The organism is Globicatella sp. PHS-GS-PNBC-21-1553 (assembly GCF_033564055.1).
In the GTDB taxonomy this organism is placed as follows: domain Bacteria; phylum Bacillota; class Bacilli; order Lactobacillales; family Aerococcaceae; genus Globicatella; species Globicatella sulfidifaciens.
This window is the reverse complement of sequence record NZ_CP085470.1, coordinates 2479870-2537540: the sequence shown is the minus strand read 5'-3', so window position 1 is coordinate 2537540 and position 57671 is coordinate 2479870. Positions and strand designations below refer to the sequence as shown.

The following is a 57671-nucleotide window of genomic DNA, read 5'->3' as shown; positions in this document are numbered from 1 at the left end:
GCGGATTTTTAGGAGCTGCTTTTTATTCAACTTTAGGCTATTTATTTGGTCGTTGGGGTACCTATTTATTTTCTGGTATTCTTTTCATTATTGGCTTTTGTTTAGTTGAAAGTATCAGTTTTGAGATGTTGAAACAATTTTTCTACAATACATTTGTGGGTATCCGCAATATACTTAAAAAATTATTTCCTAATTTTGAGGAGATTAAAGATGTATTCAATGATCAAGCAATGGATGTCGCTATTTTACAAGAAGATGATCCGGAATCGATTGAACCGTTTAATTCAGATGTAGGAATGTCCGAAACAACAGTTACGGAAAAGAAACCTTCTTTATTCAATCGACTGTTCAAAGACAAACAAGTAGTTAATCAATCGGATGATTTGTATCAGACAGCTTATAAACCAACTTATCAAGATGCTGGAACTAGAGAATTTAAGCCCTATGATTTAGGAAAGGAAACAGTTGTCAACCGCATTGTGCGTGAAGAAAAGGTGTTAGATTTAGATTATTTTGATTATGATCATAACTTAAAAAAACAATCTAAGTCGAATAACCAACCCGCTAAAGCAGAGATTACTAAACCAATTATTATAAGCTCTAATCAAGCAACACAGAATGAAATGGCTGCTGACCAAGTTGCAGTATCCAAAGAAAAATCGTTTGATGAGGGAGAGCTCCCATCTACCAACGCAACAACCGATGACCTACAGACTTTGGAAGTTGAAGAACAACCTAGTCAACGCATGAGTTCAGCTGGACATTGGCAAAATCAAGCGACGAGTACGCAAGACTTAACTACTGATGAGATTGAAAAAGTATTGGATTCGGCTGAAATTGCTGAACCCAAAGTCAATAAGAAACCAGCTCAAGTTAAGAAGGGCAAAAAATTAACCTTACCCGGTAAAAACTTATTGAAAAAAATACCACCGGTAGACCAAAGTGAAGAATACGAACGTATTAATGAAAATATCGAAAAATTAGAACGTACCTTTGAAAGTTTTGGCGTAAAAGCCAAAGTGGTACAAGCTAATTTAGGCCCATCGGTAACGAAGTACGAAATTGAACCGGCAGTCGGGGTAAAGGTTAGTAAAATTGTTTCTTTATCTGATGATATTGCCTTGGCATTAGCCGCACGTGATATTCGGATGGAAGCACCGATTCCGGGCAAATCATTGATTGGGATCGAAGTACCGAATACTCAAGTTAGTCCGGTTTCCTTTTGGGAAATTATTGATGCCGCACTTGAAAGTAAAAACTTATTGGAAGTGCCATTGGGTCGTGATATCTCGGGATCTGTCTGTTTAGCTGATTTAAGCAAGATGCCTCACTTATTAATTGCTGGAGCTACTGGTTCAGGTAAATCGGTGGGGATGAATGTTATTATTGTATCCTTGTTAATGAAAGCTCAACCGGATGAAGTTAAATTTTTAATGATTGATCCGAAAAAAGTTGAATTGACACTCTATGATGATTTACCACATCAATTGACACCTGTTGTCACTAATCCACGAAAAGCAGCTCAAGCTTTAAATAAAGTGGTTCAAGAAATGGAACGACGTTATGAATTATTTGCAGCGTCAAATGTGCGAAATATTGATAGTTATAATGAACAAGTAGATGACTGGAACAAAGAACAGCGAGAGGCCGTTTATGAAAAACTACCTAAAATTATTGTATTTGTTGATGAGTTAGCGGATTTAATGATGGTCGCAAGTAATGAAGTCGAAAACGCCATTATACGCTTGGCGCAAATGGCACGTGCTGCTGGGATTCATATGATTATCGCTACTCAAAGACCATCAGTGGATGTCATTACGGGGATTATTAAAGCCAATGTACCGAGCCGTTTAGCCTTTGCTGTTTCAAGTGGTACTGACTCACGAACTATTTTAGATAGTAATGGGGCAGAAAAATTACTTGGACGTGGGGATATGCTATTTCAACCAATGGGTAAAAATAAACCAGTTCGTGTTCAAGGTGCTTATATTTCCGATACAGAAGTTGAACGGATTACAGATTTTATTAAAGATCAACAAAAAGCTGATTACGAAGATTCACTGATTGATCTCGATGAGGAGAGTGAAAGTTCACTTGGTGTGAGTGAAGATGAGTACTTTGAAGAGGCTGTCGCCATGCTTGAAGGACTTGAAACCATTAGTATTTCTCAATTACAACGTAAATTCAGAATCGGTTATAACCGGGCAGCCCGTTTAGTGGATGATATGGAAGCGGCAGGTTTAGTTGCTCCGCAAGATGGTAGTAAGCCACGTCAAGTATTATAGAATTGACTAGTATCCATTTAGATGATATGACCGAAGATATACCAATCAATTAAATAAAAATAAAACGAGATTTAGCTAGACTCAAATGTCATTTCCTTTAAATCATAAAAGGAACGATAAGGAGCATTACGCATAGAGCGAGCTAATCTCGTTTTTTATTTATAAACTTTGAATCAGTACCATATAAACAATTGTTCCAATACTAATACTTAATAATAAATTACGTTTGAATAAATGAATAATAATGACAACAAGCGTTGCAATGAAACCATACCAGTTTTGTTGAGAAAATGGTATTTGATAATTTTTAAAAGCATAAATAACTAATAAAGCTAGAACAGCACTTGGTAAAACCTCACCCAAATATCGTACAAATTGAGGTGGTTCTTTACTTTCAGGAAAGATAAGAAACGTAATAAAACGAGTGGTCATGGTACCTAAAACTACCACTAGAATTGTCATAATTTGTTGTGTATTTGTCATCTTCATCGCTCCCAACCGCTAGGCTTCGTTATAAAAAATTGAAAAGAAAAAATGAGTATAATTATTACCATCGCAGGAATCATAAAATTTTCTGCCCCAAATACGATAAGACTTAATAGAGAGGCCAACAAACCAATAAATACGGAATGATGTTGTTTTTTCTTAAGCCAGTGATCGAGTAATAACACAATAAAAAGCGCATTTAGGACAAAATCAATCCCTTGAGTATCAAAAGGCAAATGATTACCAAAAATAGCACCTACAGCTGTACCAAACACCCAATACATTTGATTTAACCAAGTAACATGAAAATAGACCCAACTTTTATCTAAGTATTCCGGAATATCAAGTGATACATTAATCGAAAAAGTTTCGTCACACATGCCAAAAATAATAAAAAATTTCTTCCAACCTAAATTTTTAAATTTATCTAGCATCGATAATCCATAAAATATATGACGAGCATTCACCATGAGCGTTAATAAATAGGACATTATCGGATTAAAGGTTCCTAATAACATACTCATGGTGACAAACTCCATTGACCCGGCATAGACGATAGCACTGGTTATAATAGGAAACAGCGGATGAAAACCTAAAGAAGTGGCGAAGATACCATAGGATATGCCTAAAAATAAAAAACCTGTAAAAATTGGGATTGTTTTGGGAAAAGCAAATTTAAAAGCTTCTTTCATTCTCATGCTCCTTTACAAAAAAATAAGGTATCATAGTACCTAGAAGTTTTTTATAAAAAATTAAAAACGTATTAGCATTACTTAATTTTATTTTAACCACCTACTTTAGTCAAGTTTTGTGAGTTGTTTAAATTAAGTTGCTTGACTGATATGAAATTGGTAAAATACTAAAAGTATATGAGGTGATAATAAATGAAAAAAATAACCATTGCTATCGATGGACCGGCTTCTTCGGGTAAAAGTACTATCGCCAAAGAGGTCGCTCAACGATTGGGAATAGCTTATATCGATACGGGTGCGATGTATCGCGGTATTACTTTAGCATTAATAGAGCAAAATATACCTTTCGCTGATGTCGATCAAATCGTGGCATTGATGAATCAAATAAAAATGGAATTTAAAATAATTGAAGGGAGTCAGCATCTTTTCATTGAAGGAGAAGATGTCTCGAAAAAATTCGTTCAGTCGAAGTAACCGAAAATGTTTCAGAAGTCGCTGCAATACCTGAAGTGCGCCAACACTTAGTAAGTCTGCAACAACGAATGGCTGAAGCCAGTTCAGTTGTAATGGATGGCCGTGATATTGGAACAGTGGTGTTACCTAATGCACCATACAAGTTTTTCTTTACGGCCAGACCACAGGTAAGGGCCTTACGACGTTATAAAGAAAATATTGCAAAGGGCTTGACATCACAAAGTTTAGCTGAAATAGAAGCATCTATCATTGAACGGGATCGCTATGACTCGACCAGAGAACATAGTCCCTTAAAAAAAGCGGATGATGCGATTTTAATTGATACGAGTGACTTGACGATTGACGAAATCGTCACAAATATCATTCAAAATGTTGAAAAATAAGTGTTAAATTGATAGTTTTATCGCTTTCTTACTAGACGAAAGCTGATTTATTTGTTAAAATGTTCATTGTAGGCTCTTTATAATTAAAAAGAGCGACAATATTGTAGGTAACTGCTTAGGAGGAACTGGTAGATGTCAGAAGTTGAAAAGACAGAAATTGAAATGACTGAAGTAGAAAATACTGAAGTTGAAAGTACAGAAGTTGAGAATACTGAAGTTGAAGAAACTGAAGTAGCAAAAGTTGAAGATACAAAAGAGGAAGAAGCTCCTGTTGTATTAGAAACAATGGAAGATGCTTTAGATAGCGTCATCGAAATTAAGATTGGTGATACTGTAAAAGGTGATGTATTAGCCTTTGATGATAACCAAGTACGTGTTGCTATTAAAGAATCTGGTGGTTTAGAAGGTGTTATCCCTCGTAATGAATTATCAGAATCTTCATTTGAAGAATTATCAGATATCGTATCAATTGGTGATGAAGTAGAATTAGTTGTTTTAAAACCAATTAAAGATAAAGAAAATGGTAACTACTTATTATCTAAAAAACGCGTTGAAGCTAAAAAAGTTTGGGCTGAATTAAAAGAAAAAGCTGACAAAGGCGAAACAATTGAAGCACCTGTAAAAGATGTTGTCAAAGGTGGTTTAGTAGTTGATGCTGGTGTTCGTGGATTCGTTCCAGCTTCTATGGTTGAAGATCACTTTGTAGAAGACTTCTCACCATACAAAGGTCAAACTTTAGAATTCAAGATCGTTGAAATCGATGATATGGATAATCGTTTAATTTTATCTCATAAAGAAATCGCTAGAGCTGAACGTGAAGCAAAACGTGCAGAAATTTTATCTAATTTAGAAGTGGATTCTATTGTAGAAGGTAAAGTTGCGCGCTTAACAAACTTTGGTGCCTTTATCGATTTAGGTGGGGTTGATGGATTAGTTCATATTAGCCGTATTTCACACCAACACATTAACAAGCCAAGTGATGCGTTAACTATTGGTGATACCGTTCAAGTGAAAGTATTATCAGTTGATGAAGAAAAAGGACGTATTTCATTATCAATTAAAGACACTCTACCTGGACCTTGGGATAATATCGAAGAAAAAGCAAGTGAAGGAACTGTCTTAAAAGGAACTGTAAAACGTTTAACTGATTTCGGTGCATTCGTTGAAGTATTCCCTGGAGTTGAAGGTTTAGTTCACGTTTCACAAATTGCTCATGAGCACGTTGCATCTCCTGCTGATAAATTAGAAGAAGGTCAAGAAATTGATGTTAAAGTTTTAAGTACTGATGCTGAAAATCAAAGATTATCATTATCAATTAAAGCTTTATTAGAAAGACCAGCTCAATCAGCAAGAGAAGAACAAGCTTTTACTGAAGGCGAAGCAGCAAAACCTGCACGTTCTAATAACCAACGTCCAAGAAGAAATAGTGGACAAGCTCGTCGTCAAAATAATTCGAATACAAAAACAACATATTCAGATTCTAATGACACTGGCTTCACAATTGGTGATGTATTTGGAGATTTACTTGATGGTTTCAAACCAGATGGTGAATAATCGATACTTTAAATAAAGTCAATCAGGCTGTGACCTAAGTCGCAGCCTTTTCTTATGAAATTTTTTGGAGGTGAACAGATGAGTATTCCTACAGTTGCTTTAGTTGGAAGACCCAATGTGGGCAAATCAACCGTATTTAATCGTTTAGTAGGGGAACGAATTTCCATTGTTGAAGATTATCCTGGTGTTACCCGTGACCGTATATATGCAAAAGGGGAATGGTTAGGAAAAGAATTTCGTTTAATTGATACGGGTGGGATTGAGATGATTGATGAACCTATCATGAATCAAATCCGTTATCAAGCACAAATTGCGATTGATGAAGCAGATGTCATTCTCTTTTTAACGAGTGCAAGAGAAGGCGTAACAGATGCTGATGAAGAATTATCAATGTTACTGCATCGAACTAATAAACCGGTGATCCTTTTAGTGAATAAAGCCGACAATCCAGAACAACGTCAACAAGTTTGGGAGTTTTACTCACTTGGCCAAGGTGATCCTTTCCCAGTATCTGGAGCACATGGAACAGGATTAGGTGATGTTTTAGATAAGATTTTTACCTATATTCCAGAAGACGCTCAAACAAAGGAAAATGAGGACGTAATCAAGTTTAGTTTTATTGGACGTCCGAATGTGGGGAAATCTAGCTTAGTCAATGCCATCTTAAAAGAACAGCGAGTGATTGTTTCCGATATGGAAGGGACAACTCGAGAAGCAGTTGATACTTATTTTACCACTGACAATGGTCGTGAATTTAATATGATCGATACGGCTGGTATTCGTAAACGGGGTAAAGTTTATGAAAATACCGAAAAATACAGTGTGTTAAGAGCCTTATCTGCGATTGATCGTAGTGATATTGTCTGTTTAGTAATTGATGCTGTAACAGGTATTAGAGAACAAGATAAAAAGGTTGCCGGTTATGCTTATGAAGCAGGCAAAGGAATTGTTATTTTAGTGAATAAATGGGATGCGGTTGATAAAACGGAAAACTTATTCGAAGAATTTACCAAAGATGTTCGTGCACAATTTCAATATTTAGAATTTGCCCCTATATTATTTGTCAGTGCCAAAACAGGTCAACGATTGAATCGATTACCAGAAATATTAGAAATGATTTATGATAATCGTCATCGTCGTATTCAATCTTCTGTTCTCAATGATGTATTAATGGATGCTGTCGCAATGAATCCAACTCCGACTGATAAGGGTCGAAGATTGAAGATTTATTATATGACTCAAGTAGCCGTTAATCCCCCAACTTTTGTTGTCTTTGTCAATGACTTAGAACTGATGCATTTCAGTTATGAACGTTTTTTACAAAATCAACTCCGTGATTCTTTTTATTTTGAAGGAACACCAATAAAATTAATTGTCAGAGAGCGTGAATAGAAGTCTTTTTATTGAATTCATCATGAAGATGTGCTATTCTGATATAGAAATAACTGTTGAAATTTATTTCGATGTAATACTCTTAAAGAGTAAAAATTAAGGAGGAATTTACTAATGGCAAATAAAGCAGAATTAGTAGAAAAAGTAGTAGCTAAAACAAACTTAACTAAGAAAGATGTAACTGCAACTGTAGAAGCATTATTCGAAACAATTCAAGAAGAATTATCTGCAGGTGAAAAAGTTCAATTAATCGGCTTTGGTACATTTGAAGTTCGTGAACGTGCAGCTCGTAAAGGTCGTAACCCTCAAACAGGTGAAGAAATTGAAATCGCTGCTTCTAAAGTTCCAGGATTTAAAGCTGGTAAAGCATTAAAAGACGCAGTTAAATAATTTTAAAATTAACTAAGATAAAATAGACAGAAAATGGAAAGTTTAATTTTTCCTTTCTGTCTTTTTTTATATAGAATGATCGATAATAATGGTGATTTGTCTTTTTTTGTTTGAAGAGATAAATATCATCTTAATGGTTCAATGTTGTGTGAACTCGGTTGACCGCTTCAACTCTGTCCAATGATTCACTGACAGACCATTTAAGATTTATAAGAGTCAAAATTTTATTTTGATTTAAAACATGATATAATACAATAGAGTTTTGAGAATGAAAAAGGAGAATCAATATGTCTCTTGCCCAGGAATTATTTAAAGAATATCAAACAGTTGCGAATGGTTATAGCTTAATTCAAGAATTAGAATATTATTTGCAATTAGCAGTTGAAGAAAATGACACTTACTTAGAATTGACTGAATTAGCTCAGTTATTTGGACGTAGTGGTTATCTTGATTTGAAAATCGCTTTATTAAATGAATTGTGGAATATAAAACCGGATGTTGAAATTGGCTATTTATTAGCACAACAAGCTTATGATTTAGATCAAATTGAGCAAGCGGCTGAGTGGATAGACAAACTATCCCATTTTACGATGACAGAAAAAATGCGCCTTTTACAAGCTCATATTGCGGGTAAACGAGGGGATACACATCAACAAAAAATGTTGCTCGATCAATTATTAAAGGAAAATCCCCAATCTGCGACATTGTATTATTACCAAGCTCAGTTTTACTTAAACGAAAATGATTTTATCAAAGCTAAAGAATTTTTGAATGTTATTTTGAACTACTTTCCGCAAAGTCAATGGGCTAAGTCTGCACGTTCATTGCTAATTAATACGATGATAGACAGTGAATTCATTGATCCTGAGCAATTATCCAATTTGATAGCAAACAAGCAATTACCCGAATTTGAAACTGCTACAGATTGGTTGCAAATTGCCAAAGCGTCCTTTGTTGTTGAGGATTATGAACAAGCACTTGCATTTGCTAAGCAATCATTTGAACTGGATAAGGACAATTTAGATAGTATTTTTCTTCAATTACAAATTGCTGTCATCCAACAAGACGTAACAGCTGCTAAGAAGCTTTTAGAATGGCTAGAACGCAATATTCCTATCGGACATGAATTAATTGGTGAAATGAGCCAATTAGCAGCACAAATGGACTTATTAAGCGATTCATTAATCGAAAAGTTAATTGACTATACTTTATTATTAGAAGATAATAGTGAACAATTCCAATATATTCAACTGATTACCCATTATTATGTTAAAATGAATCAAGCAGCACCACTAGAAGCATTTGCTGATATGATGGCAGAAGAGATTGAAGAACCTGCATCGTTAAGTTATGCTTATGCTAAATATTTTGAATTATCCAATAATTTTGTTGAGGCTGAAGCTTATTATTTAGATGCCATTGAATTAGCTTTAAATATACCGACATTGGTTTATGAATTAGCCCAACTGTATCTTAAGTTCAATGAAAAAGAATTAGCAGCCCCCTTAAAGACACAGTACCAAAACACACTTTATGATATACCGGAATTAAGACAGTTAATAATTGAGTAGGAGGGATAAAATGATGGTTAACCGCAATCAAAGAAAAAGACAATTCTTAGACTGGCTTATTAAACATTTCAAGCACCAAAATCCGGTGGTTAATCAATTTTTATATTTTTTAATGACCGAACCCAATTGTATTCAGTACATTACGTTTACTGAGCAGAGTCATTATACTCCAAGAGGTATTTATATTTCATATCATACTAAAAGCAACCAACCTTTTGTTTATTATAAAGATTTTCGAAAATATACTTTATGTGAACAAGCTTTTCATGATTTTCGCTTAAATTATCAAGTTAATCGTGATCAATTTTATCTTGAAATTGATATCCCGAATGTTTATGCAGTGTTATATGAGTTTGATATTTTTGAAGAAAATCCTTATCTACCAAAAGATGAGCAATTTGAAGAGAATACGGATGTGTTTTTAGAACAATTAACGCTGGATGTTCAAATAAAGATTTGGCGCCAAAAAATTGATGAAGGATTAAGTAAGCATAATTACGAGCAGGTTGAATATTATTTACAATTAATCGAGAAAGCAAAGGGTGAGTAAATGAAAATAGAATTAACAGATCCTTTGTTTCTGGAAGCTCAACCGATATTAAAGCGAATTGAGTCTCATGGTTATGAGGCTTATTTTGTTGGTGGATGTGTCCGTGATACATTATTGGGTAAAACAATCCATGATATTGATATTGCTAGTAGTGCTTTACCAAATGAAATTGAAGAGATTTTTTACAATACAATTGATGTGGGAAAAGAACACGGCACGATTATTGTAGTAGAAAAACATATTCCTTATGAAATTACGACCTTTCGAACTGAAGGAAATTATTCTGATTTTAGACATCCTGATACCGTAAATTTTGTCCGAGATTTAAGAGAAGATACTTTAAGGCGTGATTTTACTATCAATGCTTTAGCTTTTGATGCAGAAGGGCAATTATTTGATTATCATCATGGTGTGGAAGACCTTCAAGCGCAATTGATTCGGGCGGTCGGAGTGCCAGCGGAACGATTTCAAGAAGATGCACTTAGAATTATCCGCGCTATTCGTTTTGCTAGCCAGTTAGGTTTTACCATTGAACCTTTAACTTTTGAAGCCATTCAACAATATGCCCACTTATTACCTAAAATAGCAGTTGAAAGAGTCAGAATTGAATTGAGTAAATATTTTCAAGGAAGTCATTTCAAAGATAACGCACTACTATTATTTGATACCCAGATTAGTCAGCATTTACCATTATTAGATGGTTTAGATTGTCAAAAGGCTTTGCAGTACATGAATGAACAGATACCACCGTCGCTAATGATTGAAGAAAATTTTGCTTGGTTTTTATTCGCCAAAGGCTTAGGGTTAACCGGCATGCAAGCTAATAAGTTTTTAAGAAAATGGACACATAGCAATCATTTAATTCAAGATGTTAAAGATTTTTATGAGCTGGATAAAATAATACAACAAGGTCCATTAACCCTTTGGGAAGTTTATCATTATAAAATGGCATTAATTAATCCCATCGAAGCCAGACAACAGCACTTAAATCCTGATTATCAACCAGTTGCTAAAGGGCTGAAAAGTCAATTAGTAATTCATCAAAAAGCAGATTTAGTAGCTAATGGAAAGACCATCATGGGCTGGTTAGGTTTAGAAAAAGGAAATGCCCAATTAGGAGCTTTATTAAGAGAAATGGAATATCAAGTGGTAATGAGACAATTACCTAATGAAGAAGAAGCACTGAAAGCTTTTGCTTTAAATTATGGAATAGAGTAAGGATGAAGAGCATGGAAACAATCAAAAAAATAGCCTATGTGGATATTGAGACCACTGGTCCTAGTTTTTCTGAAGGGGATCGCATGATTCAAATTGCAGCCATTATTATTGAAAATGGCCAAATTATTGGCGAACATTCCATGCTAATTAATCCCGAACGAGAGATACCAACTCATATACAAAACTTAACGGGTATTAAACAAGAAGAAGTAGATAAAGCACCTACATTTGCCAAGGTGGCCAATTTATGGCTAAATCGATTACAAGATTGTCTTTTTGTGGCACATAATTTAGCCTTTGATTTGCCTTTTATTGAAAAAACTTTTGAAGCGAGTCATTTAACCTTTGATTGTAAATACGCATTAGATAGTGAATGGATTGCGCGTATTATGTTACCTAGTGCGACTGGTTTTAATTTGACAGAATTGGCCCAGAATTTAGGGATTGAATTTCATAATGCTCATGATGCGAAAATGGACGCATTGGTTACAGCTAGAATATTAAGTGATTTAGCTCAAGCTTTCTATCAACTACCGGGTGATGCTAGTGCAAAATTAGTGGATTTAAGTCGTTTTTTAAAACATAATGAACAGTACTTTTTTGAAAATCCAGGTGAGTTTATTTTAATAGATAACACCCTACGCGTTTCACAAGCGAGTCAAATCGAGACGAAGCAGGAAGACCCATTAGCCAAATGGATTTTAAATCAATTTCAACTTAATGAACGTGTCATTGTAAAAGCCAATCGGGCACCATTACCACTCGATACTAAACGAAACTTAGTACATCAAATAACGGAACCTACTGTTTTTGTGACCAATGATGTGGAATATTATCAACATCATTTACCTCATTGTTTATCGTTGAAAAATAAAAATGAATTTTTAAGTCGAGCAGCTTTAAATTGGTTAATTGATCATTTACATCATTTGAACCTTAACCAGAATGAATTATTGCAGTTATTGGGAGTTTATCAATGGAGTTTTGTGACACAATCCGGGTTATTAGACGAATTAAATTCGGATATCGCAATTAACCAGATTTTCGAGAAGCATGTGCCATCCCATTTTATGTGGCATGATGATGCCTATTACCAGCGCTATTTAAAGATATTGACCCAGACCCCTTATTTATTAGTGAACCATCAACAAATATACAAATTAAAAGGATTGTTGAATTCAGCAATTTTAAAAACAGGCCATTACCAACTATTTATCGATGATTTGGGAGCATTCGTCTATCAACTTTATGCGTTCAATCGTTTAGAAATACCTCTCAGTCAACATTTTATTGAATTACAAAACTATTATGACTCGATTATGCAAATGGATGAACTACCTGAAACTTTAAAACCGTTAACTGGACCAATGCTATCAGCTTTAAAACAAATCAATGGTTTGTTAATTAGCTTATTAGATGAATTTAAAAAGGAATTTACTAGTTTTTCAAAAGTTCAAGTTCAACGATATCTTGTATGTGAACAGGAATTGAATCAGTATTTAATCAATCAATTAACAGCGATTAAGCAGCAATTAGAGCAATTACGTGCTTTATCAAATGAATTTCATTTAGACTTTCAGCAGTATCTTGAGCTAACCTTGAAAGGCATTAATTCACTATTAAAGGTATCTCTCAATAATGGCGATATTTTAATAAAATCGGTTCAGTTTAATCATAATTTTTTCCATTTAGTGTTAGAATATAATGATCTTCAATCTGATTTAGGTGTTACTACCATATTGGATGCCTTTAATAAAGTCCTAATTTTGGATCAGGATTATTTGGAAACAAAGCAAAATGTATTTGGGAATAACAACTTATTCGAATCATTAAAAAAAATCAATGTACCTGATATTTATTATCAAAAAAAATTGATTAAAATCCCTTTTGGTTATCTGATTGACGCTGAAAATGCAATAGAAATGAATGATTTCGAAGCGATGAGTTATTTTCAAGAAAAAGCTGCCAAAGCTCAAGTGGCTTTTTTAAAAGATAATTTAGAGCAATGTCAACAAAAGATAATGATTATTAGCCCTAATCGAGCAACTGTTGAGTATACTTATAATTTATTAAGTCATGATGGTACCTTCAAGCCTTATCAATTATTAGCTGAAGGCGTCACCGGCAGTGGTCGGAAAGTGATTCGAAATTTTAACGATAATGATCTTTCCATCATGATAATCAGTCGTCATAAAATAGAATTAGAACAATTACCCACTTATGATTTTATATTTGATATTTTTATTCATACGTTACCTTTCACCAGTCAAAATCATCCTTTAAGTAAAAAAATAAAACAGTTCAAAGGGTGGAGTAATAACCAATTATTTGATTATTACTTAATTGCTAGGATGTTAGGTGATTTTAGCCAAACCTTATCATTATTGAATGATTTTTATCCTGATTCGCAAATTTATTTGTTTGATGAACGCATTTATACTAAGTATTACTCCAGTCAAGTTCGGGAATATTTTGAACGTTGGATAAATTTTGAAATTATGGACTGACAGAAACTAAAAAAACTGGTAAAATAGTAATGTTGAAAACCATAAAGGAGGTCGAGGCATGAGTAAGAAGTTTATTCTCATTTTTAACTTTCGTTTTATTAACGATTTTAGTCAGTTTAGTCCTTCTTTTTATGCGTACACAAGATAGTATTTATCGAGCGGAAGATGAAGCAGTCAAATTAATATCATATGATTTTAAAGTCGAGGATGTTAATAAATTTTATTGGAGTACTACTGATAAAACTTATTTTGCAGTCGATTTTAATGACGATAAAGGACAGCAACATTACGCAATCATTACGCAAGAAGGTGGCGAAACCAGCTATTATACTAAAGACGAAATTATAACAGAAGATGAAGCAACTTCTATCGTTTTGTACGATATGCAACCCGATAAAATTGTGCAAATGAGATTAGCACAAATTAATCAAGAGCCAATTTGGGAAGCAACGATTAAAAATAATAATGGTACTATCACTTATTACATTATTAGTGCAAAAGATGGTACTTGGATTCAAACTATCGAAAATATTTAAATTTCAGGAGGCAATATGGAAACAATAACAATGAAACAAGCAGCTCAGTTTGTTGGTCAAGAAGTTCATATTAACGCTTGGGTGACGAACAAAAGAAGTAGTGGTAAAATCGCCTTTTTACAATTGCGTGACGGTACATCTTATTTCCAAGGGATCGTCGTTAAAGCAGACGTGAGCGAAGAAGTATTTGAATTAGCTAAATCATTAGGGCAAGAATCAAGTATTATTTTAACTGGAGTTGTTCAGGAAGATACTCGTTCAGCATTAGGCTATGAATTATTAGTAAAAGATATTCAACTAGTAGGTGAAAGCCACGATTATCCAATCACACCTAAAGAACATGGTACAGATTTCTTAATGGATCATCGTCACTTATGGCTACGTTCATCTAAACAACATGCCATCTTAACGATTAGAAATGAAATTATTCGTGCGACGTATCAATTCATGAGTGAAAATGATTTTGTAAAAATTGACCCACCTATTTTAACAGGTTCAGCACCGGAAGGAACTACAGAATTGTTCCATACTAAATATTTTGATGACGATGCCTTTCTATCTCAAAGTGGACAATTATATATGGAAGCGGCAGCGATGGCTTTTGGTAAAGTCTTCTCATTTGGACCAACCTTCCGCGCCGAAAAATCAAAAACACGCCGTCATTTAATTGAGTTTTGGATGATGGAACCAGAAATGGCTTTCGTAGAACATGAAGAAAGTTTAGAAGTTCAAGAGAAATATGTGGCTTATTTAGTTCAAAGCGTTATTGATAATTGTCAATTAGCATTGAAAACATTGGACCGTGATGTTGAACAATTACGTAAATATACCATTACACCTTATCCGCGTATTTCATATACAGATGCCATTGAATTATTAAATAAAAATGGCTTTGATGATATTACTTGGGGGGATGATTTTGGTTCACCACATGAAACATTTATTGCCAGTCAATATGAGCAACCAATTTTCATTGTTAATTATCCAAAATCAATTAAACCATTTTACATGAAAGTGAATCCTGAGGATCCTCGTACGGTATTATGTGCTGATATGATTGCACCAGAAGGTTATGGAGAAATCATTGGTGGTTCAGAACGTGAGATTGATTACGATGTTTTAGCTGAAAGCATTAAAAACTTTGGTTTAGATTCTGATACATATGCTTGGTATTTAGATTTAAGAAAATATGGTTCGGTTCCACATTCTGGATTCGGTATTGGTTTAGAACGTGCTGTTGCTTGGATTAGCGGCATTGAACATATTAGAGAAACGTCAGCATTCCCACGTTTATTAAACCGTATTTATCCATAATTTCCTTCAATTTTATTTTTACAAGATGAGGGTGCATTTCAGATTAACGAAACACCTGCAATAAAGGATACTCATTAAAGAGCTGATGAAGTAATAAGCAATTGACTATTTACTTCAGACCCAATGTTATATAATGAAATTTTAAACCCAAGTCAAGCTTAGGGGAGTGGGCCAAAGGAAGGAACATGACTTTGTTTTTTCTTTAAGCTCACTCCTCGTAATATATATTTAGAAGGTCATTTCACACCCTTCTGATCGTCTCTGTTTCTCTTGATTTACCGAACATTCTGTCATAAATAAGGGGCTATCCGTTGTTAGACTGGACGATTTCGAAGAAATCGAACAGGATGACAATGGCAAGCAAGCGAAGCGCGCTAGCTCAGCCTCATTTCAATTCATAAAATGTTCAATTGTCCCTTTATATTGCTTGGTTACTGTGAGATATTGTAGGATAATAAGTCTTGGAAAGGGACTTACGGGAATATGCTGTTCACTCCTGTGGCTTTGTCTACTTCTTAAGTCTGTAACCCAGACCATTGATGTCACAACCAACACACTAGCTGTTTCCACCCTGGTTCACACCCGCTAGTAGGCGAGTGGCAGCTTGAATCAGCGTGATAAGTATTCTATTAAGCGAGGCTGTTATAGGCAATGGTATCCTGGGATATCCCACAGTAACCAAGCAATTTCCAAATATTATCGAAAGGAGGTCCCTCACATGAACTTATATGTCGGTTTAGATGTTAGTCTAGCTAAGCTAGATGTCTGTTGTTTAACGGATGATGAACAATTTTCTGTTTTGTTAGAACGTTCTTTTAAAAATGATCACGACGGTGCCACTGAACTGAAAGAATGGATTCTTCAAGCTTATCAGGACTATCACTTTGATCGAATCGTCATCGGCATGGAATCCACATCAGCTTATAGCTTTCATCCCGGTTACTTCTTCAAAGAAGACCCGGAGCTGAGTGAGCTGAATGTGGTAGTCACAATTGAAGAACCAAGCAAAATCAAGAAATATCGTGAAGTTTTCTCCGAAAATAAAAACGATGCTTTAGATGCGTTCTATATTGCTGATTACTTGCGAATCCAAAGGTTTAATCTCTCTTTCTTAAAGGAAGACCAATACATCGCCTTACAGCACCTTACACGGTCTCGCTATCAATTAATCAAGCAACTCACCACAGTCAAGCAACACTTCCTAGAAAATCTTTACTATAAATGTAATACGCTTTCGATGAATCTTAAGGAAGATGGGCATTCCACGACTGCCCTCAGTGCTACCGTCATCTCACTCATGACCGAAGACTATTCACTGGATGACCTGGCTAATATGCCTTTAGAAGAACTTGGGCAATTAATTCAAAAACTAGGACGGGGACGCTTCAAAGCACCCGAAGACTTAGCTAAAACAATCCAAAAAGCCATTCGTTCTAGTTATCGTCTCTCTAAGGTCCATGCCCAATCCATTGATATCGTGCTGGCTGTCTTAGTCCGTGAGATTCGATCACTTGAAAAAGCAATCAAAGAGCTCGACAAAGGGATTGAAGATATTGTTCAAACCCTACCAGAATATCAGTGCTTAACTTCTATTCCTGGTATTGGTCCGGTCTATGCTGCTGGAATCATCGCTGAAATCGGACAGATTGAACGCTTTGATTCTCAAGCAAAAATCGCCAAGTATGCCGGGTTATCCTGGAAGGAAAATCAGTCGGGAAAACGTTCGTCCCAAAACACACCGATGATTCATCGGGGCAATCGGTTCTTGCGTTATTACCTAGTTGAAGCTGCCAACTCTGTTAAACGTTATTTACCTGAATATGCCCAGTTCTATCATAAGAAATTCCAAGAAGTACCTAAACATCAGCACAAACGTGCCCTCGTCTTAACCGCAAGAAAATTAGTGCGTCTGGTGGATGTGCTACTACGCAATCACCAACTCTATACGCCACCGGAGGTGTTGCATAGATAAAAGACGAACAAAATAGAGCTAATTATTAATAAAGTTCGTGAAAAAAACGCGATTTCACGAGTGTTTATTTAGTGCGCCCTTAAACATCTAAATGATCAAAAGCCGAGTCTAAAATAATTTATTTTTCTCTTGACTTATTACCACTAGACTTATTTATCAAAATGGAGTGAAGAAAATGTCGATGTTGCAACAATTTTTTAAAGAAGGTGTGTCACTGATTCCTAAGGGAATTATCACCCATTATAAAGAATTAGATTTAAGTCCTCAGGCTTTTATTTTATTATTATATTTAATCGATCATCAAGTTGAATTGCAAAGCGAAGCATATTTACAGCGGGTATCAGCAAATTTAGGGTGGAGTGAAAATGAATCCTATGAATTTCTATCTGAATTATTAACGAAGGAATATATTCAATTTGAAATGATTAAGGATCATAACGGAAAACAAATGGACATTATTTCATTAGAACCCCTTTACTTGTTTTTAGAAAGTTTTTATAAAAAAGATGAACCTGAATCACAAGATGGTTTAAATGAATCTGAACAAAAATCGTTAATTCAATTATTTGAAGGTGAGTTTGGTCGTAGTTTAACCCAATTGGAATTAATGCAAATAGCCGATTGGAAACAAATGGATCAATTTAATGATGAGGTCATTATATTGGCACTGCAGCAGGCCGTATTAAATCAAGCCATCAGTTTAAAATATATTGATCGTATATTACTAGATTGGAAAAAGAAAAATGTGCGGACTGTGCAAGAAGCAAAAAGAGAAATTGAATCATTTAATCAAGCCAAAACGAAGCGTAGTCGTCAAGCTAATTTGGGCAACCAAGTCCCAGAATTTGAACCCTTTAAAGTCCCAGAATTTGACTGGAATCGATTTAAACCAGAATAAAGGGTAATGAACTTAAAGACTTAACCAAATATAATTTTTAGGGAGTGGGCAAGAAATAGAAAATCGAATGATTTTCGCTTTGTCTGTCCACCCCCGCACAGTTGGGAGTAGGTCTCAAGCAAGTCATTAAGACGCAGATTGAGACCACTCAACCACTGCGTTTTTAACTTAATAACAATAACTTGATTGAATCTTCCAAGCTTGTTCTCAGCTACTTTAAGACGCAGATTGAGACCACTCAACCACTGCGTTTTTAACTTAACAACAATAACTTGATTGAATCTTTCAAGCTTATTCTCAGCTACTTTAAGACGCAGATTGAGACCACTCAACCACTGCGTTTTTAACTTAATAACACAATAACTTGATTGAATCTTCCAAGCTTGTTCTCAGCTACGTTAAGACGCAGATTGAGACCACTCAACCACTGCGTTTTTAACTTAATAACAATAACTTGATTGAATCTTCCAAGCATACTCTCAGCTACTTTAAGACGCAGATTGAGAACACTCAACCACTGCGCTCCTTATTAACGAATCCTAATTTGACTAAATATTTAAAGTTTAGGCATAGCCGGAAAAAATAGAATATAAAAAAAGCTCTACGTTATTGTGAACTGCCCCCTGTCAAGTAGACAGGGAGCATATCATTGAACACGAATAGAGCTTTTTTTTTATTGAGTAGGTTCTTCAGTCACGGTTTCAGTTGCTTCTGGAGTGGTCTCAGGAGCTGTCTGTTCAGGTGCGGTTGTTGTTTCTTCACCTGTAGTTGTTTCTTCAGTTGTTTCAGTTGATTCGGTGGTCGCTTCTGATAAGGTTAGCGTAATCACTAAAGTATCTGACGCACTATTTCCATTAACAATTCTTAATTTAAGAACATATTGTCCAGATGTTGCTGGTGCTGAGATAGTAAAGGAAGTATTCGTTCCAGTATAAATGACGGAATCATTTAAGGATAACTGATAGACCGCATTTTGATCTAAATGACCTTGCCAGTATGCTTCAATTTGCTGAGCTTCTTGATTATAATTAGCATCAAATGCTGTTGGAGCATTGACATATTGTCCATAAGCAATTGATTCAGTGGTTGGAATATTGCTATCAGCTACGAATAATTCTTTTGAACGGGCTTCTTGAGGTGTATAAGGACCAGGCAACATAATAGGATCTGTATATTTTTCGATTTCTACTTCGGTTACTGAACGTGGTTGTTGCCAATCGGTAATTGGGACGTTCTTCATTAAGTAGGTCATCATTTCTTTATAGATGAGTTGAGGAAGTCTCGTTTGCTCTAAGGTTAAATAATTACCAGATTCATATGGATTATCATAACCAACCCAAGTTGCAATGGCATATTGCGGTGTAAAACCGACATACCACGCATCAGGTGCTGCATAGGTAGACTCATCAAGACCTAATTGAGTGAGTTGATCTTTAGTATAGTTAGTGGTACCTGTTTTACCTGCGTGAATAATATTATCGATACCAGAGGCTGTGGCGAAAGTACCTGGGACACCTTTTAAAATATCGGTTAACATATAAGCAGTTGAATCTTTCATCGCTTGTTGAGAAACAGTTTCATAGACTTCTTCTGTACCTGCTGCGGTAATGATTTTATTCACTGTATAAGGTCGATTATATTGACCATAATTGGCAATCGCAGCATAAGCTCCCGATAATTGAATCGGAGTCACTTCACCACCAATCGCATTGGCTTCAACTAATTCTTTTTGATTATTATTTAAAATGTTAATCTCAAGTTTTTGTAAGAAAGCATAGGCATTATCTAATCCAACTTTTTGTAACATTTTTAGAGCGGTAATATTTCGAGAACCAGCTAAGGCTTCACGGATTGTCATTTTTCCTTTATATTCAAAATCAAAGTTATAGATTTCATCTCCATTAGAATAAGTCATGGGTTCATCTACAACTAATTGACCCGTTGAGTAATTTAAGTATTCGATGGCGGGACCATAAGCGGATAGTGGCTTCATCGTTGATCCTATACTTCGATTTAAAGTATTGGCACGATTTAGTCCTAAGACAACATCTTGTTTACGACCTCCGGCAATGGCTTGTAACGCACCGGTACTAACATCGATGACAGATACAGCGGTTTGCATATTATTATCAGGGAAGACGACCGCATCATTATCATTAACGGTTTGATACAATTTTTTCTGTGCGTCCAAGTTTAAATTAGTATACACTTCGACTCCATCAGTAAAAATATTGATATTTGATTTTTCTTGTACTTCTTTAGCCACGACATCTAGATAAGCATCAATGACATAGTCAATATCATCAATGGTATTATTATCCAGTGGTACTAACATTGATTCAATTGAAGTATCTACTGCTGTTTGATAATCACTTTGTGAAGTTAAGCCACGATCATACATAACACTTAATACTAAATCACGACGTTCCTTTGCGGCTTCGGGATAAGAATAAGGATCATAATCAGAGGGTGCTTGTGGCAAACCAGCTAGTAGGGCAGCTTCAGCCAGTGTTAAATCAGCTAGTTCTTTATTAAAAAATCTTTTGGCAGCTGTTTTAGCACCATAGACATTATTAGAATAGAAAAGTTTATTCAAATATAAGGTTAATATTTCTTCTTTTGAATACTTTTGTTCGATCTGTAAAGATAACCATGCTTCTTGTGCTTTTCTTTCAAGTGTCTGATCAGTAAAATCGGTGGAGAACACTGATAATTTAATTAATTGTTGTGTAATAGTACTACCACCTTCACGCAATTGGCCAGCTCTTAAATTAGCCAATAGTGCTCCAACAATACGAATCGGGTCAATACCGTGATGTGAGTAAAAGCGAGAGTCTTCAATCGCTAATACAGCATCCTCTAATACTTTTGGTATTTCACCGTCAGACATTAATTCCCGATTTTGTCCGCCCAAGGTTTTAATCAGTTCACCATTTTGGTCATATATTTTGGAAGAAACTTGACCACGGAGGTCCTCTCCAGAAATCTGAGGTGCATTCATTGCATAATAACCAAAAAGAGAAGCACCACCAATCATAACCAAAAAGAATAAAGCCACTAAAACAATGAAGATGCGTTTTAGCCAATTTTTTCCTTTGGTTTTACGAGGACTCTGTTTTTTTCTATTTTGATATTTTTTTCGTTCTACACGACTACCTGTTGCCATATTACTACTTCCTTTCAACAAACAAATTATTCTCTGGATTCAATATATTGATCTAATGCAGCTAAATAATCAATTATTGGGAATAGACCTTCTTTGCATAAAAATCCTTCTTGTTTTATAAAATCGTAAGTTAAACTTTGTTTTTTACTTTTTTTAATTTCTCTATCTACTTTTTCATAGGGAATGATATAAGTTTCATTATGAGCAGCAAAAGATAAGATTAAAAACGCAATTCCGCCTTGTTCAATACATTGAAGCATATGCGTTCTTTGATGCTCTGGTAAATTTGCAAGGGGGAAACTGGTTTTATTTTTAGTTTCCTTTGCTTCAAAATCAATATAAAAGCCTTGATAAACACCATTATAATCCGTTGTTGAAGCATGACGATAATAAGCTTCTACTATTTTAGCAGCACTTCTGCGCGGATAGTCAACCTTCACTACTTGAACCGGAGTTGGTTTTTTATGAATAACAGCCAGATGATGCGTTAAATAATACTCATTGGATTGATTGATTTTATCTTCGAGTGACATTCCACGACTACCGTATATAGTATTGTGAGTATGCTCGGTCTTTTTTGTATGATGGTGATTCGGTTTGGAACCAGTTGGATAATTAATCATTCTCATACCTCCTAACAGTCATTATACTAAATAATCGTTATTTAGAATAGATTTAGCGAGTTTATTTTTATATTAGCACAAAAATATGTCTTTTTTATGAAAAATATCGTGATAAAGGGGTATTAATATTTACAAGATGCAACTTTTAGAGTAAAATAAGGGAGTATGTTAAATATTAGATAATGTGGAGGTTTATACAAAATGACAACAAATTTTGAAAAAACATCAGTAAATGAAGGAATCTTAACGTTTGAAATTCCTGTAGAAGATATTAAAGAGGGATTAGACAAAGCGTTCAAACGAGTACAAAAAAATATAACTGTACCAGGATTCCGTAAAGGAAAAGTTCCACGTCAAGTATTCAACAATGTTTATGGAGAATCAGCTTTATATGAAGAAGTGTTAAACTCTACATTACCTAAAGCTTATGAATCAGCTGTTAAAGAAGCAGAGTTAGATGTGGTAACTCAACCGGAAATTGATGTTAAATCAATGGAAAAGGGTCAATCATGGGTATTAACTGCAAAAGTTACTTTAAAACCTGAAGTAAAATTAGGTGAATATAAAAACTTAGAAGTTGAAAAACAAGACACAACGGTAACTGACGAAGACGTAAAAAATGAAATCGAATCTAAACGTAAAAATTTAGCTGAATTAGTTGTTAAAGAAGACGCAGCTGAATCAGGTGATACAGTAGTGATTGATTTTGAAGGTTTCGTTGGTGATGAAGCATTTGAAGGTGGAAAAGGTGAAAACCATTCATTAGAGTTAGGCTCTAATTCATTTATCCCTGGTTTTGAAGAACAATTAGTTGGCGTAAAACCTGGCGATGAAAAAGAAGTAGTGGTAACTTTCCCAGAAGAATATCACGCAGAAGATTTAGCAGGTAAAGAAGCAACGTTCAAAGTTAAAGTTCATGAAGTAAAAGCTTTACAATTACCTGAATTAGATGATGAATTTGCAAAAGATGCAGATGACTCAGTTGAAACTTTAGCTGAATTAGAAAATAAAATTCGTGTTGATTTAACTGAATCTAAAGAAGCAGCTGCTAAAGAAATCGTTGAAGATTTAGCTATCCGTAAAGCTGTTGAAAATGCTGAAATCGTTGAATTACCATACGAAATGGTTCACGAAGAAATTCACCGTCAAATGGATCACTTCTTAAATAACTTAAAACGTCAAGGTATTGACAAAGAATTATACTTCCAAATTACAGGTTCTTCAGAAGCAGATTTACATGATCAATTCGGTGAGGAAGCTGAATTAAGAACAAAAACGAACTTAGTTTTAGAAGCAATTGTTGAAAATGAAGATTTAACTGTAACAGATGAAGAAATCGAAAATGAAGTCAATGAATTAGCTACTCAATACCAAATGTCAGCTGATCAAGTTAAACAATTCGTTTCTAACGATATGTTAACTTCAGATATTAAATTGAAAAAAGCAATGGAATTAATTGTTTCAACTGCTGTACAAAAGTAATTAAGACATTTTATTAGCTAATAATAAATTATGTGAGCTACAATAGGAACAGGGATGGCAATGGGTCTTTCTATTAGAATAGGACCAATTTATTGCATCCCTGTTTCGCCAGTATATAAGAAAAAATATTGAGCAAGGAGGAAATCAATTGAGTCGAATTAATACTCGAACAAATGATTATTATTGCTCATTTTGTGGGAAGTCTCAAGATGAGGTAAATAAAATAATAGCAGGTCCTGATGTCTATATCTGTGATGAGTGTGTAGCATTATGTCAGACTATTATTGATGAAGAAAATAATTATAAGAAGCAAAACGATCAAATCAATATTTTAAAACCAAGTGAAATTTTAAATTCATTAAATGAATATGTAATCGGTCAAGATGAAGCAAAAAAATCTTTAGCAGTTGCCGTCTACAATCATTACAAAAGAATTAGTCATAATGATACAGAAGAAGATGGCGTTGAATTACAAAAAAGTAATATTTGTTTAATTGGACCTACTGGTTCTGGTAAGACCTTTTTAGCACAAAGCTTGGCTAGATTATTAAATGTGCCATTTGCGATTGCCGATGCTACCACTTTAACTGAAGCGGGGTACGTTGGTGAGGACGTTGAAAATATTTTATTAAAACTAGTTCAATCGGCAGATTATGACTTAGATAGAGCGAGCAAAGGTATTATCTATGTGGATGAAATTGATAAAATTGCCAGAAAATCAGAAAATGTTTCCATCACACGCGATGTTAGTGGTGAAGGTGTTCAACAAGCACTCTTAAAGATTTTAGAAGGGACAGAAGCGAATATTCCACCAAAAGGTGGTCGTAAACATCCTAACCAAGATTTCTTAAAATTAGATACCAGTCAAATCTTATTTATTGTTGGGGGTGCTTTTGACGGCGTCGAAACCATTGTCAAAGAACGTTTAGGAAGCAAAGTAATTGGTTTTGGTAACAATAGCGGAAAAGTTGACGAAACAAAGAGTTTAATGCAACAAATTACGCCAGAAGACTTATTGAAATTTGGTTTGATTCCTGAATTTATTGGACGATTGCCAATCGTAGCTGCTTTGGAAAAGTTAACTGAAGATGATTTAGTGGCCATTTTAACAGAGCCTAAAAATGCTATTGTAAAACAATACCAAAAATTGCTAGCCATTGATGATGTCAAACTTGAATTTGAAGAAGATGCTTTAAGAGCAATAGCGAAAAAGGCGATTGAAAGAGAAACTGGCGCGCGTGGTTTAAGATCAATCATTGAACATGTGATGTTAGATGTCATGTTTGAAGCGCCAACGCATGAGGAACTCAAAAAAGTGGTTATTACTAAAGAGAGTATTGATGGAATTAAAAAACCGGATTATTATGGCAAACGTAATAAAAAATTAAATTAAGAGGTGAATCAAGTGCATGTAACGAAAGCTGAATTAGTGATCAGTGCTGTTAGTCCTAATCAATATCCTGATGATCATCAACCTGAAATTGCTTTAGCGGGACGTTCTAATGTTGGGAAATCATCCTTTATTAATAAGATGATTAATCGTAAAGGATTAGCGCGCACATCAAGTCAACCAGGGAAAACTCAAACATTGAATTTTTATAATATTGATGACCTATTCAGATTCGTCGATGTACCTGGTTATGGTTATGCGAAAGTCTCTAAAACAGACCGTCAACGATGGGCTAAAATGATAGAAGAGTATTTATTAAATCGAGAAAATATTCGGGTATTATTGTTATTAATGGATTTTCGTCACGAGCCTACACAATTGGATCTTGCGATGAAAGACTTTGCTGAAGAATCCGACATCCCTTATGCGATTGTGTTAACTAAATTAGATAAAGTTAAAAAGAGTCAGTGGAATAAACATCTATCAATGTATAAAAAAGCACTGAATTTACCCACAATTGATGCATTATTTCCTGTTTCATCGGAAACAGGAGAAGGGATGCCAAGACATTTGGGATATTATTGAATCAGTGATAGAATAAAAGAGGTGAAGCGATTGAGCTTTATTCCTGCAGAGACCATTAATGAGATTAGAGAAAAAACAGATATTGTAGATGTAATTGGACAATATGTTCAATTAACAAAGCGAGGCAATAGTTATTCTTGTTCCTGTCCATTTCATGAAGACCGCAATCCTTCTTTTTCGATTCATAGTGATAAACAAATATTTAAATGTTTTAGTTGTGGACGTGGTGGTAATGTTTTTACATTTTTGCAAGAAATAGAAGGCATCAGTTTTCCTGAAGCGGTCCAAAAAGCAGCTGAATTTTCTGGTGTACCATTAGATCCCCGGTATATTAATCAAGGGTCTGTACAAAATGAACGTTTTGCAGATTTATTCGAAATACATGAAAAAGCAGCTACGTTTTATGCTTATTATTTAAATCAAACTAATAATGGACGTGATGGGTTAAAATATTTAACGGATCGTCAGATTGACCAAAAGATGATTGAACGTTATTTAATCGGATTGGCCCCTGAAAACTCAGAAGTGCTGTATCAATATTTACTAAAAGAAGGTTATAGCAATCAACAATTAGTCAATAGCGGTATTTTTTATCAAAAAGATGAACAAGTCCTAGTCGATCGTTTTAGGGGACGGGTAGTTTTTCCTCTACGTAATCAACAAGGAAAGGTAGTAGGTTTTTCTGGTCGTATTTTTGGAGAAACTCAATCAGAGTCTAAATATATCAACTCACCTGAAACGGATATATTTCAAAAAAATCAGTTAATTTTTAATTTAGATTTGGCAAGACCTGAAATTAGACGTTTAAAACAAGCTATTGTTTGTGAAGGATTTATGGACGTTATTCGAATGGATCAAAATGGCATCATGAATAGTGTTGCAACCATGGGAACTAGTTTAACTACACATCATCTCGAACAACTGACTAAAATGGCACAAGAAATTGTTTTTGTATTTGATGGTGATGATGCCGGTCAAAATGCGACCAATCGCGCCTTTGAATTGAGTCTTCCTTTTAAGAATAAACAGTTCAAGAGTGTGCGCATCCCTAACCGAATGGACCCAGATGAATGGCTCCAAGCGAATGGTGGGGAAGCTTTAAAGCAATTAATCCAAAATGCTAACAACCGTTTCAGTTTTCAACGAGAGTTTTTAAAAACACAATTCAATTTACAAGACGAACAAGGATTAGCTCAATATATTGAAAAGGTGATTGGGTTAATTGCCATGATTGAATCACCTATTGAACAACAATTAAGAATTCAAGATATTGTGAAAGAATATGGCATTGATGAAGCCATAGTTAAAGAACAGATTGCTCGTTCCAAACAGCATTCAAATCAAGGTAATTCTTATTATTCATCAACTAATGATAATGAAATAAATTTTGATAGTACAGATCGCGCTTTTAGTCAAATCGTAGAAAGAAAAGAATTAACAATTCAATCAAAAAGGGCTTATGAAGCAGAAAAATTGATTATCCAGAATTTGATTTATCATCAAGATGCTTGGTTTTATTTGGAACAACATTATAAGCAACCTATTTTTTATCATCCTTATTTCCAAGAGTTATTTTTTAAGTTAGAATATTATTACTATGATAAAGGGCTGTCATTTCCGATGACAGGATTGGAACAGGAATTAGAAGATGAGTTACAACAACTTTATAGGGATATTATATGGGACGCTAGACAATTATCTTATGATGATGTGGTCATGAGTGATTGTTTTAAAGTCATTAAACGATCCTTTATAGAGCAAGAAATTCTCGAGTGGAAAGAGCGATTAAAGACTTTCCAAAAGAAGGTAGAAAAACAGAAGTATCTGAAGCAATGTTAGAAATACTTCGTTTAACGAGACAAATAAAAATTTAAGGAGTTGGGCGTATGGCTGAAGAGAAAGACAATCTTAAAGAAACAACTAATGAAGTTAGCGTCTCCTATGAAGAAGCGGTCAAGCGATTAATCGCTGAACGTAAATTAATTGGCCAAATTAAATACGATGATTTATCAGACCAAATCGCAAGTAAGTATGGTTTGGATGCTGATGATATGAATAAATTAATTCAAAAAGTAGAAGATAATGGAATCGCGGTTGTTGGTGAAGATGGTGGACCGACTAAACAACAAATGATCAACGAAGAAGATGTTATAGTTGATGAACCTGAACCAACGGCTGCTGAAAAAGCTGCTGCAACTAAATTAAAAGTAAGTGACCCTGTTCGTATGTACTTAAAAGAAATTGGGCGCGTACCATTATTAAGCGGTGAAGAAGAAGTTGAATTGGCGATTCGTATTAATCAAGGTGATGAACTGGCAAAACAAGAATTAGCAGAAGCGAACTTACGTTTGGTAGTTTCAATTGCCAAACGTTATGTCGGCCGTGGTATGCAATTCTTAGACCTTATTCAAGAAGGTAACATGGGACTGATGAAAGCGGTGGAGAAATTTGACCATACAAAAGGTTTTAAATTCTCAACATACGCTACATGGTGGATTCGTCAAGCAATTACCCGTGCAATTGCTGACCAAGCCAGAACAATCCGTATCCCAGTACATATGGTGGAGACCATTAATAAATTAGTACGTGTTCAACGTCAATTATTACAAGATTTAGGACGCGAACCGACACCAGAAGAAATCGGGGCGGAAATGGACCTTTCGACAGAAAAAGTTCGTGAAATCTTGAAGATTGCTCAAGAACCTGTTTCTTTAGAGACGCCAATTGGTGAAGAAGATGACTCCCATTTAGGAGACTTTATTGAAGACGAAGCAGCAATGAGCCCAGAAACTTTTACTTCTTCTGCCTTATTGCGTGAGCAATTAGAAGATGTTTTAGATACATTAACCGACCGTGAAGAGAATGTATTACGTTTACGTTTTGGTTTAGATGATGGGAATATTCGCACTTTAGAGCAAGTGGGTAAAGTATTCGGCGTCACTCGTGAACGTATTCGTCAAATTGAAGCCAAAGCTTTAAGAAAATTACGTCACCCAAGTCGTTCTAATCAATTGAAAGACTTTTTAGAGTAGACTTATGCTCAAGCACTTAAGATGGCCTATTGCTATCTTAAGTGCTTTATTTCGATAAAAATATTCGCTTGTTTATTTTAAATCATGTTATAATATGAATTATATGATAATAAATAAGATAGTGAGGTGTCCATTGGAACAAACTTTTTATCAATTTATACGAAAATATACTGATTTTGATGCGAATGATCCAATGAGTCGTTTAGCAAATGCGATACATCAGGATATTTCTTTTCCAAAACATGAAACTGATTTTGAAGTTATTTCGAAATATATGGAAGAAAATAGTCATTATTCAAAATTATTGAGCATATTTGATGATGCTTGGAATCAATATCAATATTAAAATTATTAATTAAACTAGGAGTGGAAAAAAATGAGTACACATATTGCTGCAGAAAAAGGGGCTATTGCCAAAACTGTATTATTTCCAGGAGATCCGTTAAGAGCCAAATTTATTGCGGAATCATTTTTAGAAGATGTGGTTCAATATAACACGGTTCGTAATATGTTCGGTTATACCGGAACCTATAAGGGCGTAAAAGTTTCGGTACAAGGTTCAGGCATGGGGATTCCATCAGCCATGATTTATGCTGAAGAATTATATCAAGAATATGGTGTTGAAACCATCATTCGTATCGGAACAGCTGGTGGGATGAAAGAAGAAGTTAAAGTACGTGATATTGTTTTTGGAATGGGGGCAACTACTGATTCTAGTGCTTTAAGCAATATTTTTGAAGGTCAAGTTCATTACTCGGCGATTGCTTCTTTTGAAGTTTTGGACATTGCCTATCATATTGCTGAAAAATCAAATGTGCAAGGCATTCATGTCGGAAATATTTTATCAAGTGATCGTTTTTATAATGAAGAAATGGATAAGAAAAAATTGGCCCGTTATGGTGTGATGGCCGTTGAAATGGAAGCAGCCGGTATTTATGCAGTAGCTGCTAAACACAATAAAAAAGCCTTAACGATGTGTACGATTTCTGATCATATTTTAACTGGTGAAGAAACAACCGCTGAAGAAAGACAAACGACCTTTACTCAAATGATGGAGATAGCTTTAGAAACAGCCGTAAAATTGGAGGCATAAATATGTCATTGTTAAGAAAACTAACGCTACATTCAATGGTTACCTTATTATTAGCTAACATGATCCCAACTACGATGGTAATTGCTGAAACGAAGACAGAAGAGGAAACTAAGGTAGAGGAAACCACTATTGAAGTGGATGAGTCACCATTAGAAGATGAAGATTTTAAGCTTATTGAAGATGTCTACAATAGTATTTTAGATAATTATATTGAAGATGTGAATAAAGAAGCGCTCTTACAAGGGGCTTTGGATGGAATGGTCCGTTCATTAGGAGATCCTTATTCAGAGTACTTGGATAGTGATGAATCAGCACAATTCGATGAAACAATTGAAGGTTCCTTTACAGGAATTGGAGTTCAAATTATGACTCAAAATGGCTTAGTCACCATTATTAGTCCAATTGCAGATACCCCAGCAGATAAAGCTGGATTAAGAGCCAATGATATTATTTTGGAAGCCGATGGTGTATCGTTAACCGATATGAATTCGAATGAAGTCGTTAAGCATATTCGTGGTGAAATTGGGACGAAAGTTAATCTTAAAATTCAAAGAGGCTCTAGTACCTTTGAAGTAGAAGTAGAGCGGGCAGAAATCCCGTTAATTTCAGTAGAAAGTAAACTTGATGAGAATGAACCGACGATTGGTTATGTTCAAATTACTCAATTTGCTAGCACCACTGCTGATGAAATCGAAGAAGCCGTGACTCAATTGCGCAAAGATGGTGCGAAACGCTTTATTTTTGACTTACGTAATAATCCTGGAGGATTATTAGATCAGGCGATTATTATTTCCAATATGTTTCTTAAAGACGGTGATATCATTGTTCAAATGCAAGAACAGGACAAAGAGCCGGTCGCTTATGCTGCTAATGATAAAGCTTATGGCAAATTTCAAATTGACGAACCGTATGTGGTGTTAATTAACGAAGGAAGTGCATCTGCAAGTGAGATTTTATCGGCTGCCATTTCTGAAAATACTGATAATCCTTTAGTGGGTATGACAACCTTCGGTAAAGGAACCGCTCAAAATATAACCAATCAGTCTGATTTTGGTGAATTAAAATTAACGGTTGCTAAATGGTTAACGCCATCTGGTATGTGGATTCACAAGACAGGTATTACCCCTAAAGTTGAAGTGGAAAACGAGCCATTAGCTAATTCTATTTCATTAAATGGTAAAGAAGAACTGAAAGAAGGCGATGCCTCCGATTATACCAAAACAGCTATTTTAATTTTAAAAGCATTAGGCTATGAAATTAATTCCGATTATCTCTTTGATGAATCAGTGACCCAAGCGGTTAAAGCATTCCAAGAGAAAAATAATTTGAAAGCCGACGGCATTATTACTGGTGATACGGCTAATTTACTGAATAATGAAGCAAGAGAATATTTAAATAATCATGATGTTCAATATGATAAAGCATTGGAAACACTATTACAGGTAACGGAATAATGCGAGTAGTGCGTTCACTTTTTAATGAGTTCATTAACCTCTTATTTTCCATTACCATTGCAGTAGTCTTGTTTTTGATTATTAAAAGTTACCTCGTTCAGCCTTTTCAAGTTGAAGGTCATTCAATGGATTTAACCTTAAAAGATGGAAGTCAAATGCTTTTATTAAAGCAAACTAAAATTGATCGTTTTGATATTGTGGTGTTTCCTGATCCAATGGGTTCAGGACAATCGTATGTCAAACGCTTAATCGGCTTACCCGGAGACAGTATTTATGTAAAAGATGATGTTTTGTATATAAATAATCAGCCCATTGCGGAACCATACTTAGAGCCTTTAAAATCGCAAACGGAAGGAATTTTTACGCAAGATTTTAGCTTATGGGATACCATAGGAGAAGAAGTAATACCTGAAGGATATTATTTTGTTTTGGGGGATAATCGACCGGCTTCTGGTGACAGTCGCCAATTTGGTTTAGTCCCGATTGAGTCTATTCAAGGTGAAACTTCGATTGTATATTTTCCTTTTAATCAAATAAAAAAACTCAATCATTATCAATTAGACGCGACGGGGCAAGTCGTGGTTGAGTAATCAATAAAATAAGCTGAATGCTTTATCAAAGTATCTTAGAAGTAAGTGTAAGATACCGTGATAAATAAGCATTCAGCTTTTTATGTAATTTGAGTAGAAAGAATTGTTTGTTTAATAATCGTATTAGTTCTGGCTCTTTGTCAAATGGTATGGATAAATAGAAATGACTCTGTTCACCTACACCAAAAAGTATAGAGCCTTAGTTCTTCAAACTAGTTACATCAGAAGTCTTAATGTGCCGTGCCGGACTTAGATAAAATATCCGTTCGGTTATTTTGATAATTTAATGAAATAAATTTACCATTGTAAATGAAGTAATCAATCCATTATTCGTATCGATTTTTATACTTATTCAAAATATAACCCCATTTGTATAAGCATAAACGATCATTTTGCTAGGATGTTAATGTTTATTTTGATTGAAATTTTCTAGCCAATCAGCAAAGACATCAACATTTAATTTTGATGATATCCGATGGCTAATACCATCGACAGGATTAAGAGGCAATTTAGACGGAAGTTTATCGGTCAAATGTTCCAAATTAGTTAATTTTAAAGATTGCGGTAATTTTTCACTTATTTGATCGCGATTGAAAGTGTCACGCGTTTTATCTGATAGATTTTCGAAAAAATAAGAAACATCAGTACGAATAGAATGAATTTTGTCTTTTTGATATTGATGATAATTTTCCTTCCATATCGCTAATAATTGATTGCCGATGGTCATGAATTGTTCCTTTTTCTCGTTATCGATATCAGCTTTTACAAGGTTAACTTTTTTGATGAAGTCTAAAAGGTCTTTGGAAATATCATTTAATGTTTTTGCACCAGCTAATTCCAGTAATTGAAAACCAAAATCAAAGAATGTCGCTAATTCGGTCGCACTGTACTGATCGCACCACTGCTTTAAGGTCCGGTCAATAATATTACTCGCATCAGTCGTTTGCGTCGTTCTTTCAATTTGAGTATCTTGGATACGCCAATGCATCATATCATGTTGAAAAACACTAATATGATTACTTTTTACAATAATAGGTTTGATGTCATGAAACATCATCTTACCTACAACCGAATCTTCCGGAATATAGCGATAAATATAAGGCTTTAACGCTTGGTATTCGGGAAGATGAATTTGAGTAGCGGTTAGACCTGGACTGTCAAATAAGTATAAATGCAACAATCTTGTTTCGATGACATCTGTAGGTAACGATAGACCCGCTATTAGCGCAAGATTGCCACCCTTAGAGTGACCACTGATCATTAATGGATCCTCGGCTACCTCTTTGATGATAGAAGAGATATATTTTTTCGCTTCTAATTGAGAAGGAATATCTTCTTCATAGGCTAATTTAAAATCTTCTTTCCATCCTACTAAAGTATCATCAGTACCTCGATAGGAAACTAATAATTGATTGCCGGGTAAACGATAAGTTAAAGCACAAAATTGCTTATTATTTTTCTCACTGAAATGATTAACAAAATTAAAAACCGAGATGTCTCGGTAACGCGGTGCCTCGGCAACTTTCTCAAATAATTTATAACGTTTTTCAGTCGCTATAAAGGCATTTTCAATATAATGTAATTTAGAATTTAATTGATATTCTTTAAATAAATCATTGAGCATTTTAGGGTTTTGATAATTATTTTGCGGTGATAAATACAAATCAAAAGGTAGATAAGTTAACTCATTAATAATTAAAATATCCACTTCATTTAAATTGTCAGGTGTGAGTGCGATTTCTTTCACTTGATCGATATAATGAAATAAAGTTGCCATAAGGGACCTCCTTTGAATCAGCTAGCATAATTTTATCGTAATTATCGATAAAACGCAATTTTGTTAGGATATCATACATATGTGACAAAAGAATAAACAAAAAAGAGAGCTTCTGATACAATAAAGTTAGGACACAGCATTGTAAAGGGAGCTCTCTATGAAATCAATTATAACAGAAGAAATGCGATATAGAAAGAACGCCTTGAAATATGCGGTAAAATGCGGAAACTATGCCCAAGCAGCCCGTCGTTATCATACCTCTCGCCAACAAATCTCAAGATGGGTTCAGCGTTATGATGGGAGTTGGGAGAGTCTTCGAGCGAAAAGTAGACGCCCTCTAACTCATCCTAATCAACATACAGCTGAGGAACTACAGTTAGTCCGAACAAAGTATCAACGATACGGTCACGAAGGCTTGGCTCAAGTGTATGTCGAATGCCTGAAGCAAGGTTATCATCGATATTATACAACGATGTGTAAGATAATCCGCAAACAAGGATGGCATAAAAACACGGAAGAAGCAGTCAAACGGTATCCCAAATCAAAATGGAAACCGATAGAGGTGAGTTATCCCAGGGAGAAAGTACAGATTGATATTAAGTATGTACCAAGAGAATGCTTAAAGTTTGATACACGAGGGATTAGATATTATCAGATAACGGCAATCGATGAGTATTCACGAAAGCGATACTGTAAGATTGTAGACGAGAAAAGTGTGACGCATACAGCGTATTTTTTACTCGAGTTAGAAGCAGGATTGGGGTTCAAGATCGACTGTATTCAAACGGATAATGGGAAAGAATTTACGAATGGTGATGATCCGAGTGCACCCAAGACCATTTTCGAAAGTATTTTAGCATCAAAAGGCATTAAGTATCTGAAGACACGTCCGTATAGTCCGTGGCAGAATGGTAAAGTAGAACGAAGTCATCGAATGGATACGGAACGTTTTTATCAAAAGCGGGAATTCAGAAGTGTGGAAGAGTTAGTTAAAGCGCATCAACGTTATTATCGACGTCAGAATAACGTCGTTACGAAGACACTTGGGTTTAAGAGTCCAAACCAAGTGGTAGAAGAATATCAGAAAGTCGCTTAATCATAGCGAGCCATTATACCAAGTTCATTTAGCCTATCAAGGAAAAGGATGCCCTTGACAGGCTAAAAGAACTTGATGGCTATTCGCTATCCTGATTAAGCAACTCTTTATAAGCGATTGTCACAAATGTTTGACTTCTGTACAGTAATTATCGATAAAACGCAATTTTAACTTGCATTCTTAATAGGAATCATGTAAAATGAGAAACGGTGTTAAACCAATTCACACGAATTCTGGATAATGAACCAGGTGCTTAGGGATAAGTTGGTTCATTAGATGACAGATTCGGAGGATATCAAAAACCAAATGGAGGAATTTTATTATGGCAGTTATTTCTATGAAACAATTGTTAGAAGCTGGTGTACACTTTGGACACCAAACACGTCGTTGGAACCCTAAAATGAAACGCTACATCTTTACTGAGCGTAATGGTATTTATATCATTGACTTACAAAAAACAGTAAAATTAGTAGACGAAGCATATAACTATATGCGCGAAGCTAGTGCTGATGGAAATGTAGTTTTATTTGTAGGTACTAAAAAACAAGCACAACAAGCGGTTGAAGAAGCAGCCGTAAAATCAGGTCAATACTATATTAACCACCGTTGGTTAGGTGGATTATTAACTAACTGGGATACTATTCAAGGCCGTATTCGTCGCTTAAAAGAAATCGAAAAAATGGCGGAAGATGGAACTTTTGAAGTTTTACCTAAAAAAGAAGTTGGTGAAATCTTAAAAGAACAAGAACGTCTTGAAAAATTCTTAGGTGGTATTAAAGATATGCCAAGAATTCCAGATGTAATCTTCATCGTGGATCCTCGTAAAGAACGTATTGCTGTTCAAGAAGCTCATAAATTAAATATTCCAATCGTGGCGATGGTCGATACAAACTGTGATCCAGATGAAATCGATGTTGTTATCCCATCAAACGACGATGCAATTCGTGCAATTAAATTAATTACTAACGCTATGGCAGATGCAATTATTGAATCAAATCAAGGTGAAATTGCAAACGAAGCGACAGACGAAACAACTGACACAGAATTCTTTGATAATTTATTCGATAACAAAGAAGAATCTGTTGAAGAAGAAAGTGCTGAATAATCACTTTTTGAAATAGTGTTTTTATCCATCTTAATTCAGGCATAAACCATAGGCTTAGTGAGCTGGGACCTGTGTTAAGATGGTTTATTTATAAATATCATTAGGAGGATATATTAAATGGCAGAAATTACAGCTAAATTAGTTAAAGAATTACGTGACATGACCGGTGTCGGAATGATGGATGCTAAAAAAGCATTAGTTGCAGTTGAAGGAGATATGGATAAAGTTGTTGACTTTTTACGTGAAAAAGGATTAGCTTCAGCAGGTAAAAAAGCTGACCGTATTGCTGCAGAAGGAACTACATCATTTTATGTAGATGGTAATACAGCTGCTTTAATCGAAGTAAACGCTGAAACAGACTTCGTAACACGTAACGATCAATTCAAAGAATTAGTTGCAACTTTAGCTGAAACAATTGCTAAAACACAACCAGCAGACTTAGAAGCTGCTTTAGCTTTAGACGTAAACGGTGAAACTGTTGAAAACTTAATTATCAATGCAATTAACACAATCGGTGAAAAAATTTCATTACGTCGTTTTGAAATTTACACAAAAACTGATAACGATGCATTTGGTACTTATGTCCATACTGATGGTAGTATCGGTGTCTTAACATTAATCGAAGGTACAACAGATGAAGCAGTAGCAAAAGATATTGCAATGCATATTGCTGCTATGAATCCTAAATATGTAAGCCGTGAGGATGTATCTGAAGAAGATTATGCTCACGAAGAAAAAATTCAAACTGAAATTGCTTTAAACGAAGGTAAACCAGCTGAAATCGTTGAAAAAATGATTAAAGGTCGTATGAACAAATACTTAGCTGAAATTAGTTTAACTGAGCAACCATTTGTTAAAGATGGCGATCAAACTGTTGGTCAATACGCTTCAGCAAAAGGCGGTAAAGTAGTTAAATTCACTCGTTTCTTAGTGGGTGAAGGTATGGAAAAACGCCAAGAAAACTTTGCTGACGAAGTAGCAGCACAAATGAAAAAATAATTAATATAACAGTTGGGGCCTGGTAAAAAGTGTACACTTTCTTGCCAAGCCTCATTGTTTAAATAAGATACTTATCGGTTGATTCAATGAATGGAATTTCGATGTTAACGGATTCAACCTTTTCTATTTATGCGGAGTGGACTTAAGATTGAAAGGGATAAAGTTCAGTTTATAAACCGCTTTTTTTAGGTATCGATGGAAGGAGAATATTAACATGACACAAGAGCCAAAATATAAACGTGTTGTATTAAAATTATCGGGCGAAGCAATCGCTGGAGAGAAAGGGTTTGGCATCAATCCCTTAGTAATTAAAGAAATGGTCGCTGAAATAAAAGACGTTTATGAATTAGGTGTTGAAATTGCTATCGTAGTCGGTGGCGGTAATATTTGGCGTGGAAACATTGGTTCGGAAATGGGCATGGATCGCGCGCAAGCAGACTATATGGGGATGTTAGCCACTGTGATGAACGCATTAGCATTACAAGATGTTTTAGAAAATAATGATGTACCAACACGTGTACAAACCTCAATTGAAATGCGCCAGATTGCTGAACCTTATATTCGACGTCGTGCAATGCGTCATTTAGAGAAAAAACGTGTCGTTATTTTTGCTGGTGGAACTGGGAATCCTTATTTCACTACTGATACAACGGCTGCTTTACGTGCAGCTGAAATTGAAGCGGATGTTATTTTAATGGCGAAAAACAATGTAGACGGTGTTTATAATGCTGATCCACGTGAGGATGCTTCGGCAACTAAATATGATAACTTAACTCATTTAGAAGTGATTTCTAAAGGATTAAAAGTGATGGACTCAACAGCAAGCTCATTAAGTATGGATAATGACATTCCATTGGTGGTCTTTAATTTAAATGAACCAGGTAATATCCGTCGTGTAGTATTAGGTGAAAACATCGGTACTACTGTCAGTGGAAAATAATTTAATCGATAAATAAATTAAGAGAAACTATTTAACGAAAATCGTTGATGATGATAGTTTCTCTTTTTATTATGGACAAAATTTTAGTATGATAGTAGAAAGTATTTGTATAAAGTATAGCCATACATTGCCTCCCATCTATCGTTATCTAAGAATGGATACGCTAATGTCTTTTAATAGTGGGAATGGCAAGAGGTAGAAAATCATCCGATTTTCTACCTCTTGGCAACTCTAATCTTCGGGTGAGGATAGCCGAAGCGAAAATCATCCGAGTTTCTACTTCTTGTCCGTACTATCATTTTACAACTTAGTGAGACATTATTAAAAATTCGCAATCGAATTCCCAGATAAAAAATTTAATCGGTCTTTGGTATCATGGAAATTTGACTATATTTGATGTATAATAAAAAGAGTACTAGGAGGGGTAACGTGCAAACTTATATTGAAAATTTTTTAGCTTATTTACTAAACGAGCGCCGTTATTCTGAGAATACAATTATTTCTTATCAAAAAGACTTAAATGAACTGTATCAATTTCTCGATAGTAGCGGATCAACCGAAGTTTCTGAAGTCACTTATCAAGATATGCGTTATTATTTAGCTTTTCTTAATGAACAGCAATATCGTCCTGCTACTATTTCTAGAAAATTATCAAGTGCACGTTCTTTTTTCAATTATTTGGTATTAGAAGATGTATTAGAAAGTCATCCGCTTGATTTGATACATTATAGAGCCAAAGAGCAGCGTTTACCGGAATTTTTTTATGAAGAAGAAATTAATAAATTGATTGAGACTGCTTATCAAATGGAAACTGATACGCGGATAAGAGATGCTGCCATTATTGAATTACTCTATAGTTCAGGATTACGGGTAAGTGAGTTATGCGATTTAAAAGTATCTCAAGTTAATGTCGCTGTACAGTTAGTTCGTGTTATCGGAAAAGGGAATAAAGAACGAATAGTCCCCTTAGGTGATAAGGCGTTAGAGGCGATTAAAGAATATCAAGCAACCTGGCGCCGAGAACATCATTGTGATCCGAGCGTTCATCAATTATTTATTAATCAAAAAGGACAACCGTTAAAGCCAGATCACATTAGGAAGATTTTAAATGAGATTAATCAAGCGGCTGGTTTAAATGCGGCGATATATCCTCATAAAGTTAGACATACTTTTGCTACACATTTATTGAATAATGGAGCAGATTTAAGAAGTGTTCAGGAAATGTTAGGCCATGAAAATTTAAGAACAACCCAAATATATACTCATTTAAGTACTGATAAGATGAGACAAGCCTATTTAAACGCTCATCCTAGAGCCAGAAGAAAGACAAAGGAGAATGAATAAATGACAACAATTTGTGCAGTTAAAAAGAATGATCAATTAGCAATGGCTGGCGACGGCCAAGTTACGATGGGTGAAAAAGTCATTATGAAATCATCGGCTCGTAAATTACGCCGTATCTATCATAATGAGGTGGTGATTGGGTTCGCTGGAGGCGTTGCGGATGCGATTACTCTGTCTGAAATGTTTGAAGAAAAACTAGAAGCACATCAAGGACAATTGACTAGAGCAGCAGTAGAAGTCGCTAAACAATGGCGAACAGATCGTGGTTTACAAAAGTTAGAAGCATTACTCATTGTTATGAATAAAGAAACCATGCTATTGGTCAGTGGAACTGGAGAAGTTATCGAACCGGATGATGGCGTGTTAACGATTGGTTCAGGTGGAAATTTTGCATTAGCTGCAGCGCGGGCCTTAGTAAGACACGACAATGATTTATCAGCGAAAGAAATTGCTTATGAAGCATTAAAAATTGCTGGCGAAATTGATATCTTTACTAATGATCAAATTATTGTAGAAGAAGCATAAAAGAGGTGGCTATATGAAAGATTTAACTCCAAAAGAAGTAGTAAATGAATTAAATAAATATATTATCGGACAAGATGAAGCAAAAAGAGCTGTAGCAGTCGCGCTAAGAAATCGTGTACGTCGTTTAAAATTAGATGATGAGATGAAACATGAAGTAAAACCCAAAAATTTATTAATGATCGGACCAACCGGTGTGGGTAAAACAGAAATTGCTCGTCGATTAGCAACCATTACTCAAGCGCCATTTATTAAAGTGGAAGCGACTAAATATACTGAAGTAGGCTATGTCGGACGCGATGTTGAATCAATGGTGCGTGATTTAGTAGAAAATAGTATTCGCCTTGTAAAAGCACAGGAACACGAAGCGGTTCACGACAAAGCCGAAGCCAAAGCGATTGAAAGAATTGCGAAAGCATTAAGACCAGGTCAAAAAGTAGAAAAAAAGGCCAATAATACGACACCAAATTTAGGCATGTTTGGGGAGATGTTTAAAGCAATGCAACCCCAAACGGATGAAGAACCGGAAGAAATTGTAAGTGATGAAGTAGCCAGTTCACGTCGTCAAATTAGACAACAAATCCGTGATGGTTTATTAGATAATCATGAAGTCACCATCAAACTTGAAGAAAAGAAAATGCAATTAACAAGCTTAAATCCTGCCATGGAACAAATGATGGATATGCAAGAAAGTTTAAATGCCTTAAAACCTAAAAAGAAAATTGAACGCACCGTTACAGTAAAAGAAGCGGTAGCCTTATTAACGGAGGAAGAAGCAGAGCGCTTAGTTAACTTGGATGATATTCAACAAAAAGCATTAAAATTAGCAGAAGAAAACGGGATTATTTTTATTGATGAGATGGATAAAATTGCCACCAAAAATCAAAATTCCGGTGAAGTCAGCCGACAAGGAGTTCAAAGGGATATTTTGCCAATCGTTGAAGGGAGTCAAGTTCAAACCAAATATGGCATCATTAATACCGACCATATTTTATTTGTTGGAAGTGGGGCTTTTCATGTATCAAAACCATCAGATTTAATTCCAGAATTACAAGGTCGTTTCCCAATTCGTGTTAATTTACATGATTTAACTAAAGAAGACTTTGTCAGAATTTTAAGTGAACCTAAAAATGCTCTAATTAAACAATATGAAGCTTTAATTGCTACGGAAGGAGTAAATATTTCTTTCGATGAAGGAGCAATTAATAAAATGGCTGAATATGCCGTCTTATTAAATCAAAATACCGATAATATTGGTGCAAGACGTCTACATACTATTCTAGAAACAGTATTAGAGGAATTATTATTCGAATCGGCTGATATGCAAATGGGCGAAATATTAATTAATGAAAAATATGTAACTCAAAAATTAGAAAAAATAGTTGAAAATCGCGACTTAAGCCATTATATTTTATAGTAGAACAAATGGAGTGTGAGAAGATGATTATTTTAAAGAATGACCGTTTAACAGTAAAAATTAGTGAATTAGGTGCTGAATTGCGTTCGGTCATTGATAATGAGTCAAACTATGAATTTATGTGGCAAGGCGATAAGCGTTATTGGAATGGGACAGCACCGGTTTTATTTCCAATTGTAGGTGAATTAAAAAACAATCAATATCAATATCAAGGCAAGACTTACGAATTACCTCGCCATGGTTTTGCTCGTAGAATGACCTTTCAAACGCAAGCTGTTACAGATAATTCAGCAACATTCTATTTAAAAAGTAATGAAGAAACGTTAAAAGTTTATCCTTTTGAATTTAGTTTTCAAATTACCTATATTTTATTTGAAGACAAAGTATCGGTTAGTTATGAAGTTCTCAATCCAGCTACTGACCAAGTGCTATATTATAGTGTAGGAGGGCATCCGGCATTTAATGTTAGCCATCACCGTCCAAAAACTGGTCAACCTGAGTTTGTCGACGTCAGTTATACATTCGAACCGGCTGGTAGCTATTTAAATATACCATTAGTGAATGGTTCAGCTGATTTAGATAAGGCAAAATACATTAATGTCAATAACAATCCTATTTTACATAAAACATTTAAGCGTGATGCCCAAATCTTTTTATTAGCTAAAGATACTAAAGTTGTTTTGAATGATCCAAATAACGACGTCAAAATTACCATGAATCCTAATCAGCTAAATTTAGTGGGCATTTGGTCTTCTTATCCTAAAAAAGGTGGTTTTGTCTGTATCGAACCTTGGGCAGGTTTAGCAGATACGACCAATAGTACGGGAGAATTGACTGAGAAATATGCGATTAATCAATTAAATCCTGGTAGTATCAAAACGCATGATTATACATTAACATTTGAAAAAGGTATTTGCTAGTTTTGCAGGTTAGTCAAGGCTTTATATAACGATTAATCTGAATGATTTGAACGTTTAGTTTGGAATAATGTTAAAAATGCCGTTTGGTTCCATGTGATTATTTTTTAGCGCAGTAGTTGAGATTATCTAAAACGGCACCTTAATAACTAGTTTGACACCTATTCAATACACGGGGGTGGGCAGATGAAGTGAAAACCATTCAATTTTTCTACTTCTTGCCTACTCCCGCTTTTTTCTTATATAGACGCAATAGTGAGACAATGTAACTGGCATTATACTTAAACGGTGTAAACTCCGAAAACCCCTGGCAGTTTCCAGAAAAATAAATCATTATCATGGAGGCTTATCTTTACAAAAATGGGTAAGGTTTTGCTCTTGTTTACCTTTTTGGCATAATTGGGTATAATAAAGTGGCAAATTGAACTAAAGGAGCGTATTATGGATTACAGATTTTTAATTTTAGACATCGACGGCACTTTATTAACCAGTACCAATCAACTAACTGAAGCGACTCGTGATAAATTAATGTTATTACAAAAGAAAGGCTATATTTTAGTATTAGCTAGTGGTCGTCCTACAGCTTCAATGTTAAAAACGGCCAAAGATTTACATTTAGATGCGAACGAATCGTATATTATTTCATTTAATGGTGCGGTTATTACGCGTATGAGTGATGAAAAGGAACTTTATAATAAGCGTCTAGAAGTTTCAGAACAAAAAGACATCATTGAGTATTTACAGAAAAACAATTTATCGGTCATCGCTTACGATAAAGATTCGATTGTTGTTGATAAAGAACGTGAAAATTCGGATGTTGAAGCTTATTTAACAAAGTTACCAATGCGTTATGATGCGGAATACATTGCTAATATTGACACACCACAATTAAAATTTATCGGTGTAGGTAAACCAGAAGATGTGGCGCGTTGTGACCAAGAATTACAAGGTAAATTTGGTCAACATACTTATGCTACTACTTCATTACCATTTTTTATTGAATTTATGCATAAAGAAGTTAATAAAGGAACCGCGATTGAAACATTAGTAGAGCACTTAGGCTATACAACTGAAAATGTTGTAGCTTGTGGTGATGGTAATAATGATGCTGCGATGATAGAAGTCGCTGGAGTAGGGGTTGCGATGGGCAACGCTACCGACTATTTGAAGTCATTAGCTGATGAAATTACTTTATCTAATGATGAAGATGGCTTAATTCCGATTATTGATAAATATTTCCCATAATATTAACCAGCTTAATTGAATCTATTGGGAAACCTTAATAAAACTATTTTTAACAGTCAAAATAGAAACAATCCAACAAAAAGACTCATTTTGTTAGTTTGAATAAGGCTTGACATAGCAGGCTTAAGTCAACTATAATGTAGGAGACAAAGGACATATTAATTTGTGCTTAAAGAGAGATATCGTTAGGTGAAAGATATCATTCAAATTAGTGCTACCTCATGTTTTTACTAATTGAAAAATTAGCGTAAATTCTGCGTTAAAGAATAAGAAAGACATAATGATGAATCGTTATAAGCAAGGTGGTACCGCGACAAAACGCCCTTGTATATAACGGTTCTTTTTATATTTTTAAGGAGAGAACAGCATGAAAAAATTAACAAGCAATCAAATTCGTCAAATGTATTTAGATTTCTTTGCTGAAAAAGGACATGAAATTCGTCCGAGTGTTTCATTAATCCCTGTCAATGACCCAACATTATTATGGATTAACTCAGGTGTGGCGACACTAAAAAAATATTTTGATGGAACCGAAGTTCCTTCCAATCCACGGATTGCCAACTCACAAAAATGTATCCGTACCAATGATATTGAAAACGTGGGTTATACTGCACGTCACCATACTTTATTTGAAATGTTAGGTAATTGGTCAATCGGAGATTATTTTAAAGAAGAAGCCATTGCGATGGCATGGGAATTTTTAACTTCGGAAAAATGGTTAAATTTTGAACCAGAAAAATTATACATGACATATTATCCAGAAGATAAAGAAACCCCTGAGATTTGGAAGCAACAACCAGGTTTTATTGCGGATCATCTAGTACCGGTTGAAGATAATTTTTGGGATATTGGAGCGGGTCCTTGTGGTCCTGATACAGAAATTTTTTATGACCGTGGTGAAGCATACAATAATCTAGCGGCTGATGACCCTGAAAATTATCCAGGAGGAGAAAATGAACGCTGGCTAGAAATTTGGAATTTAGTATTCTCTGAGTTTAACCATTTACCAGATGATACTTACCAACCATTACCAAATAAAAACGTCGATACGGGTATGGGATTAGAACGGATGGCTTCGGTTATTCAAGATGTTCCAACAAACTTTGAAACTGACTTATTCATACCAATTATTGATGCTATAGCGAAGTTAACGGATGGCATTGAATATGAAAGTGCTGGCGATAAACAAGTAAGCTTTAAAGTGATTGCGGATCATATTCGTGCAGTAACGTTTGCTATTAGTGATGGGGCTTTACCATCCAACGAAGGTCGCGGTTATATTTTACGTCGTTTAATCCGTCGTAGCGTGATGCATGGGCGTAAATTAGGAATCACGAATAAATTCTTATCAAAATTAGTCCCAATTATCGTGGAAATAATGGGTGATTATTATCAAGAGTTAAATCAAAATATGGAATTTGTTCAGAAGGTAATCTTAAATGAAGAAGAACGTTTCCATGAAACGATTGAAGAAGGTGAAAAACACTTATTAGATATCATTGAAACAGCTCGACAAAACAATGAAACAGAAATTTCAGGACCACAAGCATTCCAATTATATGATACTTTCGGGTTCCCATTAGAATTAACGGAAGAATTAGCAGCTGATAATCAATTTACAGTTGATACTGCAGGTTTTGCAGTAGAAATGGAAGCTCAACGTGAACGTGCCCGTGCAGCTCGTTCAAATGAGGAAAGTATGAGTGTACAAACAGATGTCTTCCGTAATATCGAATCTGAATTTGAATTCGTTGGTTATACACAATTATCTAGCAACGCTACGATTAAAGCCATCGTACAAGATAATAAACGCATTGAACAATTACCAAAAGAAAGTCAAGGATGGGTTATCTTCAATCGTAGTCCGTTTTACGCTGAGATGGGTGGCCAAATTGCTGATAAAGGTTATATTTTTGATGGTGAAGAAATTTTAGGTGAAGTCTTAAATGTTAAAAAAGCTCCTAATGGTCAGTTTATGCATTTAATTCAAACGAAAGCTCTACCTTTGAATGAGGAGCAATCTTATACTTTAGCTGTAGATCGTCAACATCGTATCAATACTAATAAGAATCATACCGCAACGCATTTATTACATAAAGCAATTAAAGATGTGTTAGGCAGTCATGCTAATCAAGCTGGTTCTTATGTTGGACCAGATCGTCTACGTTTTGACTTCTCTCATTTTGGTAAAGTGACGGAAGAGGAATTGGTTCTCATTGAGCAACATGTAAACCAAAACATTCAAGCGGCTATCGATGTGGACATTAGTGAGATGCCAATCGATGAGGCTAAAGCTTTAGGTGCTATGGCATTATTTGGTGAAAAATATGGTAATATTGTACGCGTCGTCAATATTGGTAATTCTTCTATTGAATTATGTGGTGGTACTCATGTATCAAATACTCAAGAAATTGGGACATTTAAATTATTATCTGAATCAGGTATTGGGGCTGGTATTCGTCGTATCGAAGCGATCACAGCAGGTGCAGCCATCCGTTATTATCAAGAACAAGAACAGCTCTTACATGATGTTCAAGCGGCTTTAAAAGTATCGCAAGCGAATCAATTACTTAACCGCATCGAACAACTTCAACATGAATTAAAAGATGCTCACAGTAAAATAGAGTCACTTAATAGCAAATTATTACAGCAAGGCGCGGATGACATCTTTAACGATGTGTCGACCATTGGTGAATATCAAGTAATTAAAGCTAATCTAGATGGCCAAGACATGGATGCTTTAAGACAATTAGGGGATGTTTGGCGTCAAAAAGCAGCTTCAGATGTCTTAGTCTTAGTATCCAAAGTGGCTGAAGATAAAGTGAATATGATGGTCTTTGTGTCTGACGAAGCGGTTCAAAGTGGTCTTAAAGCAGGTAATTTAATTAAACCGTTAGCTAAAAATGTTGGCGGTGGCGGCGGAGGACGTCCTCAAATGGCTCAAGCGGGAGGTAAACAACCCGACCAAATTCCAAACTTAATGGAACAAATCCCAACACTATTAGCCGAAGTGATTGAATTGTAAGAGTCAAATGCCAGCTCGATGAAATAACCTATAATCCATAATCGACTGTAAATAGAAACTTAATGGATTAATATCATGATTAAAAGAGTAGTGAAGGATAATCGTGGATTGTGCTTGCTACTCTTTTTTTAGCCAATGGCCATAATGAGATAATCGCTTGATTTTCGCTACGTTTGTCTAGAAGACCGTAAGTTTTATTGTATTAAAATTTGTCTTTAAAATACAGGTTGCTATCATCCAAGCACTGCAATGACCATTAATGCACAATCATTTGAATGAATGAATCAATTTTTGTGCAGACTTTAAAATTGATTGAAACATAAAATCAAATAGTTAGCATTTAAGTTTAATTTTATGATAAGATAGCATTGTAATAACACTCAGAGTGGGAGAGAATTGCTATTTTTGAGAAGAAAAGCCTAAAATTTTCACTCTTTTTACGATGATTCTTGTACAATTTAATAAATAATTGTCAAAAATTAAAAAAATGGTGTATAATATTAACAATGAAAGGGATGGTGAAATTATGCAAACTTTAGACGAAACAATTATGTTTAAATTAGATGATTTAAATAAAAAGACTGTTCGTGAGACACTTGAGCAAGTATATGCTGCTTTAGAAGAAAAAGGGTATGACCCGATTAATCAAATCGTTGGATTCTTACTATCTGGAGACCCAGCATATATTCCGCGTCATAATGATGCGCGAAATTTAATTCGACGTCATGAACGTGATGAAATTTTAGAGAAAGTATTGACTTATTACATTACCCATCAAGACAAAGAATTATAATGGCAAAATATAAACGAACTATGGGACTAGATGTTGGCAGTCATACCGTAGGAATTGCGGTTAGTGATTTATTGGGATGGACTGCTCAAGGTTTAGAAACTATTAAAATCGATGAAACCAGTGGTGATTTTGGTTATCCAAGAATAATGAGTCTGATTAAAGAATATGATGTCGACACCGTCGTGATTGGATTACCCAAAAATATGAATAATACTGAAGGGCCACGGGTGGAAGCGAGTCGTTCCTATGGCGATAGATTGAAAGATTTAATGCCAGAAATAAAGATTGAGTTTCAAGATGAACGTTTAACTACTAGCCAAGCTGAAAGAATGTTAATCGATGAGGGAAATGTTTCAAGAAAGAAGCGAAAACAAGTCATTGATAAGTTGGCGGCAGTGATTATTTTGCAAAATTATTTAGATAAAAAGAGTAAATTATAAAGGAGCAATTATTTATGCCACATACACACGATCATCATGAACACGATGAAAATGAGTATATTACGATCATTGATGAAGAGGGAAATGAATCTTTATACGAGATTTTATTTACTTTTGATTCTGATGACTACGGTAAAAGTTATGTATTAGTTTATCCTGCAGGGGCATCAGACGATGAAGATATTGAATTACAAGCATTTTCATATGTTGAGCAAGAAGATGGCACTTCTGGTGCATTAGGTCCAATTGAAACGGATGCTGAATGGGATATGGTTGAGGAAGTCTTAAATACATTCTTAGCCGAAGAAGATGAGTAATAATTTTTAATAACTTTAGTGCAATCATTGAATTTATAAATAGTTAATCAAAGTTATTTTTAATCAACTATGATGGAGTAGAGTCTAATCCAATTTTTATCACTAAAATTGGGTTCTCTGCTCCTTTTAGCATTAATATCAATATATAACCTCAATTTGTAACTATTTATTAATAGCTATCATTTTCAAAATTTGATATAATTTTTAAAAAGCCTTGTAGGAGGTACTAAGTGGGTAAGATAGATTGGAAAAACTTGAGAGAAGAAGCTAAAAAACGTGAAACTCTTAGTTTAAAGGAAGAAAAATGGACGAACCGAATTGTAAAATTCATCATATTAGGGATTACAATCGCCTTACTCTTAACGATGGGTGGGTTTTATTGGTATTATTCTCAATCATTAAAACCAGTAAACCCTGATAATAGTGAAAAGGTAGAAGTGACAGTCCCTATCGGCAGTTCAAGTTCAGATATTGCTAATTTATTAAAAGAAAATAACTTAATTAAGAATGCTGAGATTTTTAGATTTTATATGAGATCAAAAAACTTATCTGACTTGCAAGCTGGAACTTATGAATTTAGTCAAACAATGGATGCTGATCAAATCATCGAGCAAATAAAAGCGGGTGGTAAGCCGATTTTCGTGGATGCGGACAAAAAGATTACGATCATAGAAGGTATGCAAGTTAAAGACATCGCAAAATTAGTATCTGAAAATACTTCCATCAAGGAAGAAGATTTTCTAAAAACAGTTAATGATGAAACTTTTATCGATAGTTTAATCACTAAATTCCCTTCATTGATGGAAGGAATTAAGGACCATGAAGGGGTGCGTTATATTTTAGAAGGATATTTATATCCAGCAACGTATGATTATATAGCCGGTATGAGTGCTAATGAATTAATTACTAAAATGGTTGAAACGGGGAATTTACGTTTCCAAGAAGTACGCGAACAAGTAGACGTTCATTGGATGACCTATCATCAAATTTTAACGCTAGCTTCGATTGTTGAACGTGAAGGCGTAACGGATGATGATCGGGCAATGATTGCCGGGGTATTCTTTAATCGTTTGGAAGCAGGGATGCCGATTCAAAGTGATATTACCGTACTCTATGCTTTAGATACGCATAAGGAATTTGTAACGATTGAGGATACGCAGGTAGATTCACCTTATAATCTTTACTTGTATAATGGATTAACCCCAGGACCGATTAATTCACCAAGTATGTCAGCGATACAAGCAGTGCTCAATCCAACATGGAATGATTATTATTACTTTGTGGCGGATTTAGATACCGGTGATATTTATTATTCTGCCACTATTGAAGAGCATGATGCCTTGGTTGAAGAATATGTGAATAAGCGTCAAGAATCGATAGAACGGGCTCAAAGTGAGAATGAAAATGAATCAGAATCACCAGAAACTACTACATTATCACCTGAAAATGAAGAAACTATGCCAGAAGTAGTTGACGAATCATCAGAATAATGGTTTAATGTTAGTGTTATAAGCAAATACGGTTAAAATTTAGTTATATTTTAACTTGAAGGTTGGTCGAGAAATCTCGCCAACCTTCCTTTATATTTTAATTGGGGGTAATTCAATAATGTCCAAGAGACCAATTGTCATTGGTGTAGCGGGTGCGTCAGGTAGTGGAAAGTCCAGTGTTAGTAAACGCATTTTAGAAATATTTTCAGAAATGTCGATACTCGTTTTGCAACAAGATTTTTATTATAAAGATCAAACACATTTACCATTCGAAGAAAGATTAAAGACCAATTACGATCACCCTTTAGCATTTGATAACAATCTGTTTATCGAACATCTAGAAAAACTAATGAAGGGTGAAACAATCGATAAACCGGTTTATGATTTTGCCAACCACACCAGAAGTACGGAAACAATTCATCAAGAGCCACGAGATGTAATTATTGTTGAAGGCATCTTGATCTTGGATGATAAAAGAGTAAGGGATTTATTAGATATTAAAATTTATGTTGATACTGATAGTGATATTTGCTTAGCTCGTCGAATTTTACGCGATATTAATGAGCGTGGCAGAACCGTTGATTCAGTGATTAATCAATATGTTGAAGTGGTTAAACCCATGTTCCATCAATTTGTTGAGCCCACTAAACGTTATGCCGATATCATTATTCCAGAAGGTGGTTATAACCAAGTGGCCATCGATTTATTAGCCACAAAGGTTAGATCTATTTTAGAAAATTAAATTTACAAACATATAGGAACGTGTTATGATAACACTAAATTTTGACATTAAGTTGTATTAGGAGGAGACAGATTGGAAGAAAAAGTATTTCCAATGACACAAGAAGGGAAAGCTAAATTAGAAGCTGAACTGGAAGAGTTAAAAGTAGTAAAAAGAAAAGAAATTATCGAACGTATTAAAATCGCTAGAAGTTTTGGGGATTTATCTGAAAACTCAGAATATGAGTCTGCTAAAGATGAACAAGCATTCGTCGAAGGACGTATTTCAACTTTAGAAAATATGATTCGATTTGCAGAAATCATTGATGATAAAGATGTAGCTGATGATGTTGTGACATTAGGACGCGCTGTTACATTTATTGAATTACCAGACGGTGAAGAAGAAACTTATACTATCGTGGGGAGCGCCGAAGCAGATCCATTAGAAGCTAAAATTTCAAATGAATCACCTATTGCAGTTGCTTTATTAGGAACCAAAGTGAATGATACGGTAACAGTGGAAACACCTGGTGGATCATTTGACGTAAAAGTAGTAAAAGTTTCAAAAAAATAGTAGTTATTTAAGAAGTGAAGGATACTGTTTTTATCGAATAGTATGCTTCACTTTTCTTATTTTCCGACTAAAGTCTATTGAGTCTTTTACCAAATTAATGGATAATAAACTTATATAATATAATGGAGGTGCACTATGCGTAATTGGTTAAAAAAATATATCTGGGTTTTTGTAGCCATCTCATTAGCGCTAGTTGCTTTTGATTTATTTAGTAATATTCGCAATTTTCTATTTTTTATAGGTGCGATTGTGTTAATGGTTGGGTCTTTTTTTATTCCAGTAGGTATAAAACGAAATATATTATTCTTTTTAGGATTATTTATTTTAAGTAATGTTTTAATCGATTCGTATGCTTTTTTAGGCTTTATGTTAATCGTTTTATTATTATTAGCCATTTTTCAAACGAAAGAAGGGAATGAAATAATTTGGTTTCGTGAATCATACATTTATCCTTTTAAAAACAACAAAGCTTATGTCGGTGTTAAAGTTGTAAGACCTCAGATTGAACAACGTAGTTTAGTCTATAAAAAATCAATTGTTAAACAATATGAAGAAAAAGAAATATTTGAGTGGGATGATATTAATATTGTGGCGCTTGGAGGCGATTCGATTATTGATTTAGGCAGAACCATCTTACCGGAAGGAGAAAATGTGGTGGTTATTCGTAAATTATTCGGACGGACACGCGTCATTGTGCCTCACGAAATAGCGTTGAAAATGAATATCAGTTTAATCAACGGACGAGTTATTTACGAACAAGATGAATTTTCATTGTTAAACGATAGTTTTTTATGGGAAAGTCCAGATTACCAAAAAAATAATCGTAAACTTAAAATTATGATTTCTTCTGTTTTTGGAGACGTGGAGGTCATTCGCTTATGACATTACGTTTATGGTTTAAATTATTTATTTCCCATTTTGTGATTTTGATGACAACAGTGATTTTGTTATTGGTAGTATTAATTGAAGGTATGCAAATCATGGAGTGGTCGGTGTTAACCTATAATATTTTTTGGAACTTTAATTTATGGGGAGTCATTTTAAGTTTTATACTGATTATCTCTTTATTTTGCTCTTTTGTGTATTCGATAGGTTTGAGTGAACCCTATGAAAATATCCACGCGAAAATTAATTGGTTAATATTAGGCAAATATCAACACCCAGCATTTTCAACTGAGAAAAAAACACCTAATTGGTATGAACCTTATAAGGTAGTGGATGAAGATATTCGAACGTTAAGAGATAAAATAGTCCAAATATCAACAGACTTACAAGAATTTTCAGCGGCTCCTACCTTTGTTGGTACCGAAACTAAAGAAGAGATTATCGAACAGGAACGTCAACGGATAGCTCGAGAATTACATGATTCGGTGAGCCAACAGTTATTTGCATCAATGATGATGTTATCTGCAATTAACGAAACCAGTGCCAAAGAAATGCCACAACCCACGCAAAAACAATTAGCTAAAGTTGAGGAAATTATTAATAATGCTCAAACTGAAATGCGCGCCTTATTACTACATTTAAGACCGATTGAGCTATCCGATAAATCTCTAAAAGAAGGGATTACTCAATTATTAAAAGAGTTAAAACCTAAAATCCCTCAAGTCGTTTACTGGGAATTAGATGAGATTCGCTTAGAAAGTGGCATTGAAGATCATTTATTTCGAATTGTTCAAGAAGCGATATCCAATACCTTAAGACATGCACGAGCAACCAAATTCGAGGTTTATTTACATGAAATAGATGACAATGTGCAATTAAAAATCATCGATGATGGTAAAGGATTTGATACTAAAGCCAATCAAAAAGTTGGCAGCTATGGTTTGACCAATATGCGTGAGAGAATCGCAAGTCTTGGGGGCATCATTCAAATTAACAGTCTACCAAATCAAGGGACTGTCATTGATATTAAAATACCAATTAACAGAAAGTAGGGGAATGTATGATACGAGTTTTAGTAGTAGATGATCATGAAATGGTGCGCTTAGGAGTGACATCTTATTTAATGGTTCAACCCGATATAGAGGTAGTAGCCGAAGCAGAAAATGGTCTACAAGGATACCAAAAAGCGATAGAATTGAAACCCGATATTATTTTAATGGATTTAGTGATGGAAGTAATGGATGGTATTGAAGCTACCAAAAAAATTGTGGCCGAATGGCCAGAGGCGAAAATTATTATTGTGACCTCTTTTCTGGACGATGAAAAAGTATTTCCGGCAATGGACAGTGGTGCCAGCGGATATTTACTCAAAACCTCCTCTGCGAATGAAATAGCAGATGCGATTCGTGCTACTTATCAAGGTGATACAGTCATTGAAAAAGAAGTTTCAGATAAAATATTAGATAAACAACACTATGATAGTCTACCTAAACCGCATGATCAACTTACCAGTCGTGAACATGAAGTCTTATTATTAATTGGTGAAGGCTATTCAAACCAAGAAATCGCCGATGAATTGTTTATTACCCTAAAAACAGTTAAAACCCATGTTAGCAATATTTTATCAAAATTAGAAGTAGAAGACCGGACCCAAGCAACCATTTATGCTTTTAAACATAATTTAATCGAGCCATAAGAGGGTATTTCATTTTTATAAGAATATTTTATATATCATTTTTTGCAATTCAATGTTTTTCACTACAAAAAGCGCTTTAAAAAGAGTATAATGGAAAATAGCAAATAAAATGTTAGAGGGAGTTATAATCAATGCAAATTATGGTTAATCCAAAAGCTGCCCAATGGTTTAAAGACGAAGTAGGATTAAATGAAGGATTTGGTATCCGATTTAAAACGAGAATCTATGGCAAAAGTCCAATCAATGATGGTTTTACAATTGGAATTGAACCCGATCAACCTTTAAATCCGATTGCTTCTACAGTAACAGACAATGGAGTGCTTTTCTTTATTGAAGAAAATGATCAATGGTATTTTGATGGCTATGATTTAATTGTCGATTTTGATGAAAAATTGCAAGAGCCAAAATATGTATATAAAAAAATATAAATAGTAGGATGAGGTAAAATGGAAAAAACATATTCAAATTCTAAAACGGGTAATATTGTCAAATTAGGATTATTTTTTGCATTAGTCTTTATTCAAACTTGGGTCCCTTTTTTAGGCAATATTAATACACCTTTATTATCGGTCACGATTGTTCATGTGACCGTGATTGTCGCAACGCTTTGGTTAGGGATTAAAGAAGGCGTTCTAGTTGGAACATTTTGGGGGATTAATAGTTGGTTAAGAGCCTTAATTATGCCCAATTCTTTAATGGCGGCAATGGTATTTAATTCACCGATTATTTCAGTTTTGCCACGATTTTTAATGCCTTTAATTATTGGTGCTATTTACTATAATTTAAGCAAAAATCTACAAAATTCGAAGATGGTCCATATCTTATTAGGCGCCTTAGGTTCATTACTTAATACAGCTATTGTGTTGGGATTTATTGGTTTATTTAGAGCCAATGGAGGTATGCAAGCCTTAGGTGCGGACACATCAGCTCATTTATGGAAAGTCTTATGGGGGATTGTCATCTCGAATGGGGTGCCAGAATTTTTATTCTCTGGAATTGTGACACCACCATTACTAGCGGCCGTTAAATACAGTTCAAGAAGAAAATAATGATATAAAATAATATCTAGTGGGGAGATGCTTTGATTAGCATCTCCCCACTAGATATTTTAATGCTTAAATAAGGTTTTGTTCAATTAAAGATTCAGCAATTTGTATGGTATTAGTCGCAGCACCTTTTCTTAAATTATCAGCAACGACCCAAAGATTAAGTCCATTCGCAACTGATTCATCACGGCGAATACGACCGACAAATACCCCATCATGATCCGTTGCTTTTGATTGTAGGGGATAAAGATTATGTTGTGGATCATCTTGCACGATGACACCGTCTAAATCATTGAAGGCTTGACGAATATCATCTAAAGAAAATGATTGTTCTAACTCAATATTAATTGACACTGCATGGGAAGTATGAATGGGTACCCGCACACAAGTAGCTGTTATTTTTAAGTCTGGTTGTTCTAGAATTTTTTGCGTTTCTTTGATCATTTTGATTTCTTCTTTAGTATAACCATTTTCTAGGAAAGTATCGATATGTGGTAAGACATTATCATTGATTGAATAAGGAAACTTATTGGTTTCATGATTTTCTAAATCACTAATTCCTTCTTTACCAGCACCTGAAACTGCTTGATAAGTTGTATAAACAATCCGTTTGATGCCATAAGGTTTTAAAGCAATTAAAGGAACTACCGATTGGATTGTTGAACAATTAGGATTGGCAATAATTTTATTATCAGCCTTTAATGCTTGCGGATTCACTTCAGGTACTACTAAAGGAACCGTGTCATCCATGCGCCATGCTGAACTATTGTCAATGACGAAGACACCATTTTTGGCCGCAATCGGCGCATATTTTAATGATGTTTCGCCACCAGCTGAAAATAAGGCGATCTCAATAGGAGCCTTTAAAGAGTCCTCTGTTAATTCTTGAATGGTGACGGTTTCGCCTTTATAAGTTAATGTTTTTCCAGCGGAACGTTTTGAAGCAAACAAAAAGAGTTGATTCACTGGGAAATTTCTTTCTTCCAAGACTTGAATCATTTTGCGTCCAACAACACCTGTTGCTCCACATATTGCAACATTATATTTTTTTGTCATGATGATTCCTCCTCCATGCTTTATAAGCATACCGATAATATTAAAAATACTATAAATAGAAAATAAGTCAAGTAAATATTAGACATTGATTAAAAAACAATCTTATTCGAGATAACAGTCTTTTTTTCTTTATCCTTTAATATTGTTTGACTTATACCTTAATGACTGTTATAGTAAACTCAATTGAATAAGTTTTTGTGCGAGGCGCGGATGACAAGAGTACCTAAAAGGGAAAGGGGATTTCGCCGAAACAACACTATTGTTGTTGGGGGCAAGCTGAATAAGTTTGTCACTGTTCTAATTAACCGTCCAGTTAATTAGAAAGTGTAATCATTAACTAGGACAGTGAAAATCAGACTATTTTTATTTGACGACCGCGAACCTAGATGTTTGTGGTCGTTTTTCTTATATGGAGGAAAAATATGAAACTTGAAACTTACCAAAACATTGTCAATGGTGAATTAGTTCACTCTGGTCATTCTTATCAGGAGTTAGCGAATCAATATGGAACACCTTTATATATTTTTGATGAAGCTAGTTTTCGCAAAAGAATAGAGTCTTATACAGCAAATTTTCACTCAGACTTGTTTGAGACACAAGTGCTATTTGCTTCTAAATCCTTATTGACGAAAGCGATAGCCAAAATCATCGCAGTATCACGTTTAGGACAGGACGTCGTTAGTGCTGGGGAGATCTTCGTTGGTTTAGCGGCCGGAGTGAAGCCTGATAAAATGTATTTTCATGGCAATAACAAATCGGATGAAGAGCTAGTGTATGCCTTACAAAATGAAGTAGGGACGATTGTATTAGATAATCGCATGGAGGCCAAACGCTTAGAGCAAATTGCTGAGAAACTGAATAAACGACCGAAAGTACTATTGAGAATTAATCCTGGTGTGGAAGCTCATACGCATCAATATATACAAACAGCTAGTTTAGACTCCAAATTTGGTGAAAGTATATTTGATGACCAAATTTTTGAACTCATTACCCAATTACATGAAAGTCAGTTTTTGAATTTTGTTGGATTTCATAGCCATATCGGCAGTCAAGTCTTTGATCGTGAGTCCTTTTTTAAAGCGTCATTGGCAATGATGGAATTTGCACAAACCTCACAAGAAAAAACGAATTATCCGATTACTGAAATCAATTTTGGTGGAGGTTTTGGAGTTTATTACACTCAAGAAGACCAGCCCTTCGAGATGGCTGAATTTTTACCTGAGTTTGTAAAATATATTGAAAAAGAAAGTGTCAGACTAGGTTTACAATTAAATAAAATTTGTATCGAACCTGGTCGCTCTTTAGTGAATGCTTCTGGCAGTACTTTATATCGGATTGGTGATTTAAAAGATACTGTAAGTGGCAAGCATTACCTTTTTATTGATGGCGGAATGAGTGATAATATTCGACCAGCGTTGTATCAGGCGCAATATGAAGCAGCCATTACCAATAAAATTACCGAACCCGCAACAATTGAGTATACTGTCGCCGGTAAAGCTTGCGAAAGTGGCGATAAATTAATTGAAAACATAACACTGCCACAAGCAGCAACAGGTGATTTATTATTAGTCAATGGAACCGGGGCATATAATTATACAATGGCTAGTAATTACAATCGACTCGCACGCCCAGCCATGATTCATATTGATGGCGCGCATCATCGATTAACCGTTAAGCGAGAAACGTTTGAAGATATGATGAAAAATGAATTGGATTAAGATATACATCCATTAACAGATTTAATACATTATTAAGCATTAAAATTACTTGAATAGCAGAATGATAAAAAACTGAAATATAAAAATTATGCTCAAAACGTAATAGAGTGATAGCCAAACCATTGGGACAATCTAATTAAAAGTTGAAAAACCATCGCCTTTAAAATAAGGGGATAAAATAGAAAAAAAGCAAAAAACGTTAAAAAGGCGCTAAAGTCTCTAAAAACTCTAATAACGCTAAAAAAGCAAAAAAGCTAACACGCTAAAAAAGCTAATATGTTCAAAACGCAACATTATTGAAAAAATACAGGAGGAAATAATAATGGAAATATTTAAAGGATCCGCAGTAGCATTGATTACACCATTTGATGAAACCGGCGCCATTGACTGGCCAGCTTTTGATGCATTGTTAACCTTCCATTTAGAAAATCAAACAGATGCATTAGTCATAACGGGAACGACTGGTGAAGTTTCTACATTGACAGACGAAGAACAAATTAATCTTATTAAACGTGCGGTTGAAGTAGTAGAAGGAAAAATTCCGATTATTGCCGGGACAGGTATTAATGATACAAGACATACCATTGAATTAAGTACTAAAGCAGAAGTAGCAGGAGCCGATGCCTTATTATTAGTGACGCCTTACTATAATAAAGCGAATCATCAGGGCATGTTATTGCATTTTACTAAAATTGCTGATGCTGTCTCGATTCCAATAATTTTATACCATGTGCCAGGTAGAACTGGGGCAACCTTAACAGTTGAACAAGTTGTTGAATTAGCGCAACATCCAAATATTGTAGCTATTAAAGATGCAACGGGCGATTTATCCTATACCAAAGCTTTAGCTGAACAAGTCGATTTAGATCAATTTGCTATTTATTCTGGCAATGATGACCTGATTTATGACAT

The 57671-nt window shown here is 34.8% G+C and carries 51 protein-coding genes, 2 pseudogenes and 1 riboswitch (2 of these 54 only partly in view); of the genes and pseudogenes, 45 read left to right on the top strand and 8 right to left on the bottom strand.

All coding sequences use genetic code 11. The features are described 5' to 3' along the window. A protein-coding gene (locus LB888_RS12080; protein WP_318753105.1) for a DNA translocase FtsK crosses the window boundary here: on the top strand, positions 1–2285 show its 3' portion. Its footprint begins 433 nt before the window's first position; only the last 2285 of its 2718 coding nucleotides appear in the window; its start codon lies beyond the left edge, outside the window; it ends in the stop codon at positions 2283–2285. Between the two features lie 159 nt (positions 2286–2444). Here the strand turns inward: LB888_RS12080 and LB888_RS12075 are convergent, their stop codons facing one another. Together LB888_RS12075 and LB888_RS12070 are read right to left on the bottom strand one after the other, a co-directional pair. Further along, entirely contained in the window at positions 2445–2768 is a 324-nt protein-coding gene (locus LB888_RS12075) for a branched-chain amino acid transporter permease (protein WP_318753104.1), read from the bottom strand. A 2-nt stretch (positions 2769–2770) separates the two neighbouring features. Next, complete coding sequence (locus tag LB888_RS12070; RefSeq protein ID WP_318753103.1) at positions 2771–3463, bottom strand: AzlC family ABC transporter permease; 693 nt, start codon at positions 3461–3463, stop codon at positions 2771–2773. 192 nt (positions 3464–3655) lie between these two features. Here LB888_RS12070 and cmk point away from each other — a divergent pair. The 12 genes and pseudogenes from cmk to LB888_RS12010 all read left to right on the top strand — a co-directional run bounded on the left by cmk (position 3656) and on the right by LB888_RS12010 (position 18222). After that, positions 3656–4320 (top strand): annotated as a pseudogene (gene cmk, locus LB888_RS12065) ((d)CMP kinase). 285 nt (positions 4321–4605) lie between these two features. Beyond that, on the top strand, positions 4606–5874 hold the full coding sequence (gene rpsA / locus LB888_RS12060) for a 30S ribosomal protein S1 (RefSeq protein WP_318753986.1): 1269 nt from the start codon (positions 4606–4608) through the stop codon (positions 5872–5874). Between the two features lie 78 nt (positions 5875–5952). Beyond that, positions 5953–7266: a ribosome biogenesis GTPase Der gene (gene der, locus LB888_RS12055; RefSeq protein WP_311919917.1), complete on the top strand. Its 1314-nt coding sequence runs from the start codon at positions 5953–5955 to the stop codon at positions 7264–7266. A gap of 114 nt (positions 7267–7380) precedes the next feature. Next, entirely contained in the window at positions 7381–7656 is a 276-nt protein-coding gene (locus LB888_RS12050; protein WP_066126414.1) for an HU family DNA-binding protein, read from the top strand. Between the two features lie 287 nt (positions 7657–7943). Beyond that, positions 7944–9227, top strand: a complete 1284-nt coding sequence (locus tag LB888_RS12045; RefSeq protein WP_318753102.1) for a tetratricopeptide repeat protein — start codon at positions 7944–7946, stop codon at positions 9225–9227. 10 nt (positions 9228–9237) lie between these two features. Then, a complete protein-coding gene (locus tag LB888_RS12040; RefSeq protein WP_318753101.1) occupies positions 9238–9777 on the top strand; it encodes a YpiB family protein in 540 nt (179 codons plus the stop codon). Then, positions 9778–10995 carry a CCA tRNA nucleotidyltransferase gene (locus tag LB888_RS12035; protein WP_318753100.1) on the top strand — a complete coding sequence of 406 codons (1218 nt, stop codon included), beginning with the start codon at positions 9778–9780 and terminating at the stop codon, positions 10993–10995. It begins immediately after the preceding gene. Between the two features lie 11 nt (positions 10996–11006). Continuing rightward, positions 11007–13502, top strand: a complete 2496-nt coding sequence (locus LB888_RS12030) for an exonuclease domain-containing protein (protein WP_318753099.1) — start codon at positions 11007–11009, stop codon at positions 13500–13502. Between the two features lie 131 nt (positions 13503–13633). Beyond that, on the top strand, positions 13634–14038 hold the full coding sequence (locus LB888_RS12025; RefSeq protein ID WP_318753098.1) for a hypothetical protein: 405 nt from the start codon (positions 13634–13636) through the stop codon (positions 14036–14038). Between the two features lie 15 nt (positions 14039–14053). Continuing rightward, on the top strand, positions 14054–15352 hold the full coding sequence (gene asnS / locus LB888_RS12020) for an asparagine--tRNA ligase (RefSeq protein ID WP_318753097.1): 1299 nt from the start codon (positions 14054–14056) through the stop codon (positions 15350–15352). Between the two features lie 718 nt (positions 15353–16070). After that, entirely contained in the window at positions 16071–17324 is a 1254-nt protein-coding gene (locus LB888_RS12015) for an IS110 family transposase (protein WP_318752279.1), read from the top strand. Between the two features lie 175 nt (positions 17325–17499). Next, the gene (locus LB888_RS12010) at positions 17500–18222 is read left to right on the top strand and encodes a DnaD domain-containing protein (protein WP_318753096.1); all 723 of its coding nucleotides are present in this window, start codon (positions 17500–17502) and stop codon (positions 18220–18222) included. A gap of 20 nt (positions 18223–18242) precedes the next feature. On the opposite strand, the gene LB888_RS12005 is transcribed toward LB888_RS12010, so the two are convergent. From LB888_RS12005 to recU, 4 genes are all read right to left on the bottom strand, one after another. Continuing rightward, entirely contained in the window at positions 18243–18554 is a 312-nt protein-coding gene (locus LB888_RS12005) for a hypothetical protein (protein WP_318753095.1), read from the bottom strand. An 11-nt stretch (positions 18555–18565) separates the two neighbouring features. Continuing rightward, entirely contained in the window at positions 18566–18736 is a 171-nt protein-coding gene (locus LB888_RS12000) for a hypothetical protein (RefSeq protein WP_318753094.1), read from the bottom strand. Between the two features lie 159 nt (positions 18737–18895). Beyond that, the gene (locus tag LB888_RS11995; RefSeq protein WP_318753093.1) at positions 18896–21388 is read right to left on the bottom strand and encodes a PBP1A family penicillin-binding protein; all 2493 of its coding nucleotides are present in this window, start codon (positions 21386–21388) and stop codon (positions 18896–18898) included. A gap of 26 nt (positions 21389–21414) precedes the next feature. Continuing rightward, on the bottom strand, positions 21415–22011 hold the full coding sequence (gene recU / locus LB888_RS11990) for a Holliday junction resolvase RecU (protein WP_066124020.1): 597 nt from the start codon (positions 22009–22011) through the stop codon (positions 21415–21417). A gap of 201 nt (positions 22012–22212) precedes the next feature. Here recU and tig point away from each other — a divergent pair, with 201 nt between their 5' ends. The 9 genes and pseudogenes from tig to lepB all read left to right on the top strand — a co-directional run bounded on the left by tig (position 22213) and on the right by lepB (position 31637). After that, complete coding sequence (gene tig / locus LB888_RS11985) at positions 22213–23493, top strand: trigger factor (protein ID WP_318753092.1); 1281 nt, start codon at positions 22213–22215, stop codon at positions 23491–23493. A 148-nt stretch (positions 23494–23641) separates the two neighbouring features. Next, positions 23642–24886: an ATP-dependent Clp protease ATP-binding subunit ClpX gene (clpX, locus tag LB888_RS11980; RefSeq protein ID WP_311919900.1), complete on the top strand. Its 1245-nt coding sequence runs from the start codon at positions 23642–23644 to the stop codon at positions 24884–24886. 12 nt (positions 24887–24898) lie between these two features. Next, positions 24899–25484 (top strand): annotated as a pseudogene (yihA, locus tag LB888_RS11975) (ribosome biogenesis GTP-binding protein YihA/YsxC). 14 nt (positions 25485–25498) lie between these two features. Beyond that, complete coding sequence (dnaG, locus tag LB888_RS11970; protein ID WP_318753091.1) at positions 25499–27307, top strand: DNA primase; 1809 nt, start codon at positions 25499–25501, stop codon at positions 27305–27307. A 47-nt stretch (positions 27308–27354) separates the two neighbouring features. Beyond that, complete coding sequence (rpoD, locus tag LB888_RS11965; RefSeq protein WP_318753090.1) at positions 27355–28500, top strand: RNA polymerase sigma factor RpoD; 1146 nt, start codon at positions 27355–27357, stop codon at positions 28498–28500. 133 nt (positions 28501–28633) lie between these two features. Continuing rightward, a complete protein-coding gene (locus LB888_RS11960; RefSeq protein ID WP_318753089.1) occupies positions 28634–28846 on the top strand; it encodes a YozE family protein in 213 nt (70 codons plus the stop codon). A gap of 30 nt (positions 28847–28876) precedes the next feature. Then, positions 28877–29593, top strand: a complete 717-nt coding sequence (gene deoD, locus LB888_RS11955) for a purine-nucleoside phosphorylase (protein WP_318753088.1) — start codon at positions 28877–28879, stop codon at positions 29591–29593. A gap of 2 nt (positions 29594–29595) precedes the next feature. After that, positions 29596–31047, top strand: coding sequence for a S41 family peptidase (locus LB888_RS11950; protein ID WP_318753087.1), 1452 nt, complete (start codon positions 29596–29598; stop codon positions 31045–31047). After that, positions 31047–31637, top strand: a complete 591-nt coding sequence (gene lepB, locus LB888_RS11945) for a signal peptidase I (protein ID WP_318753086.1) — start codon at positions 31047–31049, stop codon at positions 31635–31637. The genes LB888_RS11950 and lepB overlap by 1 nt, the downstream gene beginning before the upstream one ends. Before the next feature lie 403 nt (positions 31638–32040). Here lepB and LB888_RS11940 read toward each other — a convergent pair whose 3' ends face one another. Continuing rightward, the gene (locus LB888_RS11940) at positions 32041–33414 is read right to left on the bottom strand and encodes an Mbeg1-like protein (protein WP_318753085.1); all 1374 of its coding nucleotides are present in this window, start codon (positions 33412–33414) and stop codon (positions 32041–32043) included. Positions 33415–33571: 157 nt separating this feature from the next. On the opposite strand from LB888_RS11940, the gene LB888_RS11935 reads away from it, so the two are divergent. The 21 genes from LB888_RS11935 (at position 33572) to LB888_RS11835 (ending at position 53988) form a co-directional block, all read left to right on the top strand. Continuing rightward, positions 33572–34510 carry a DDE-type integrase/transposase/recombinase gene (locus LB888_RS11935; RefSeq protein WP_318753084.1) on the top strand — a complete coding sequence of 313 codons (939 nt, stop codon included), beginning with the start codon at positions 33572–33574 and terminating at the stop codon, positions 34508–34510. 322 nt (positions 34511–34832) lie between these two features. Next, the gene (gene rpsB / locus LB888_RS11930) at positions 34833–35615 is read left to right on the top strand and encodes a 30S ribosomal protein S2 (RefSeq protein ID WP_071409046.1); all 783 of its coding nucleotides are present in this window, start codon (positions 34833–34835) and stop codon (positions 35613–35615) included. Between the two features lie 117 nt (positions 35616–35732). Further along, on the top strand, positions 35733–36614 hold the full coding sequence (tsf, locus tag LB888_RS11925; protein WP_318753083.1) for a translation elongation factor Ts: 882 nt from the start codon (positions 35733–35735) through the stop codon (positions 36612–36614). A 214-nt stretch (positions 36615–36828) separates the two neighbouring features. Beyond that, positions 36829–37554: a UMP kinase gene (pyrH, locus tag LB888_RS11920; RefSeq protein WP_078755331.1), complete on the top strand. Its 726-nt coding sequence runs from the start codon at positions 36829–36831 to the stop codon at positions 37552–37554. 429 nt (positions 37555–37983) lie between these two features. Next, on the top strand, positions 37984–38898 hold the full coding sequence (gene xerC / locus LB888_RS11915; RefSeq protein WP_318753082.1) for a tyrosine recombinase XerC: 915 nt from the start codon (positions 37984–37986) through the stop codon (positions 38896–38898). Further along, positions 38899–39423 (top strand): HslVU peptidase proteolytic subunit, encoded by a 525-nt coding sequence (gene hslV / locus LB888_RS11910; RefSeq protein ID WP_276647486.1) that lies wholly within the window; start codon positions 38899–38901, stop codon positions 39421–39423. 13 nt (positions 39424–39436) lie between these two features. Next, entirely contained in the window at positions 39437–40837 is a 1401-nt protein-coding gene (gene hslU / locus LB888_RS11905) for an ATP-dependent protease ATPase subunit HslU (protein ID WP_318753081.1), read from the top strand. A 23-nt stretch (positions 40838–40860) separates the two neighbouring features. Continuing rightward, on the top strand, positions 40861–41757 hold the full coding sequence (locus LB888_RS11900) for an aldose 1-epimerase family protein (RefSeq protein WP_318753080.1): 897 nt from the start codon (positions 40861–40863) through the stop codon (positions 41755–41757). A 438-nt stretch (positions 41758–42195) separates the two neighbouring features. Further along, on the top strand, positions 42196–42999 hold the full coding sequence (locus LB888_RS11895) for a Cof-type HAD-IIB family hydrolase (protein WP_318753079.1): 804 nt from the start codon (positions 42196–42198) through the stop codon (positions 42997–42999). 367 nt (positions 43000–43366) lie between these two features. Next, positions 43367–46024, top strand: a complete 2658-nt coding sequence (gene alaS / locus LB888_RS11890) for an alanine--tRNA ligase (RefSeq protein WP_318753078.1) — start codon at positions 43367–43369, stop codon at positions 46022–46024. 526 nt (positions 46025–46550) lie between these two features. After that, complete coding sequence (locus LB888_RS11885) at positions 46551–46817, top strand: IreB family regulatory phosphoprotein (RefSeq protein ID WP_066123963.1); 267 nt, start codon at positions 46551–46553, stop codon at positions 46815–46817. Next, entirely contained in the window at positions 46817–47257 is a 441-nt protein-coding gene (gene ruvX, locus LB888_RS11880; protein WP_311919877.1) for a Holliday junction resolvase RuvX, read from the top strand. The genes LB888_RS11885 and ruvX overlap by 1 nt, the downstream gene beginning before the upstream one ends. Positions 47258–47271: 14 nt before the next feature. After that, positions 47272–47574, top strand: coding sequence for a DUF1292 domain-containing protein (locus LB888_RS11875; RefSeq protein ID WP_066123959.1), 303 nt, complete (start codon positions 47272–47274; stop codon positions 47572–47574). Between the two features lie 230 nt (positions 47575–47804). Further along, entirely contained in the window at positions 47805–49064 is a 1260-nt protein-coding gene (gene mltG / locus LB888_RS11870; protein WP_318753077.1) for an endolytic transglycosylase MltG, read from the top strand. A gap of 118 nt (positions 49065–49182) precedes the next feature. Beyond that, entirely contained in the window at positions 49183–49806 is a 624-nt protein-coding gene (gene udk / locus LB888_RS11865) for a uridine kinase (RefSeq protein WP_276932420.1), read from the top strand. Between the two features lie 72 nt (positions 49807–49878). Then, positions 49879–50358, top strand: coding sequence for a transcription elongation factor GreA (gene greA, locus LB888_RS11860; protein WP_078755341.1), 480 nt, complete (start codon positions 49879–49881; stop codon positions 50356–50358). A 135-nt stretch (positions 50359–50493) separates the two neighbouring features. After that, the gene (liaF, locus tag LB888_RS11855; protein ID WP_311919873.1) at positions 50494–51240 is read left to right on the top strand and encodes a cell wall-active antibiotics response protein LiaF; all 747 of its coding nucleotides are present in this window, start codon (positions 50494–50496) and stop codon (positions 51238–51240) included. Then, positions 51237–52295 (top strand): sensor histidine kinase, encoded by a 1059-nt coding sequence (locus tag LB888_RS11850; RefSeq protein WP_311919872.1) that lies wholly within the window; start codon positions 51237–51239, stop codon positions 52293–52295. Before liaF ends, LB888_RS11850 begins: the two co-directional genes overlap by 4 nt. 8 nt (positions 52296–52303) lie before the next feature. Beyond that, positions 52304–52939: a response regulator transcription factor gene (locus tag LB888_RS11845; protein ID WP_318753076.1), complete on the top strand. Its 636-nt coding sequence runs from the start codon at positions 52304–52306 to the stop codon at positions 52937–52939. Positions 52940–53070: 131 nt separating this feature from the next. Beyond that, positions 53071–53367 carry a HesB/YadR/YfhF family protein gene (locus LB888_RS11840; protein WP_276648612.1) on the top strand — a complete coding sequence of 99 codons (297 nt, stop codon included), beginning with the start codon at positions 53071–53073 and terminating at the stop codon, positions 53365–53367. A gap of 18 nt (positions 53368–53385) precedes the next feature. After that, positions 53386–53988, top strand: coding sequence for an ECF transporter S component (locus LB888_RS11835; protein WP_318753075.1), 603 nt, complete (start codon positions 53386–53388; stop codon positions 53986–53988). A 66-nt stretch (positions 53989–54054) separates the two neighbouring features. Here the strand turns inward: LB888_RS11835 and LB888_RS11830 are convergent, their stop codons facing one another. Continuing rightward, on the bottom strand, positions 54055–55041 hold the full coding sequence (locus LB888_RS11830) for an aspartate-semialdehyde dehydrogenase (RefSeq protein ID WP_318753074.1): 987 nt from the start codon (positions 55039–55041) through the stop codon (positions 54055–54057). 191 nt (positions 55042–55232) lie between these two features. Next, positions 55233–55379: riboswitch (Lysine riboswitch) on the top strand. Between the two features lie 84 nt (positions 55380–55463). On the opposite strand from LB888_RS11830, the gene lysA reads away from it, so the two are divergent. Both lysA and dapA read left to right on the top strand, forming a co-directional pair. Then, positions 55464–56759 (top strand): diaminopimelate decarboxylase, encoded by a 1296-nt coding sequence (gene lysA / locus LB888_RS11825; protein ID WP_318753073.1) that lies wholly within the window; start codon positions 55464–55466, stop codon positions 56757–56759. Between the two features lie 322 nt (positions 56760–57081). After that, positions 57082–57671, top strand: the 5' portion of a protein-coding gene (dapA, locus tag LB888_RS11820; protein WP_318753072.1) for a 4-hydroxy-tetrahydrodipicolinate synthase. The gene runs 307 nt beyond the window's last position; the window shows 590 of its 897 coding nt (coding positions 1–590); the start codon lies at positions 57082–57084; the stop codon falls past the right edge of the window.

Coding starts and splice junctions, on each gene's coding strand:
- LB888_RS11895 (WP_318753079.1), top strand. CDS start 42,196: ATGGATTACAGATTTTTAATTTTAGACATCGACGGCACTTTATTAACC.
- der (WP_311919917.1), top strand. CDS start 5,953: ATGAGTATTCCTACAGTTGCTTTAGTTGGAAGACCCAATGTGGGCAAA.
- LB888_RS11935 (WP_318753084.1), top strand. CDS start 33,572: ATGAAATCAATTATAACAGAAGAAATGCGATATAGAAAGAACGCCTTG.
- asnS (WP_318753097.1), top strand. CDS start 14,054: ATGGAAACAATAACAATGAAACAAGCAGCTCAGTTTGTTGGTCAAGAA.
- LB888_RS12010 (WP_318753096.1), top strand. CDS start 17,500: ATGTCGATGTTGCAACAATTTTTTAAAGAAGGTGTGTCACTGATTCCT.
- LB888_RS12025 (WP_318753098.1), top strand. CDS start 13,634: ATGCGTACACAAGATAGTATTTATCGAGCGGAAGATGAAGCAGTCAAA.
- LB888_RS12045 (WP_318753102.1), top strand. CDS start 7,944: ATGTCTCTTGCCCAGGAATTATTTAAAGAATATCAAACAGTTGCGAAT.
- rpsB (WP_071409046.1), top strand. CDS start 34,833: ATGGCAGTTATTTCTATGAAACAATTGTTAGAAGCTGGTGTACACTTT.
- rpsA (WP_318753986.1), top strand. CDS start 4,606: ATGGAAGATGCTTTAGATAGCGTCATCGAAATTAAGATTGGTGATACT.
- LB888_RS11885 (WP_066123963.1), top strand. CDS start 46,551: ATGCAAACTTTAGACGAAACAATTATGTTTAAATTAGATGATTTAAAT.
- LB888_RS11900 (WP_318753080.1), top strand. CDS start 40,861: ATGATTATTTTAAAGAATGACCGTTTAACAGTAAAAATTAGTGAATTA.
- LB888_RS11835 (WP_318753075.1), top strand. CDS start 53,386: ATGGAAAAAACATATTCAAATTCTAAAACGGGTAATATTGTCAAATTA.
- LB888_RS12040 (WP_318753101.1), top strand. CDS start 9,238: ATGATGGTTAACCGCAATCAAAGAAAAAGACAATTCTTAGACTGGCTT.
- LB888_RS12030 (WP_318753099.1), top strand. CDS start 11,007: ATGGAAACAATCAAAAAAATAGCCTATGTGGATATTGAGACCACTGGT.
- hslU (WP_318753081.1), top strand. CDS start 39,437: ATGAAAGATTTAACTCCAAAAGAAGTAGTAAATGAATTAAATAAATAT.
- pyrH (WP_078755331.1), top strand. CDS start 36,829: ATGACACAAGAGCCAAAATATAAACGTGTTGTATTAAAATTATCGGGC.
- LB888_RS12075 (WP_318753104.1), bottom strand. CDS start 2,768: ATGACAAATACACAACAAATTATGACAATTCTAGTGGTAGTTTTAGGT.
- LB888_RS11830 (WP_318753074.1), bottom strand. CDS start 55,041: ATGACAAAAAAATATAATGTTGCAATATGTGGAGCAACAGGTGTTGTT.
- udk (WP_276932420.1), top strand. CDS start 49,183: ATGTCCAAGAGACCAATTGTCATTGGTGTAGCGGGTGCGTCAGGTAGT.
- LB888_RS11850 (WP_311919872.1), top strand. CDS start 51,237: ATGACATTACGTTTATGGTTTAAATTATTTATTTCCCATTTTGTGATT.
- rpoD (WP_318753090.1), top strand. CDS start 27,355: ATGGCTGAAGAGAAAGACAATCTTAAAGAAACAACTAATGAAGTTAGC.
- tig (WP_318753092.1), top strand. CDS start 22,213: ATGACAACAAATTTTGAAAAAACATCAGTAAATGAAGGAATCTTAACG.
- alaS (WP_318753078.1), top strand. CDS start 43,367: ATGAAAAAATTAACAAGCAATCAAATTCGTCAAATGTATTTAGATTTC.
- LB888_RS12015 (WP_318752279.1), top strand. CDS start 16,071: ATGAACTTATATGTCGGTTTAGATGTTAGTCTAGCTAAGCTAGATGTC.
- LB888_RS11995 (WP_318753093.1), bottom strand. CDS start 21,388: ATGGCAACAGGTAGTCGTGTAGAACGAAAAAAATATCAAAATAGAAAA.
- recU (WP_066124020.1), bottom strand. CDS start 22,011: ATGATTAATTATCCAACTGGTTCCAAACCGAATCACCATCATACAAAA.
- ruvX (WP_311919877.1), top strand. CDS start 46,817: ATGGCAAAATATAAACGAACTATGGGACTAGATGTTGGCAGTCATACC.
- LB888_RS11875 (WP_066123959.1), top strand. CDS start 47,272: ATGCCACATACACACGATCATCATGAACACGATGAAAATGAGTATATT.
- lepB (WP_318753086.1), top strand. CDS start 31,047: ATGCGAGTAGTGCGTTCACTTTTTAATGAGTTCATTAACCTCTTATTT.
- lysA (WP_318753073.1), top strand. CDS start 55,464: ATGAAACTTGAAACTTACCAAAACATTGTCAATGGTGAATTAGTTCAC.
- LB888_RS11840 (WP_276648612.1), top strand. CDS start 53,071: ATGCAAATTATGGTTAATCCAAAAGCTGCCCAATGGTTTAAAGACGAA.
- tsf (WP_318753083.1), top strand. CDS start 35,733: ATGGCAGAAATTACAGCTAAATTAGTTAAAGAATTACGTGACATGACC.
- LB888_RS12050 (WP_066126414.1), top strand. CDS start 7,381: ATGGCAAATAAAGCAGAATTAGTAGAAAAAGTAGTAGCTAAAACAAAC.
- deoD (WP_318753088.1), top strand. CDS start 28,877: ATGAGTACACATATTGCTGCAGAAAAAGGGGCTATTGCCAAAACTGTA.
- LB888_RS12035 (WP_318753100.1), top strand. CDS start 9,778: ATGAAAATAGAATTAACAGATCCTTTGTTTCTGGAAGCTCAACCGATA.
- LB888_RS12070 (WP_318753103.1), bottom strand. CDS start 3,463: ATGAAAGAAGCTTTTAAATTTGCTTTTCCCAAAACAATCCCAATTTTT.
- LB888_RS11950 (WP_318753087.1), top strand. CDS start 29,596: ATGTCATTGTTAAGAAAACTAACGCTACATTCAATGGTTACCTTATTA.
- LB888_RS11845 (WP_318753076.1), top strand. CDS start 52,304: ATGATACGAGTTTTAGTAGTAGATGATCATGAAATGGTGCGCTTAGGA.
- liaF (WP_311919873.1), top strand. CDS start 50,494: ATGCGTAATTGGTTAAAAAAATATATCTGGGTTTTTGTAGCCATCTCA.
- LB888_RS11940 (WP_318753085.1), bottom strand. CDS start 33,414: ATGGCAACTTTATTTCATTATATCGATCAAGTGAAAGAAATCGCACTC.
- hslV (WP_276647486.1), top strand. CDS start 38,899: ATGACAACAATTTGTGCAGTTAAAAAGAATGATCAATTAGCAATGGCT.